Raw genomic sequence first — 57,318 nt, 5'->3', positions numbered from 1 at the left:
CGGTCTAGCGCTACCACGCCGGAGACCAGTAGTCGAGCATCTCCGCGAAGGTCTCGAACGCCGGCGCGGAAACGCCGTAGGTCGCCTCCAGATGGATGCTCAGCGGAAAGCCGAGGTCGGCGACGCCGTCGACGACGCGCTTGTACAGATCGACGATCAGCCGGCGCTTCTCCGCGGGTTCGCTGGCGGCCAACCTCTTGACGAATGCCTGCTCGCCGGCGACGGCGGCGTTTCCCGGGTCCTGGATCAGCCAGTTGATCAGGCCGACGCGGTCCTCGACTTTCGGCACGAAGCCGAACGACAGCAGCACTTCGGGCCGGTGGTCGGTGGTCTTGGCGAACTCGGTCAGGAAATCCACGATCGCATCGGAATACAGCAGCTGGGTCATGCCGTAGGTCGCGCCCTGGTTGCACTTGAAGTTGAACCGGCCGTGTTCGCCGTCCCGGGTGGGTATCAGGATCACGCCGCGGTTCGCCACCAGGTCGCGATAGATCGACAAGGCGTCGGTGGGCGCCACACCGGAGCCCTCGCCGTCGTTCATCGTGCGCGGCACCCCGACGAAGACCACGCCCTCCATCCCGGCCGCGCCCAGCTCGGTGAGTCGCCCGCGCAGCGACTCCTCGTCCATGAACGCGGTGACCTGCGTGCACAGGCCGTTCATCCCGGGCAACTGCGGTTTGATCATCGACCAGAAGTCCAGCACGTCCAGCTTCGGCTTCATCGGGACCGGCCGGTCGTCCTCCTCGGCGATCATCCCGGGGATCATGACGTGCCGAATCCGGCCGCCGAGCCCGGAATCAGCCGAGTACTGGACCACTTTGCGCGCGTCTTCGATGGCCCGCTCGCGACCGCCTTCCACGTTTGGTGGCACCAGCTCGAGGGCGATGGTGTTGAGGGTCACGCGGCTCCTGTTCGTCGGCGGGCCAACCGGCCCAGGTCCACCCGACAGCATAGGGGCGAGTTAGTGAGCCCCTCGAAGCAACTCGGACCGCCGCGCAGGGCCCTGCGGCGAATACACTTGTCGGGCCTCCCAAAAGGAGAGGTCACGCCGAGCAGAAAGGGGCGCCGCGCTGAGCGTCCAAGCAGCGGCAACCGTCGAGTTGGCCGGCGCCGCCACCGACCAGCTGCGCCAATACCTGCACGACCGTCGGGACGAGGCCGCCTACCTGGGTCGCGACTTCGGCGTTCTGGTTGCTGCACTCGAGGATTTCGTGCTCAACGGGGGCAAGCGCCTGCGGCCGGTCTTCGCTTACTGGGGCTGGCGCGCAGTGGCGGCCCAGGATCCGGATCCCGATGTGCTGCTGTTGTTTTCGGCGTTGGAACTGCTACACGCCTCGGCGCTGGTACACGACGACGTGATCGACGCGTCCGCTACCCGCCGCGGCAGGCCGACAACCCACATGCACTTCGCGGCCCTGCACCGCGAGGACAACTGGCGAGGCTCGCCGCAACAATTCGGGATCTCGGCGGCCATCCTGGTCGGCGACCTGGCGCACGCCTGGGCCGACGATATCGTCTTGCGCGCGCAGCTATCACCCGACGCCCACCGGCGCGTCCAGCGGGTCTGGGCCGATATCCGCACCGAAGTGCTCGGCGGGCAGTACCTCGACATCGTCGCGGAGGCCTCGGCCGCCGAATCGATCGAGTCGGCGATGACCGTCGCCACCTTCAAGACCGCCTGTTACACGGTGACGCGACCGCTGCAACTGGGCGTCGCCGCCGCCGCCGAGAGACCCGACGTCGCGGCCGCGTTCGGGCAATTCGGGACCGACCTGGGTGTGGCGTTCCAGCTGCGCGACGATGTGCTGGGCGTGTTCGGGGACCCGGCGGTGACCGGCAAGCCGTCCGGTGACGACCTGAGGTCGGGCAAACGCACCGTACTGGTGGCTGAGGCAATGGCGCTGGCGGACAAGTCGGATCCCTTGGCGGCCAAGCTGATACGGAACTCGATCGGCACCCGCCTGACCGATGCGCAGGTGAGCGAACTGCGCGGCGTCATCGAGGCGGTGGGTGCGCTGGCCGCGGCGGAACACCGCATCGCCACGCTGACCCAACGGGCGCTCGCCACCTTGGCGTCGGCACCCATCAATGAGACGGCCAGGGCGGGGCTGTCGGAGCTGGCCAACCTGGCGACGAACCGGTCCGCCTGAGCCGATGAGCACCGAAACCGACACCTCGACCGTCGACTCGTCAGCGTCGAAATGGTCTCTCGGTCAATATTTTTCACGGTTGCGCAAGTTCGCCGGCACACCGGACGCGGGACCGGCGAAGCTGGGGTTTCTGGGCTCGGTGCTGATCACGGCGGGCGGGCTGGGAGCGGGCAGCACCCGCCAGCACGACCCGCTGCTGGAGTCGATTCACATGTCCTGGCTGCGCTTCGGGCATGGTTTGGTGCTGTCGTCGATCCTGTTGTGGACCGGTGTCGGCCTGATGCTGATCGCGTGGTTGCGGCTGGGCCGGCGCGTCCTCGCCCGCGAAGCCAGCGAGTTCGTGATGCGGGCCACCACCGCCTTCTGGCTGGCGCCGTTGCTGGTCTCGGTCCCCGTCTTCAGCCGGGACACCTACTCGTATCTGGCTCAGGGCGCGCTGCTGCGCGACGGCCTGGATCCTTATGCGGTTGGTCCGGTCGCCAACCCGAATTCGTTGCTGGACGACGTCAGTCCCATCTGGTCGATCACCACCGCGCCCTACGGTCCGGTGTTCATTCTGGTTGCCAAGTTCGTCACGATCCTCGTCGGGAACAACGTGGTGGCCGGAACCATGCTGCTACGGCTGTGCATGTTGCCCGGACTGGCGCTCTTGATCTGGGCCACCCCCCGACTGGCCCATCACCTGGGTAGCGACGGCCCCACCGCGCTGTGGATCTGCGTGCTCAATCCGCTGGTGCTCATCCATCTGATGGGCGGGGTGCACAACGAGATGCTGATGGTGGGCCTGATGACGACGGGCATCGCGCTGACCTTCGCCGGCCGCAATGTCGTGGGCATCGCCGTCCTCACGGTCGCGATCGCGGTGAAGGCGACGGCCGGAATCGCACTGCCGTTCATGGTCTGGGTGTGGGCGCGTCATCTGCGTGAACGCCGGGGATATCGACCGGTCCAGGCGTTTCTGGCGGCCGCCGCGCTGGCGGTGCTGATCTTCGCAGCGGTGTTCGCGGTGTTGTCCGCCGTGGCCGGTGTCGGGCTGGGTTGGCTGACCGCGCTGGCCGGCTCGGTGAAGATCATCAACTGGCTGTCGGTGCCGACCGCGGTGGCCAACGTGATCCACTTTCTCGCCAGCGGTTTCTTCTCGATCGACTTCTACAGCCTGCTGCGCATCACCCGGCTGATCGGCATCGCGATCATCGCGGTGTCGTTGCCGGTGCTGTGGTGGCGGTTCCGGCGCGACGACCGAGCCGCGCTGACCGGTACCGCGTGGTCGATGCTGATCGTGGTGTTGTTCGTCCCCGCCGCTCTGCCGTGGTACTACTCCTGGCCGCTGGCGGTGGCCGCCCCGCTGGCTCAGTCGCGGCGGGCGATGGCGGTGATCGCCGGGTTCTCCACGTGGGTGATGCTGATCTTCAAACCGGACGGATCGCACGGAATGTATTCCTGGGTGCAGTTCTCGCTGGCCACCGCGTCCGCACTGACCGCCTGGTATGTGCTGAACCGGACGCCGGAGCGGGGCGCCGAAACAGGCGAAGCCGCGGCGGAGCCGGTCGTCAGTAAGCCATAGCCTGGGCGCGGCGCACGACTTCCCGGGCCTGGTGGGCATGCAGCGCGTCGACGGGACGCGCGTTGCACATGGCATCGCGGCTGCCGTCGCGGGTGACCGTCAGCGACGGGTCAGGGGTGAACAGCCAGCGCACGATCTCGGTATCGCGGTAGCCGCCGTCGTGCAGGATCGTCAACAGCCCGGGCAGGCTCTTGACCACCTCGCCGGCAGTCGTGAAGAAGACCTGCGGCACCACCACGCCGCCGTCGCGTCGCACCGCGACCAGGTGGCCTTCCCGCAGCTGCTGTTGGACCTTGCTGACCGGCACGCCGAGCAGCTGAGCCACTCGGGTCAGGTCGTACGTTGGCTCGTCGGGGTCCAGAACATCGTCGCCGGCCGGAATGCTGCCCACTTCGCCAGTGTAGGCCCGGTAACCAGCCCGGGACGCGGGTTTTTGCGGCTCCGTTCTGCACGATTCGGCTCGGCCCCACCTACGATGGCCCCGTGGCCCGAGCAGGCACGGTGGACCCGTTGGAAAGCACATACCTGGACGGTCGCTACCTGGTGGAAGCCAAGATCGCCAGCGGTGGCACGTCGACGGTCTACCGCGGTGTCGATGTCCGGCTCGACCGCCCCGTGGCGCTGAAGGTGATGGACGCTCGCTATGCCGGTGACCAGCAATTCCTCACCCGCTTCCAGCTCGAGGCCCGCACGGTCGCCCGGCTCAAGCACCCGGGGTTGATCGCGGTCTACGACCAGGGCCTGGACGGCCGGCACCCCTTTCTGGTGATGGAACTCGTCGAGGGCGGCACCCTGCGTGAGCTGCTGACTGAACGCGGTCCGATGCCGCCACACGCGGTGGCGGCGGTGCTGCGCCCGGTGCTGGGCGGACTGGCCGCCGCGCATCGGGCCGGATTGGTGCACCGCGACGTCAAGCCGGAAAACGTGCTGATCTCCGACGACGGCGAGGTCAAGATCGCCGATTTCGGGTTGGTCCGCGCTGTCGCGGCCGCGGGCAGCACCTCGGCCAGCGTCATCCTGGGTACCGCGGCCTACCTTTCTCCCGAGCAGGTCCGCGACGGCAGCGCCGGTCTGCGCAGCGATGTCTACTCCGTAGGGATCCTCACCTATGAGCTGCTGACCGGCCGTACCCCGTTCACCGGCGACACCCCGTTGTCGCTCGCCTACCAGCGACTGGACCACGACGTGCCGCGGGCCAGCGCGTTGATCGACGGCGTGCCGCTGGAATTCGACGAGATGGTGGCCCGCGCGACCGCCCGCGACCCCGCAGACCGCTACGCCGATGCGATCGAGATGGGCGCCGACCTGGAGGAAATCAGCGAAGAACTGGCGCTGCCGGACTTCCGGGTGCCCGCACCGCGCAACTCCGCTCAGCACCGGTCGGCCCAGCTGCACCACAGCCGAATGGCCGCGCGACGGGATAGCCCACCGCCGCCACCGCCGCCCGACCAGGCGCCGGTTGACTCCACCCGGCACCTGACCCGCGGACCCGAGGACTGGTCGGAGCCGGTACGTCCCGCTGAGCCCGAATTGGGACCGGGCGACTACGAATTCGACCCGCTGTCCGGGAAATTCGGCGGCATTGCGCTCAGTGAATTCATCTGGGTGCGACAACATTCCCGACGCATGGTGCTGATCTGGGTGGCGATCGTGGTGGCGCTCACCGGGCTGGTCGCGACCGCGGCCTGGACGATCGGAAGCAACCTCAACGGGTTGTTATAGCGGGCCCCACTTAGTCGCGCAGCATCTCGGCGACCAGGAACGCCAACTCGAGCGACTGCTGGGTGTTGAGCCGCGGATCGCACGCGGTCTCGTAGCGGCCGGCCAGGTCGGTGTCCGAAATGTCTTGCGCGCCACCGAGACATTCGGTGACGTTCTCGCCGGTGATCTCGACGTGGATGCCGCCCGGGTGGGTGCCCAGCGCGCGGTGCACCTCGAAGAAGCCCTGCACCTCGTCGACAATGCGGTCGAAATGCCGGGTCTTGTAACCGGTGGACGACTCGTGGGTGTTGCCGTGCATCGGGTCGCACTGCCAGATCACCTGGTGGCCGGTGGCCTGAACCTTCTCGATGATCGGGGGCAGCACGTCGCGCACCTTGTTGTTACCCAGCCGGCTCACCATGGTCAGCCGACCCGGCTTGTTGTGCGGGTCGAGCCGCTCGACGTACTCGACGGCGAGCTCCGGGGTCATCGTCGGGCCGATCTTGACGCCGATCGGGTTGGCGATCACCTCGGCGAACGCGATGTGTGCGCCGTCGAGCTGACGGGTCCGCTCGCCGATCCACACGGTGTGTGCCGACAAGTCGTAGAGCTGCGGCTCTCCGTCCTCCACCTGCGACAACCGCAACATGGAGCGTTCGTAGTCGAGCACCAAAGCCTCGTGGCTGGCGTAGATTTCGGCGGTTTGCAGATTGCGGTCGGCCACCCCGCAAGCACTCATGAAGCGCAGTCCCCGATCGATCTCGGTGGCCAGCGCCTCGTAGCGCGCGCCGGCCGGCGAGTTGCTCACGAATTCCCGGTTCCAGTCGTGGACCAGGTGCAGCGACGAAAAGCCCGACGAAGTGAGGGCACGCACCAGGTTCATCGCCGCGCTGGCGTTGGCGTAAGCACGCACCAGCCGCGACGGGTCGTGCTGGCGCGCTGTGGTTTCCGGGGCGAAGCCGTTGATCATGTCGCCGCGGTAGGACTTCAGACCCAGCGCGTCGATGTCGGCGGACCGGGGCTTGGCGTATTGACCCGCGATCCGGGCCACCTTGACCACCGGCAGGCTGGCACCGTAGGTCAGCACCACGGCCATCTGCAGCAAGGTGCGGATATTGCCCCGGATGTGGGGTTCCGTGTTGTCGACGAACGTCTCTGCGCAGTCCCCGCCCTGCAACAGGAATGCCTCGCCCTTGGCGACCTGGGCCAGCTGTCCCTGCAACCGGATGATCTCGGAGGGCACCGTTACCGGCGGCACGCTTTCCAGCACCGTGCGCATCGCCGCGGCCTGGTCACGATCCCACGACGGTTGTTGCGCGGCCGGCTTGGCCAGCGCGGCGTCCAGCCGGGCACGCAGGTCGGCCGGCAGCGGCGGCAGTGACGGCAGCTGGTCGATCGGAATGTCGACTGTCCAGTTCATCGGTCCATGGTAACTGGGCCCGCCCCCGGTCCGATTCGGACTGATCAGGGCGTACGGCCCGGCGGATCGTCCGTTTCACCAGTGATGATCCGAAACCGGCGCAGTTGATCGCGGGCGTCGACCAGCGCGTCGTGCACGTCGCGCGGCCGCGGCGGCATCCGCGGACTTCCGCTGTCCTCCCACAATTGCCGCAGTTCCCGGGTGAAACGGGGTATCGCCTGCGGCAATCCCGGCATCGGGCCCCACAACTGACACAGCGCCACGTGGTCGTAGGCCCCCACCCAGGCCCACAGTTCGATCGGGCCCGTGGCCTCGGCGTTGGAGATACCGAAAAACTGCTCCAGGTCGTCACGGATCTGCCGGCGCGAGCGCCACAGCTGCGAGGCGGGGGGCGGCAGCTTGGGCAGCACATTGGCGCGTACCCAACTCCCGGCCCGCTCCGGATCGAATTCGGTGGATACGGCGTAGTATTCCCGGCCGTCCTCGGCGACCACCCCGATGGAGATCAGGTCGATGGTGCGGCCGTCGTCGATGAATTCGGTGTCGTAGAAGTACCGCACCGCCGAGAGCTTAGTTGGCCCCAACCGGCCCCAGTCGGCCCGGCAGACGTGCGCAGAACTATGCGCTTGCCACGGCGCCCTCGGGCGCTGGCGCAGGATGCACCTCGTGGTCCAGCTGAGCGTCGACGGCGCGCTCGTCGGGCAACCGAGGGGTTCCGGCGATGGCGTTCTGCAGCCACATCTTGACCTGCACCACGGGACGACGCCATCTCCGTTCCCGCTGCACGGCGCGCCGCATCTTGACCGGTCGGCTGGTGTATCGCCACCGGGCCCAGGGAGCATGCGGGCGCGACAGCCGGATCGCCGCGATGACCAGCACCACCACCAGGAACATCCCGAACAGGCCGGTCCACACCTTGCCCTTCAACAGCACGATCACGGCGAGCGGCAGCGTCAGCACCAGCCCGCCGATGACGACGGCGTGCCGCACCAACGAATCGCCGCCCTGCCAGATCGGCAGGAAGAACATCAGCGGGTGCAAGCCCATGGTCAACAAGGCGGCCACCGCGACCGCGGCGAACACGGCGTCCACCGAGCTGCGCCCGTCCTCCTCCCAGTAGACGTCGGACAGGTGCAGGATCAACGCGTACTCGTCGAGCACCAACGCCGCACCGATTCCGAAGGCGATCGCCGTGAAGGTCAATTCGGGTTCTTGTCCGTTGACCGATAGCGATACCATGGTCAGCCCCGAAACCATCACCAGGACCACCCCGAACGCCACGTGATGGATGTGCACCGACCCGATGTGGATATTCCGCGGCTGCCACCACCGGGCCGGCGCGCCGGTGCCGGCACGATGGCGGATAAACCGCACGAAACTGCGCGTGACGAAGAAGGTCAGGATGAACGCGACCAGACAACACAGCAGCGGAAACCGGCCGCGGTCGATGATGTCGTGCTGCAGCCAGTCGGACACTCCAGGAAGTTACCTCGCCAAGTCCCGACACGGGGCTAGCCGCGCTGTCCCGACAATCGGACGCCCGTTAACCATTAGGCTTAGCTCCGACATGAGTAACTGGCAGGCGCCCATTAACGGGACCGTGGGCTCCCCTGGTAGCAGCCGCGCGCGGGTCTTGCTGTTTTGCCTGCTCTGGATGCTGGCCGCCGCGGTGCTGGGTCAGCTGGCCTGGACGCTGCTCGGGCACACGCCGTACCGCATCGACATCGACATCTATCAGATGGGCGGTCAGGCCTGGCTGGACGGGCGTCCGCTGTACAAGGGCGACGTGTTGTTCCCCACACCCATCGGGCTGAACCTGCCGTTCACCTATCCCCCGCTGGCGGCCATCGCCTTCTCCCCCTTCGCGTGGCTGCACATGCCGGCCGCCAGCGTCGCGATCACGCTGCTGACGTTGGTGCTGCTGATCGTCTCGACGGACATCGTGCTGACCCGCCTCGACGTGTCGAACAGCTCACGACTGCTGCCCGGCCCCGCCTGGCTGCGCCGGCTATGGCTGGCGGTGATCATCGTGGTTCCGGCGACGTATTGGCTTGAGCCGATCAGCTCGAACTTCGCCTTCGGCCAGATCAACGTGGTGCTGATGACGCTGGTGATCGCCGACTGCGTGCCGCGCCGCACCCCGTGGCCGCGCGGGGTGCTGCTGGGCCTGGGGATTGCGCTGAAACTGACTCCCGCGGTGTTCCTTTTGTACTTCCTGATGCGTCGCGACAACCGCGCCGCGCTGACGGCGTTGGCGTCGTTCGCGGGGGCGACGCTGATCGGTTTCGTGCTGGCGTGGCACGACTCCTGGGAGTACTGGACTCGCACCGTGCACAACACCGACCGGATCGGCGGCGCGGCGCTGAACACCGACCAGAACATCGCGGGCGCACTCGCGCGGATCGGACTCGGGGAACAGGCGCGCTTCCTGCTGTGGGCGGGCGCGAGCCTGGTGGTGCTCGCGATAACGGTCTGGGCGCTGCAGCGGGTGCTGCGAGCCGGTGAGCCCACACTGGCGGTGATCTGCGTGGCGCTGTTCGGGCTGGTGGTTTCGCCGGTGTCATGGTCACACCACTGGGTCTGGATGCTGCCGGCCGTGCTGGTGACGGGGATATTGGCGTGGCGCCGCCGCAACGTCGCGCTGGCCGTGGTCAGCGTTGCCGGGGTGGCGCTGATGACTTGGACACCGATCGACCTGCTTCCCCAACACCACGAGACGACGGCCGCCTGGTGGCGACAGCTTGCCGGGATGTCCTACGTGTGGTGGGCGCTGGCGGTCATCATCGTGTCCGGACTCACCGTCACCGCGCGGAAGGCTCCGCAGGAAGCGGCGACACCGGGGCTGGCGCCGGTGTCCGCCGTCAGCTGATCAGGCCCCGATTAACCTACAGCCGTCTCCGGAATCCGCTCGGCTGGGCCGTTCGAGTCGCTGCCGTCCTTGACCGTGGCGGCGTAGATGTCGACGTACTCCTGACCGGACAGTCCCATCAGTTCGTAGATCACCTCGTCGGTGACGGCGCGCTCGATGAACCGATTGCCGGCCAGCCCCTCGAAGCGGGAGAAGTCCATCGGCTTGCCGAACCGGACGGTGACCCGCCCGAACCGCCACATCTTGCTGCCGGGCGGGTTGACGACGTTGGTGCCGATCATCGCCACCGGGATCACCGGTACCCCGGTTTGCAGCGCCAGGCGCGCCAGCCCGGTCTTGCCCTTGTAGAGCCGGCCGTCGGGCGAACGGGTGCCCTCGGGGTACATGCCCAGCAACTTGCCCTGCCCCAGCAACCGCTCGGCGGTGTCCAACGCGGCCTGTGCGGAGTCGGCGTCACTGCGGTCGATCGGGACCTGACCGGCGGCGGTGTAGAACCAGCGGGTGAACCAACCCTTCAGGCCGGTGCCGGTGAAGTATTCGGCCTTCGCCAGAAACGTGATGCGGCGACGGACGACCAGCGGAAGAAAGAAGCTATCCGCGACGGCCAGGTGGTTACTCGCCAGTATCGCCGGCCCGGAATTCGGAACATGTTCCAGACCTTCGACTTTCGGTCGACCGAGCAGGGTAAGCAGTGGGCCCATGAATATGTACTTGAATAGCCAGTACCACATGGCCCTCCCTCTCGCCCTTACTTGATGGTCTCCAACTGTACCCATGTGTGACGGCTGGGACCACCTCGGCGCGGGGCCGACTCACTCCTCGACGGTGACCGGGATGGGCTGGTAGCGGCTCTTCGCGGCGGTCTCGTCCGGGCCGCTCCCGTTGGTCGTGACACCCCCGGACGGGTCGTCCGGCGGGGGCTCCTGCGTCCGGTCGATGTCGTCGACTATGGCTCGAATCACATCCAGCAGAGCGACGCTGTGGTCGGCGATGACGGTCATCAACGGATGTTGTTCGCCGTTCACCAACGCGGCCAGCGCGCACACCGGGCACCACACCTGCTGGCACTTGCCGGGACTCCCACCGGCTCCGGATGCCCATGCGGCGGTCGACCGAACGGCAGGGTCGATACCGTTCAGCAGCGCCTGGGCAAGCCTGCGTAACTCTGGACCAATGTCGGGGTGTGCCCCACTCACTTCGGCCACACCTCCGGATCTGGTTGAAAACGAATCGTGAGCTCATTGCCCCGCAGATGTGCGTCCAGCACCGTACACCGTCGCAGCACGGACGCCAAACGAACCCTGCGGCGCAGCCCGCCACAACTGATGATCAGGTCGTCATCGGACCGGCCCAGCGACAACGTCGAGGCATCGAGTTGGGGCAACGCCACCCGCATTCGGTAGACGGACTCTAGCCCCGACCCTGATTCGAGGTCCACGATGGGGCGCAGCGGGCCGGGCGGCGCGCCCCCGCCGCGTCGACGGGCGTTGTCGAGCAGCTCACCCAACGCCTTGGGGCCGATCGGCTCGCCGGCCAGATGCGGCGTCAGCACCAGCGCCACGTCACCGATGGTCGCGTCGAGTTCGGCGAGCACCGAGCGTTGTTCGGAGATGCGTTCGGCGTACCAGTCGAACGCCGGATGGTCGGGCAGGTTCCGGTACTCGTAGGAATCATCGCGCACCAGAACCTGATTGACGATCAGCTCCTCGACGCGAACACCCATCAGCGCCAGCGAACCCAGCGTCCGGGTCGCCTCGGCCGCGACCACCCGCTCGGGCGTCAGCACCAGATGTGCGGTGACCAGATCACCGTCGGTGAGCAACGCGCTGAGTCGCTCGACGCTGGCGCTGGCGCGCTCCAGCAGTTCCACGATGGCGCCCGAGCGGGCGTCGTCGGCGCCGATGGACAGCCGGCGATGCCGCGGCCACGCGCGCTCCACGTACAGCGCGAAGGTGGCGGGCAGGGTCAGCATCCGCAGCGCGTCCGCCGTCGACGCGCAGTCGACCACGATGCGATCCCATTTTCCGGCCGCGGCGAGCTCGCCCACCGCATACAGGCCGAGCACTTCCTGGATGCCCGGCAACGCTGAAAGTTCCTCGGGCGCAATGGCACTCAGTTCCGACTCGGAGAACCGCCGGTCCAGGGTGTCGACCACGTCGCGCCAGCGCGTCTCGAGCAGGGCCAGGGTGTCCAGCGCGAGGGCGTCCAGAAAGCCGCCGCCGGCATCGGCGTCATCGACGAGCACCCGCACCGGTTCGCCCGAACCGGAGGGCGGAACCGCGACGCCCAGCACGTCGCCCAGCGAGTGCGCCTGGTCGGTGGACACGACCAGCACCCGCCGCCCCTCGCTCGCGTCACGGACAGCGGTGGCGGACGCAAGGGTGGACTTTCCTACCCCACCCTTGCCGACGAAGAGACTGATCCGGGCCGGGGCGGGCGCATCGGACTCAGTCAGCCCTCGACTCGTTTCTTCAGATCCTTCAACGCACCGTCGATCAACCTGCGCTCGGCCTTGCGCTTGAGCATCCCGATCATCGGGATGGCGAGGTCCACCGCGAGCTGGTAGGTGACGTCGGTTCCAGAACCCTTGGGCGCCAAGATGTATGTGCCTTCGAGAGACTTCAGCAACGAGCTGGATTCCAGCGTCCAGCTGAGCGATTGGCGGTCGTCGGGCCACTCGTAGGACATGATCAACGTGTCTTTGAAAATGGTTGCGTCCATCAACATCCGTGCCCGTTTCGGGTAACCGTCGTCGAGAGCCTCCAGAACTTCGACTTCCTTGTACTCCGAAATCCATTCCGGGTAGGCCTCGAGATCGGCGATCGCCTTCATCACCTCGGCCGGATCAGCATCGATATAGATCGTCTGCGTCGTCTTGTCCGCCACTTGCTATTTCCCTCTCTCCCGCAAGCGGGTCGACCCCCGGCTCTCCGACGGGAGCCCCCGGCCTCCCGGCCGAAACCGTATTCTGCGGTGCCAAACGTTGATTCGGTTAAACTACCGGAGAAACCCCGAGGGGACGTGCGCGTTCGAGCGTTGTCTTCACCTCAAATGCCATTTTTTTTCCGGCCACGCGGCGACGGTGTGTAATCTTGGCCAAATTCATCTTGGCCAGCTGCCAGGCCGCCGCACCGGACGGTTCGGCGTGCAGGAAGTAGTGCAACACCACCCCGTCCAGCGACGGCTCCAGCCAGACCTCCATGGTGCCGGTCAACGCGCCGGTCACGGCCCACCGCATGCCCTTTTCAGCGCGGTCCTCGACGACTTCCAACCGCAAGTCGGGCCACCACCGGCGCCAGTTGGACCGGTCGCCGATCGCGGTACCGACCCCCGCGCCGTCGGCGGCGACAAATGTCTCGTCCGCGATCTGGATGCTGCTCATTGTTTCAGCTTGGCACACTCGGATTAGGCTGGGCCTCAGCAAGTCGGTACCCGGCAACATCACACGAGGTCAAGCGAGGTAAGTGCAGTGCGTGAGTTAAGTGTCCCTGCCAGCTTTTCTGTCGAGGAGCACGACAACCTTGCGGCCCCGGTCTTCGAGCACGAGCGCGAGGATCCCAACTTCGTCATCTATCAGCGCCTGATCGACGGCTCCTGGACCGACGTCACCTGCGCCCAGGCGGCGGACCAGATTCGTTCTGCGGCACTGGGTTTGATCGCGCTCGGGGTTCAGCCCGGGGACCGGGTGTCGATCTTTTCGGCCACCTGTTACGAGTGGGCGATCCTCGACCTCGCCATCCTGTCCGTCGGTGGGGTCACCGTGCCGATCTATGAGACGTCGTCGGCCGAGCAGGTGCGCTGGGTGCTGCAGAACTCCGAAGCCGTGTTGGTGTTCGCCGAGACCGACGCGCACGCCACGATGGTCGCCGAGCTCGCCGGCGAGCTGCCCGCCCTGCGACGGGTGCTGCACATCAACGGTTCGGGTCCCAAGGCGCTCGACCAGCTCGCCGAGGAGGGTGCGTCGGTCGACAAGGCCGAGCTCACCGCCCGGCTCGAGGGGCTGCGTGCCGAAGACCCGGCGACCCTGATCTACACGTCGGGCACCACCGGGCGCCCCAAAGGCTGCCAGCTCACGCACGCCAACCTGCTCAGCGAGATAAGGGGCACCCAGGAATGCCTCCCGACGCTACTGGCGGCGGGACAACGTCTTCTGGTGTTCCTGCCGCTGGCCCACGTGCTGGCCCGGGCACTCACCCTGTCCGCATTCGCCAGCAAGGTGACCGTCGGATTCACCAGCGACATCAAGAACCTGCTGCCGATGTTGGCGGTGTTCAAACCGACGGTGGTGGTGTCGGTGCCGCGGGTGTTCGAGAAGGTGTACAACACCGCCGAGCAGAACGCCTCCAACGACGGCAAGGGGCCGATCTTCAAGCTGGCCGCACAGACCGCGGTCGACTACAGCCGGGCCCAGGACGACGGCGGACCGGGGCTGCTACTCCGCGCCAAGCATGCGCTGTTCGACCGGCTGGTCTATGGGAAGCTGCGCGCGGCGTTGGGCGGCAACTGCAGCGCGGCCGTCTCGGGCGGCGCGCCGCTGGGCGCACGGTTGGGCCATTTCTTCCGCGGCGTAGGCGTGACCATCTACGAGGGCTACGGCCTGACCGAGACCAGCGCCGCGATCACGGTCAACCAGATCGGCGGGCTGAAGATCGGGACGGTCGGAAAGCTGGTGCCCGGCAACAGCCTGCGCATCGCCGACGACAAGGAGCTGCTGGTGCGCGGCGGCGTGGTCTTCGGCGGCTACTGGCGCAACGAGCAGGCCACCGAGGAGGCGTTCGCCGACGGGTGGTTCAGGACCGGCGATCTGGGCGCGATCGACGAGGACGGCTACCTGAGCATCACCGGACGCAAGAAGGAGCTGATCGTCACCGCCGGCGGTAAGAACGTGGCGCCGGCCGTGCTGGAGGATCAGCTGCGGGCCCACCCGCTGATCAGTCAGGCGATGGTGGTCGGGGACAACAAGCCCTTCATCGGCGCGCTGATCACCATCGACCCGGAGGCGTTCGAGGGCTGGAAGCAGCGCAACAGTAAGGCCGCCGGCGCATCGGTGGGCGATCTGGCCACCGATCCCGACCTGGTCGCCGAGGTGGACGCGGCGGTCAAGCAGGCCAACCAGCAGGTGTCGCACGCCGAGTCGATCCGCAAATTCCGCATTCTGCCGGTCGACTTCACCGAGGACACCGGTGAACTGACGCCGACGATGAAGGTCAAGCGCAACGTGGTGGCAGAGAAGTTCGCCTCCGACATCGAGGCGATTTACACCAAGGACTAACGGCCTCTTTCGCCGAGCGTCACGCCAGCGTTGCGCTCACGGGCCAGACCCGCCGCGCAGCAGGTCCGCCAGCCGCGCGGCCAGGGTGTCCCAGCGCCACTGGGACGTCACCCACTTCCGCCCGGCCGCGCCCATCGCGGCGGCCCGGTCACGGTCGGTGAGCAACTCGGCGACGGCGTCGGCGACTTTGTCCACCGAGCGGCCGTCGATGACCAGCCCAGTCTTGTTCTGCTGCACCGCTTCTGGGGCTCCGCCCGATTCGCCGGCGATCACCGGCACGCCGCTGGCCGAGGCCTCCAGGAAGACGATGCCCAAGCCCTCGACGTCCATGCCCGCACCGCGGGTACGGCACGGCATCGCGAACACGTCGCCCAGCGCGTGGTGTGCGGGCAGTTCGGCGCCCGGCACGCCGCCGGTGAACGTCACATGGTCGGCCACCCCACGTTCCTGCGCCAGCTTGCGCAGCGTGTCCAGATAGGGACCGCCGCCGACGATCACCAGCGCGGCTCCGTCGACGCGGCGGCGGATCGCGGGCAGCGCCTGGATCAGTACGTCCTGGCCTTTACGCGGCACCAGCCGCGACAGGCACACCACGGTGGGTCGATCGCCCAGCCCGTAGCGATCGCGGAGCTCGGCACGGGCGTCGGGATCGGGGCGAAACCGATCGGCGTCCACCCCGGGCGGCAGGTACTCCAGTGACGCCTCGGGGCCGAAGGCCGGCGCGAACCGGGACCGCGTGTAGCGGCTGACGAACGTCACGACGTCGGTCTGCTCACCGATGCGGCGCAGCACCGACCGGGCGACGGGCAGCATGGACCAACCCACTTCGTGGCCGTGGGTGCTGGCCAGCACGCGGGATGCGCCCGCCTGGCGGGCGCGCTGAGCCAGCAGCCCCAACGGCGCGGCCGCACCGAACCAGACGGTGTCGATTTCCTCTTCTTCAATCAGCCGGCGCATCCGGGCATCCACCGCCGGGCTGGGCAGCATCAGCGTGCCGGGATGGCGCACCACCCGATAGCCGGCGTCGCAGGCCAAGTCGTCGAACGCATCGGCGCCCTTCCACTGCGGCGCGTACACGGTTACGGCATGCGACCCGGCGGCCACCAGACGAGCGACGAACTCCCCCAGATACGACTGGATGCCCCCGCGTCGGGGCGGAAAGTCGTTGGTCACCAGCAGGACCCGGCTCATTCGGGTGAGGCTAGCTTCCGCTGCCCCTGCTCGCGCTATCGGGCCAGCCAGCGGCGCCAGCCCGTCAACAGACCGGCCGCGTCGGTGCCCAGCACGTCGCGGGCGGCAGTGGACAGGTCGGCGTGCTCGACACCGCACACAGCGAGATAAAGCGCACGCAACCGCGCCGGTCCGTAGGTATCGGCGACGAACCGGGCGAACCACCACGCGCGGTCGTAGGCCAGCGAGCGCTGCGGCCCGGGCGTGTCCAGGTCGGCGTCCGACGGCAGCGACTGCGTCACCGACGCCGCGTCGGCGGGCACCCTGACATCGGGGGTATTCGGCCGGGCGACGAAATCGGCCACCCCTTCGGTCAGCCAGCGGGGTGCGTCCATGGTGGTGTCGACCCGGGCGGCGTAGTGAAAGAGCTCGTGCGCCAACACTATTCGCAGCGCGGCATCGCTCATGTTGGCCGCGCCCGGAGCGAACACCAGCCGCTGGCCGACAGCCACCCGCTGGGCGGCATCCACGCGGTCCGCGACCGTCACGGCCGCGATATCGGACCACTGCGACGCCGATCCCCCGCCGGCCGCGGCACGAAACTGGTCGTCCGAGCCGGCCGCGACCACCGAGATGTCGCGGGACCAATCGGTTCCCCAGAAGGCTTCCACCTTGGCCACCGCCGCGCCGATTTCCGACGCGATTCGGGACAGCAGGCGTTGGGTGTCCGGCCCGCCGAGGTCGACCAGCCGGACGGTGCGGTCGCCGACGACCAACGGCTCATGCGCCGCCTGCGCCGGGTGAAACGCCACGGCTACGGCCGCGATCAGCTCGACAACGAATACCCAGGCCAGCAGTATCGAAGGCCACCGGCGACGCGCGTCGAGGCGTTTAGTAGCGGCGCGCGTCGTAGATCGGGCCGGAGGAGTTCATCGGAACCACCCGCACCGGCACCCCGTAGGTCGAGGAGTGGATCATCATGCCGTCCCCGACGTAGAGGCCGGCGTGCGATGCGTCCGAGTAGAACGTCAGCACGTCACCGGGCTGCAGGTCGGACAGCGCCACCGGTTGGCCACCGTGGGCCAGCGCCTGGCTGGAGTGCGGCAGCGAGATACCGGCCTGCTGGTAGGCCCACATCACCAATCCCGAGCAGTCGAACGCGCCTGGTGAGGCACCGCCCCACACATACGACGACCCGACCTGGCTCAACGCAGCCTGCACTACGGTGGCGCGGTCCCCGCCCGGCGGCGGGGCGGCGAGTGCGGGCACTACGCCCGGCGGTGGAGCCTCGCCCGGGGGCTGTCCCTCGGCCGGCGGCGCGCCGGGCGGCAGCGCCTCGGGGGGCGGCGCCGGGGCGGCCGGAGGAGCCGCCGCGGGAACCGGGCCGGGGTCGGCCAGCGCGGCACGCTGGCCGGGTGACAGCGAGATGTACTGCGACTTGACGACGGCGATCTGTACCTGCAGCTGGCTCTGCTTGGACTGCAGACTCGCCCGCACCGCGGCAGCCTGCTCGGCCGCGCTCTTGGCGTCGGCGGCTGACTTGGCGGATGCCTGCTCGGCCTTGGCGGCCTGTTCGCCGGCGGCGCGGAAATTGGCCATCTGGGTGGCCATTTCGCTCCCCAGCAACCGCTGCACCGACAACTTGTCGATCAGCTGTTGCGGAGACCCCGCCGTCAGGATGGCGTGCATGCCGTCGGTCCGACCACCCATGTAGGTGGCTGCGGCAAGCCGGTTGACCGCGCCCTGGAAGCTGCCCAGCCGGTCCTTGGCGGCCTGCGCGGCGGCCACGTCCTCGCTGTGCTTGTTTTCCGCCGCCTGTTGGGCAGCCAGCTTCTTGGTCAAGTCGAGCTGGGCGGTGTGCATGGCTTCGGTGGTCTGCTCGGCCTGGCGTGACAATTCGTTGAGCTTTGCCACGGCGTCGCCAGCCGGGTCGGCCACCGCGTTGGTGGCGATGACACCGGAGAAGACTGTGAAGCCTGCAAGCACCCCGACCATGGAGCGCGTGATGCCACGCGCAAACGGGTGTTTACAGCTGAGCCTCAAAATGTTGCTTCCTCAAACTGCCATCGACGTCGCCGTCGAGCGGGTTTAGGTCTCAAACAGGTTACGAAACGATATCGGCGTTTGTCCAAAGGGGGTCGTTAAGAAAATGGATAGATTTCTGTCATTTCTTTATGAGTGGCGCATGCCGATCGGCGCTGTCCAGCAGTTATGTCCCACAGCGCATTAGGCGACGCCCGACCCGCGAGTACGTCGGATCGGCACCAAACGAAGCCTCGGGGCCAAGCCGACTTCGGCGAGCACTTCCAAAGCGGCACGCTCGTCGTACAACAAAGTCTCCGGGACACCGAGTAGCACGCTGACCACGCAGTCGCGGCATCCCGGACCCCGCGCCGCGCAATCGTCACAGTCGATCACCACCGGCCCGGGCGCCGCGGCATGGTTGCTCTCGGATTCTGGGCTGTGGGTCATCAGGGTCCTCTCGGTCGGCCTCCGTCGAGTTCTCCCGCACGCTAACCGCGGCCACCGACATGTTTTCCGCGCCCGGGTGTCGGTGGGTGTGCTTAACGTCACGGCTGTGGCAGCGACCGGCGCGACCCAGCTGAGTTTCGCCGACGTCTGCCCTTCCGCAAGCCCTTCCGCAAGTCCCTCCGCAAGTCCGGACGCAAGTCCGGAAATGCCGTTGCGCGATACCACTTTCGTCGTCGTCGACCTGGAGACCACCGGCGGACGCAGCACCGGGACGGCGGAGACACCTCCCGACGCCATCACCGAGATCGGCGCGGTCAAGGTCCGCGGCGGCGTCGTGCTCGGCGAGTTCGCCACTCTGGTCGACCCGCAGCGCAGCATCCCGCCGCAGATCGTGCAGCTCACCGGCATCACCACGGCGATGATGTGCGACGCCCCGACCATCGACGCTGTACTGCCGATGTTCTTGGAGTTCTCCGGCGGTTCGGTGCTCGTCGCCCACAACGCCGGGTTCGACATCGGGTTCCTCCGGGCCGCCGCGCAGCGGTGCGACATCACCTGGCCACGGCCGCAGGTGCTGTGCACGGTCCGGTTGGCCCGCCGGGTACTGAGCCGCGAGGAAGCCCCCAGCGTGCGGTTGGCCGCGTTGGCGCGGCTGTTCGCCGTCGCCACCCAACCCACCCACCGCGCGCTCGACGACGCCCGCGCCACCGTCGACGTGCTGCACGCACTGATCGAACGAGTGGGCAACCAGGGCGTGCACACCTACGCCGACCTGCGCTCGTACCTGCCCGACGTGACGCCGGCCCAGCGCCGCAAGCGGGTCCTGGCCGAAGGGCTGCCACACAAGCCCGGGGTCTATCTGTTCCGCGGACCGACGGGTGAGGTGCTCTACGTCGGCACCGCCGTCGACCTGCGGCGCCGGGTGAGCCAGTACTTCAACGGCAGCGACCCCCGCGGCCGGATCAAGGAGATGGTCGGGCTGGCCGACACTGTCGACCACGTCGAGTGCGCGCACGCGCTGGAGGCCGGCGTTCGCGAACTGCGGATGCTGGCCGCGCACGCCCCGCCGTACAACCGCCGGTCCAGATTCCCGCAGCGGTGGTGGTGGGTGGTGCTGACCGACGAAGCGTTTCCGCGCCTGTCGGTGGTCCGCTCACCCCGGCACGACCGCGTCGTCGGCCCGTTTCGGTCCCGCGCGGACGCCGCGCAGACGGCGGCCCTGCTGGCCCGGTTCACCGGCGTGCGGACCTGCACCACGCGGTTGGGTCGTTCGGCGCTGCACGGGCCGGCCTGTCCCGAGGTCGAGGTGGCGCCGTGTCCCGGCGCGCGCGGCGTGACGGCGATCCAATACGCGGCGGCCGTGGCACGCGCCGCGGCATTGATCGACGGCCTGGACAACACCCCGCTGGCCGCGGCCGTCGAAGAAGTCGGCCGGCTGGCCGGGCTGCACCGCTACGAGAGCGCCGCGCGACTGCGCGACCACACCGCCACCGCGATCGAAACCCTGTGGCGCGGCCAGCGACTGCGCGCGTTGGCCGCGCTGCCCGAACTGATCGTCGCGGCACCGGACGGAGACGGCGGCTACCACCTGGCCGTCATCCGCCACGGCCAGCTCGCGGCCGCGGGCACCGCCAGACGTGGGGTGCCGCCGCTGCCGGTCGTCGACGCCATCCGGGCGGGCGCCCAGACGATGCTGCCGGCGCCCGCCCCGCTCGGCGGCGCGCTGGTCGAGGAGACCGCACTCATCGCGCGCTGGCTGGCCACGCCCGGGGTACGCATAGTCCGAGTAACCGATGACGGATGGGCTTCGCCGCTACGGTCGGCCGGCGCCTGGGCTCAGTGGGCGGCCACGGCGCGCTCCGCCCGGCTGGCCGCCGAACAGGCGGGCTGGGATTCAGACCTGCTGACTGAACCGCACCCATCGCGCCAGCAGCTGTTCGGCCGCACCGGAGTCGATGGCGGCGCCGGCCCGCTGCAACCCGTCCTCCCAGGCCGGCAGCCATTCAGCGCGGCTGGATAACCCGGCGTGCGCGACGAGCGCACCGGCCGCGTTGAGCACCACGGCATCCCGGACCGGGCCGGTGGCGCCGCCCAGTACCGCGCGCGCCTCCGCGGCGTTGGCTTCTGCGTCGCCTCCCAGCAGCTGGTCGAGTTCGGCTCGCGCGAACCCGAAACCCGCCGGATCGAAGGTCAGCTTGTCCACGGTGCCCGCCTGCACGCGCCAGATCGTGCTCGTGGTCGTCGTGGTCAGTTCGTCGAGACCGTCGTCGCCGTGCACGACCAGCACGCTGGACCGGCGCGCGGCGAACACCCCGGCCATCACCTCGGCCAGGTCGCCGAACGCGCAGCCGATCAGCCCCGCCCGCGGCCAAGCCGGATTGGTAAGCGGCCCAAGGAGATTGAACACCGTCGGCACCCCGATCTCGCGGCGCACCGTGGACGCGTGCCGGTAGGACGGATGGAACACCGGCGCGAAGCAGAACCCGATCCCGACTTCGGCGAGGCTGCTCGCGACCTGCTCGGGCCCGAGGTCGATGCGAAGCCCGAGCGCCTCGAGCATGTCGGCGCCACCGGACAGCGAGGACGCCGCCCGGTTGCCGTGTTTGACCACCGGCACGCCCGCCGCGGCGACCACGATCGCCGCCATGGTGGACAGGTTGACCGTGTTGACGCCGTCGCCGCCGGTGCCGACGATGTCGACGGTGTCGTCCCGGATGGCGTCCGAAGGCATCTGACGCGCGTGGCTGAGCATGACGTCGGCCAACTCGCTGACCTCGGCCGCGGTCGGAGTCTTCATCTTCATGGCGACGGCGAAGGCCGCGATCTGGGCCGGCCGCGCGTTGCCCGCCATGATCTGATCCATCGCCCAGGCGGCCTGGCCCCGCACCAGGTTCTGCCCCTCGGTCAAACGACCCAGGACCTGGGGCCATGACGGTGCCGATACCTCCCGATCTGAGTCAGCCACGCGCCGATGGTCCCACGAGGACCGAGCCCACCAATAGCGCGCCGGTACGGACGCGAGCGCGACGCGCCGAATTGATTTGCACGAAATCTTTGACCCGGGTGGTCTCAAACAACTACAAAGCGTCATACTTGCGGATGTGACCAGCGCTGTGGGGACCTCGGGTACCGCGATCACGTCGCGCATTCATTCGCTGAACCGGCCCAATATGGTCAGTGTTGGCACCATAGTCTGGCTTTCCAGCGAGCTCATGTTCTTTGCTGGCCTGTTCGCGATGTACTTCACCGCGCGTGCTCAAGCCGGCGGGAATTGGCCGCCGCCGCCGACCGAGCTCAACCTGTATCAGGCCGTCCCGGTCACGCTGGTCCTGATCGCCTCGTCGTTCACCTGCCAGATGGGCGTGTTCGCGGCCGAGCGCGGCGACGTCTTCGGGCTGCGCCGCTGGTATGTGATCACCTTCCTGATGGGCCTGTTCTTCGTCCTCGGCCAGGCCTACGAGTACTACCACCTGATGACGCACGGCACGACGATCCCCAGCAGCGCCTACGGCAGCGTCTTCTATCTGGCCACCGGCTTCCACGGACTACACGTCACCGGCGGCCTGATCGCCTTCATCTTCCTGCTCGCCCGCACCGCGATGAGCAAGTTCACGCCGGCGCAGGCGACCGCCAGCATCGTCGTTTCCTACTACTGGCATTTCGTGGACATCGTGTGGATTGCGCTGTTCACCGTGATCTATTTCATCCGATAAACCGGCACCCCGGAATGAACAGGAGTTCTCGGTTGAAGAAACTGGGTTTCACCCGATCCGGAAGCAAGCCCGGAAGCAAGCGGACGGACCGCTCCCGGCGGCGCGTGCAGCGCCGGTTGTCCGGTGGCCTGCTGCTGCTGATAGCCCTGACCGTGGCCGGTGGACTGGCTGCGGTCCTCACCCCCACTCCGCAGGTGGCAGTCGCCGACGAGAACAGCGCGGCGATTAAAAAGGGCCAACAACTGTTCGACACCTCCTGCGTCACGTGCCACGGCGCCAACCTGCAGGGCGTGCCGGACCACGGCCCGAGCCTGATCGGCGTCGGCGACGCGGCGGTGTACTTCCAGGTGTCGACCGGCCGGATGCCCGCCATGCGCGGTGAGGCTCAGGCGCCGCGTAAAGACCCGATCTTCGACGACGACCAGATCGACGCGCTCGGCGCCTACGTGCAGTCCAAGGGCGGCGGCCCGTCGGTCGTCCGCGACCCCGACGGCCACCTCGCGATGCAATCGCTGCGCGGCAAGGACCTGGGCCGCGGCGGCGACTTGTTCCGGCTCAACTGCGCCTCCTGCCACAACTTCACCGGCAAGGGCGGGGCGCTGTCGTCCGGTAAGTTCGCGCCGGACCTGGGGCCCGCCAACGAACAGCAGATCCTGACGGCGATGATGACCGGCCCGCAGAACATGCCGAAGTTCTCCGACCGCCAGCTCAACTTCGAAGCCAAGCGGGACATCATCGGTTACGTCCGGACGGTGGTCGAAGAGCGCCAGCCGGGTGGCTACGGCCTCGGCGGATTCGGACCGGCTCCCGAGGGCATGGCGGCGTGGATCATCGGGATGGTTGCCGCCATCGGGCTGGCACTGTGGATTGGGGCGCGATCGTGAGCGGCGCTGACGACGTGAAAGACGGCTCAACTCCCGACCCGGCCGCGCTGGCGGCGATGTCCAACGAGGAACTGCTCGAGCTGGGCGGCAAGATCGACGGTGTCCAGACCGTCTTCAAGGAGCCTCGCTGGCCGGTCGAGGGCACCAAGGCCGAGAAGCGCGCCGAGCGTGGGGTCGCTCTCTGGCTTTTGCTGGGCGGTGCTTCCGGGCTGGCGCTGCTGGTGATCTTCCTGTTCTGGCCGTGGGAGTACAGGGCCAAGGAGGAGCCCGGCAGCTTCCTGTACACGGTGGCCACCCCGCTGTACGGCCTGACCTTCGGGCTGTCCGTCCTGGCCATCGGCATCGGTGCCGTAATGTTCCAGAAAAGGTTTATCCCGGAAGAGATTTCGATCCAGGAACGGCATGACGGGGCATCCAAGGAGATCGACCGCAAGACGGTGGTCGCGAACCTGACCAACGCGTTGGAGGGCTCGACGATCAAACGCCGCAAGCTGGTCGGACTGTCGTTGGGCATGGGCCTCGGCGCGTTCGGCCTCGGCACCCTGGTGGCGTTTGCCGGCGGCTTGATCAAGAACCCGTGGAAGCCGGTCGTCGACACCGCCGAGGGCAAGAAGGCCGTGCTGTGGACATCTGGCTGGACCCCGCGCAAGAAGGGCGAGACCATCTACCTGGCCCGCGCCACCGGCTCGAACGACTCGGCACCGTTCGTTCCCCTGCGGCCACAAGACATCGACGCAGGCGGGATGGAGACGGTCTTCCCGTGGCGTAAGAGCGACGGCGACGGCACCGACGAAGCGTCCCGGGAAAAGCTGATCGCGATCAAGATGGGCATCCGAAATCCGGTGATGCTCATCCGCATTCGGCCCAGCGACATGCACCGCGTGGTCAAACGCCAGGGCCAGGAGAGCTTCAACTGGGGCGAGTTCTTCGCCTTCACCAAGGTCTGCTCACACCTGGGCTGCCCGTCGTCGCTGTACGAGCAGCAGTCCTACCGCATCCTGTGCCCGTGTCACCAGTCGCAGTTCGACGCCCTGTATTTCGCCAAGCCGATATTCGGTCCCGCTGCCCGCGCGCTGGCGCAACTGCCTATCACCATCGACACCGAGGGGTATCTGGTCGCCAACGGTGACTTTGCCGAGCCCGTCGGACCCGCATTTTGGGAGCGCACAACAACATGAGTCCAAAACTCAGTCCTCCGAACATCGGTGAAGTCATGGCCGGCCAGGGCGAGGCCATCGACACCCGCTATCACCCGTCGGCCGCGGTGCGCCGTCAGCTCAACAAGGTGTTCCCCACACATTGGTCTTTCCTGCTCGGCGAGATCGCGCTGTACAGCTTCATCGTGCTGCTGATCACCGGTGTGTACCTGACGCTGTTCTTCGACCCGTCGATGCTCGACGTCACCTACCACGGTGCCTACACCCCGTTGCGCGGCGTCGAGATGTCCCGCGCCTACGAATCCGCGCTAGACATCTCCTTCGAGGTCCGCGGCGGCCTGTTCGTCCGCCAGATCCACCACTGGGCCGCCCTGATGTTCTCCGCGTCGATCATGGTGCACCTGGCGCGCATCTTCTTCACCGGAGCGTTCCGGCGCCCGCGTGAGGCCAACTGGGTGATCGGTTCGCTGCTGCTGATCCTGTCCATGTTCGAGGGCTACTTCGGCTACTCGCTGCCCGACGACCTGCTCTCGGGTATCGGCCTGCGCGCCGCGCTCTCCTCGATCTCGCTGGGCATGCCGGTGATTGGCACGTGGCTGCACTGGGCGCTGTTCGGCGGCGACTTCCCCGGCAATATCTTGATTCCGCGGCTCTACGCGCTGCACATTCTGCTGCTGCCGGGGATCATTCTGGCGCTGATCGGCGCGCACCTGGCGTTGGTGTGGTTCCAGAAGCACACCCAGTTCCCCGGCCCGGGACGCACCGAGCACAACGTCGTCGGGGTGCGGGTGATGCCGGTGTTCGCGGTCAAGTCCGGCGCCTTCTTCGCGACGATCACCGGTGTCCTTGGCATTATGGGCGGCTTGCTGCAGATCAACCCGATCTGGAACCTGGGTCCCTACAAGCCATCACAGGTGTCGGCCGGGTCGCAGCCGGACTTCTACATGATGTGGACCGAGGGCTTGGCCCGTATTTGGCCGCCGTGGGAGTTCTACTTCTGGCACCACACCATTCCCGCGGCCGTTTGGGTCGCGCTGATCATGGGCCTGATTTTCGTGCTGCTGATCGTTTATCCGTTCCTGGAGAAGCGGTTCACCGGCGACTATGCGCACCACAATCTGCTGCAGCGGCCGCGCGACGCCCCGGTGCGCACCTCCATTGGCGCCATGGCGATCAGCTTCTACATGATCCTCACGCTGGCGGCGATGAACGACATCATCGCGTTGAAGTTCCATATCTCGCTGAACGCGACGACGTGGATCGGACGCATCGGCATGGTGATCCTGCCCCCGCTGATCTACTTCATCACGTATCGGTGGTGCGTCGGGCTACAGCGCAGCGACCGCGACGTGCTCGAGCACGGCGTCGAGACAGGCATCATCAAGCGGCTGCCGCACGGCGCCTACATCGAGCTGCACCAGCCCCTGGGCCCGGTCGACTCTCAGGGCCACCCGATTCCGCTGGAGTACCGGGGCGCTGCCGTTCCCAAGCGAATGAACAAGCTGGGATTGGCTGGGTCGCCGGGCAGCGGCAGCTTCCTGTTCGCCGATCCGGTGTCCGAGGACACGGCACTGCGGGAAGCGGCGCACGCCGCCGAGCATCGTGCCCTGACCGCGCTGCGCGAGAGCCAGGAGAGCACCAACGGCTCATCCAACGGCGAGCACTAGCCCGACCGTCGGCGCGTCGGGCGCCTAGTGCACGGCGATGACGCGACGCAGCTGGCGAACGTGGATCCACTCCAGCGCGGGCATCGCCGCGGTGATGAGCCCGGCCAACGTATAGCCGACCCAGGACGCGCCGTCGTGGCCGACGGCCATCAGGTAGGTCGCCACCCCGACCGAAACCAGCGCGGCCCCCATCGTGCCCGTCAGGGCCAGTGTGCCGCGCAACCAGATGCGGTCCGCCGCCGCGCCCGACCATTCGTCGGTGTCCCCGTATGCCCGGACGGTCTCCCGGCGCGCCCGCTCGGCTGCGCTGCGGGTCGAATGCCCCGAACTTGCCGGCTGCCGGACCACCCTACGTGCCAGCGCGCCCACCGTCCCGGCGTCCGGCTCAGCGTTGGACATGCGGCGCGCCCGCAACAACATCGGGATCGCCCCCGCAATGATCAGCGCGGAGACGACGATGACCACATACAGGACCCACGGCGTGTGCGCCGTCCTGGCCACCTTGTGAAAGCCCCGACCAAGATCGGTCAGCGCGACGGTGGCGGCCACGCTCACCCCCACCAGCAGCAACCAGACCGCTGCGCACGCGCCGATCAGGATGCGATCGACGACGTCTGGGGGAACGGTGTCCGGCCCTTGCCGGTATGCGGAATACCTGCTGACCATCAGCAGCTCGTCTGCCAGGCGTCGTTGGCGTTGGCTGACAGCACCGCTCCATCGCTGGTCGTGATCGAGCAATTGAGTCTGCTGACCCGGAAAAGGCTGGATGCCTCGACCGAGCCGACGTCGGATTGCGAGATCGGAGTGACGGTCATCGACCACGGGATGTACACGTTGTGCTGCGTCCGCCGCCGACCAGAGGCGTCGACGTAGGTCACCGTGATGATGTCGCCGGGGGCTTTACTGCCGGTCACCGTGTAGGTGACCTGCCGCGGCCCGCTCTGCGTCGTGGTGGTGGGAATCGGCGGGGCTATCGCCGCCGTCGTGGTTACCGGCGGCGGCGGAGGCCCGGTGATTGTCGCCGGCGGGGCCGCCGACGCCGTAGGCGTCGGACTCGGTGACACCGGCGGCGGTTCGGTGGTTGTCGGGATCTCGGCTGCCGGTGAAGGCGGCGACGCCGGCGGCGATTTGGTGGGCGTCAGCGCGTCCTGGAAGGCTTCTGTGGACGTCGTCGTCCCCGGGTTGGCGAGTTGGCTGGTGTCATGGCGCGTGACCAGGAGGGTCACCGAAGCCACCAGCGCGACCGCGGCCAGGATCGCGGCGAACCCGACCGCCCACGGCCAGCGCGGGGCAGCGCGCTCGTCGATCAGGTCGGACGAGCCGTCATAGCCGTCGTAGTCGTAGAGCTCCGTCGGTAGGTAGGGGCCACTGGTGAACTGCTCGGACTCCGGTGCCGAGTAGGCCCGCGAGTAAACGTCGGTGTGATCGGCCGCTTCGTCGTCGTCGAGGGGTTCCAGTTCGTGACGGTGCGCGCCGGCGGGATCGGGTTCGTCAAGATCCCGTCCGGGGGAATTCGGCCCGCTCATGTTCGCCTGCCCTGTCCAACTGCATCGCGAGTGCGCGGGGCCCCGCGGCTGCCTCGGTGCGCGCGCGCTCGGGAGATTCTCATCGTGCTTCGGAGAACCCTACCGAACTGACCGCGGCAACCAAGTGTGGGCGAACTGGCCACAGATCAACTGATGCCCTGATTGTGACCTTCTGGGCGCCGATCAGTGCTTCTCCGGCCCGATGTAGTACTCGAACACCAGTCCGGCCGCGGACGAGAGGATGAACACCACCCCGGCAGCTATCAGCCAGGGCAGCCACAGCGCGATACCGGTCGCCGCCACCGAACCGGACAACGCGATCAGAATCGGCCACCAGCTGTGCGGGCTGTAGAACCCCAATTCCCCTGCACCGTCGCTGATCTCGGCACCCTCGTAGTCCTCGGGCCGGGTGTCGAGCCGGCGTGCCACGAAGCGGAAGAAGGTGGCCACGATCAACGCCATGCCGCCGGTCAGAGCCAGCGCGGTGGTGCCCGCCCACTCCACGCCGCCGGGCCGTTGGAACAGCGCAGTCAGCAACCCGTACAGCACCGCGGAGAACACGAAGAACGCGGCGATGAACTCGAAAAGCCTCGCTTCGATATGCATTGCGTGTCCTAACCTACTGGCTGGGTGCGTTCGCCGCGGCGAGTGTCGAACGGGTGGGTCGTCTGAGCGACCGGGGGCTCCTTGATGGCAATCAGGGCCTCGGCGTTGGTCTTTCCGTGACGCCGTGCCTCCAGGTAGGTCTTGAAGTTCTCCGGTGTCACCACCCGCACCTCGAAGTTCATCATCGAGTGGTAGGTGCCGCACATCTCGGCGCAGTGCCCGACGAATGGCCCGGTCTTGGTGATCTCCGCGACCTGGAAGCGGTTGACCGAGTTGTTGGCCACCGGATCGGGCATCACGTCGCGCTTGAACAAGAACTCCGGCACCCAGAACGCGTGGATGACGTCAGCCGAGTTCAACACGAATTCGATGCGGTGGCCGGTCGGCAGCACCAGGACCGGAATTTCGGTGCTGGTCCCCAGGGTTTCGACCGGGTCGAAGTTCAGGTACTGACGGTCGGAGGTGTTGTGTCCACGCACCGGCCCGACGAGCTCCTCGCCGTGCTCGTCCTTGCCCTTGGGCTTGGACTCCATCGACTTTTTCTTGGCGTCGCTGTCGGCCGCCTCTTGGGCGCTCGGGAAGCTCAGTGAGCCGTCCTGGAAATTGGCCTTCTGATAGCCGAACTTCCAGTTCCACTGGAAGGCGGTGACGTCGATCACGACGTCGGGGTTGCCGGCCAGATGCAGCATCTTCTCCTGCACCACCACGGTGAAGTAGAACAGCACCGAGATGATGAGGAACGGTGTGACGGTGAGTACCAGCTCGAGCGGCATGTTGTAGCCGAACTGTCGGGGCAGCTCGGTGTCGCCGGCCTTCTTGCGGTGGAACGCGGCCGTCCAGAAGATCAGGCCCCACACGATGCCGCCGACGATCAGGGAGGCGATCACCGCCCCGATCCAGAGTTGGCGATTCCAGTGGGCCTCCGGGGTGATGCCCTCCGGCCAGCCCATGGCCATCGCGTGTTCCCAGCTGCATCCGCTCAGGGCGACCGCCAGCACGCCGAGCGCCCCGACGAGCGTCAGCCGGCGGACTCTGGCGCCTCCGGGAACACGCCGAAACTTACCCTGCGACAACCATTGCGAACGGCCTAGCTCGCGACGTGTCACGTTGGCGCCTCCTGTATCACAAGCTGGATCGACGGGGCGATCCCGGTTGCGGCGGGAACCGTCGGCTAACTCGGATGTCGAATACTACGCAGCGTAGACCACGACGCCTCAGAGGGCGACGATGTGTGCCACAACGAGCCGCCCAAACGGCACTCGAAAGGCGATCAGCGCCCCGAGTGCGGCATACTGGGGCGCCGTGTGTGGACTGCTGGCCTTCGTGGCGGCTCCTGGCCTGGACGGCGCCGTGAACCCCGACGCGGGCGCGGCCGACAGCGCTGTCGCCCACTCGTTGCGCCTGATGCGCCATCGCGGACCCGACGAGCCGGGCACCTGGATCGACCCACATGCCGACGGTGAGGTCGTGTTCGGGTTCAACCGGCTGTCCATCATCGACATCGCCCACTCGCATCAGCCGCTGCGGTGGGGGCCGCCGGAGACACCCGACCGCTACGTGCTGGTGTTCAACGGCGAGATCTACAACTACCTGGAGCTCCGCGAAGAACTGCGCACCGAGCACGGGGCCGTTTTCGCCACCGACGGCGACGGTGAAGCCATCGTCGCCGGCTACCACTACTGGGGCGCCGACGTCCTGGCGCGGCTGCGCGGCATGTTCGCATTCGCGCTGTGGGACACCGTCACGCGCGAATTATTCTGTGCCCGTGATCCGTTCGGCATCAAGCCGCTGTTTATGGCGACCGGCACCGGGGGCACCGCGGTGGCCAGCGAGAAGAAATGCCTGCTGGACCTGGCCGAGTGGGTGGGATTCGACACCGGAATCGACGTGCGCGCGGTGCAGCACTACACCGTCCTGCAGTACGTGCCGGAGCCCGAGACGCTGCATCGGGGGGTGCGTCGGCTGGAGTCGGGGTGTTACGCGCGGATCCGACCGGGGCTCGAGCCGGAGATCACCCGCTATTTCGTGCCGCGGTTCGCCGCTGTGCCCTTCACCCGCGATACCGAGCAGGCCCGCTACGACGAGATCACCGCGGTGCTGGAGGACTCGGTGGCCAAGCACATGCGCGCCGACGTCACCGTCGGCGCGTTCTTGTCCGGCGGGATCGACTCCACGGCCATCGCGGCGCTGGCCATCCGGCACAACCCGCGCCTGATCACCTTCACCACCGGCTTCGAGCGGGAGGGCTTCTCAGAGATCGACGTCGCGGTGGCCTCGGCCGAGGCGATCGGCGCCCGCCACATCGCCAAGGTGGTCAAGCCCGACGAGTTCGTCGCCGCCCTGCCCGAGATCGTGTGGTACCTCGACGAGCCCGTCGCCGACCCGGCGCTGGTACCGCTGTTCTTCGTCGCGCGCGAGGCCCGCAAGCACGTCAAGGTGGTGCTCTCCGGTGAGGGCGCCGACGAGCTGTTCGGCGGTTACACGATCTACCGGGAGCCGCTGTCGCTGCGCCCGTTCGACTACCTGCCCGGGGCGTTGCGGCGCTCGATGGGCAAGGTGTCCAAGCCGCTGCCGGAGGGGATGCGCGGCAAGAGTCTGCTGCACCGCGGATCCCTGACGCTCGAGGAGCGCTATTACGGCAATGCCCGCAGCTTCTCCGACCTGCAGCTGCGCGACGTGCTGCCCGAATTCCGCGAGGACTGGACCCATACCGATGTGACCACGTCGGTCTACGCCGAATCGTCCGGCTGGGATCCGGTGGCGCGCATGCAGCACATCGACCTGTTCACCTGGTTGCGCGGCGACATCCTGGTCAAGGCCGACAAGATGACGATGGCCAACTCGCTGGAGCTGCGGGTGCCGTTCCTGGATCCCGAGGTGTTCGCGGTGGCGTCGCGGCTACCGGTGCAGGCGAAGATCACCCGCACCACCACCAAGTACGCGCTGCGCCGCGCCTTGGAGCCCATCGTGCCGGCGCATGTGCTGCATCGGCCCAAGCTGGGGTTCCCGGTCCCGATCCGGCATTGGCTGCGCGCCGGCGAGCTACTGGAGTGGGCGTACGGGATGGTCGACTCGTCGCAGGCCAATCACCTGGTCGACCTGGTCACGGTGCGCCGGATGCTCGACGAGCACCGGACAGGCGCCAGCGACCACAGCCGCCGGCTGTGGACGGTGCTGATATTCATGCTGTGGTACGCGATCTTCGTCGAGCACAGCGTGGTTCCGCAGATCAGCGAGCCGGAGTATCCGGTCGAGTTGTAGGTCCGTCGGCAGGCTAAGCCAGCACCGCGGCGATCTCGGCGGCGGCGTCGTCGCCGAACGCACCCGCCAGCCGGCTGGCCGCGACCGAGTGGTCCCACTCCCACTCCTGAGTGCCCGTCGACTCCAGCACCAGGACGGCCACCAGCGACCCCAGCTGTGCCGACCGCTCCAGGCTGAGCCCGGCGCCGCGCCCCATCAGGAATCCGGCCCGGAACGCGTCGCCGACGCCGGTGGGGTCGGTCTGGCTGGTCTCGGGCACCACGCCGACGTGGAGGCTGGTGCCGTCGCGGTCGACGATGTCCACACCCTTGCCGCCCAGCGTGGTCACCCGCAAGTCCACCTGAGCCATTACGTCGGCCTCCGACCAGCCGGTCTTGGACAGCAGCAGGTCCCATTCGTAGTCGTTGGTGAACAGGTAGGCGGCGCCGTCGATGAGCTTGGTGATCTCCTCGCCGGACAGCCGGGCCAGCTGCTGGGACGGGTCGGCGGCGAACGGCAGTCCGAGCTTGCGGCACTCTTCGGTGTGCACGACCATGGCCTCCGGATCGTTGGCCCCGATGATGACCAGGTCGGGCTTGCCGATCGACGACACCACGTCGGCCAGCGAGATGTTGCGGGCCTCCGACATGGCGCCGGGATAGAACGACGCGATCTGAGCCATGTCCACGTCGGTGGTGCAGACGAAACGCGCGGTGTGCGCGGTCGTGGAGACCAGCACGTTGTCGCAGTTGACGTGGTGGCCTTCCAGCCAGTTGCGATAGTCGTCGAAGTCGTCGCCGGCCGCGCCGACCAGCGCGACATCCCCGCCCAGCACGCCGATGGCGAAGGCGATGTTGCCGGCCACACCACCGCGATGAATCACCAGGTCATCGACCAGGAAGCTGAGCGAGACCTTCTGCAGATGATCGGCCAGCAGCTGCTCAGAGAATCGGCCCGGGAACCGCATCAGATGGTCGGTCGCAATCGAACCAGTCACCGCGATCGTCACGAAAAATCACCCTTCATTAGTAAGGCCGTCTAGCCTACCCACGGAATTCAGCCCACCCGGTTCGCCCCGTCGCGACAACGGTTGGGTCCAAGGCCGCCGGTAAGTCGTGCGCTAGCCTGCCTACGTCGGGCGGCAACACTCGATGCCCCACTTACCACCGTAGGAGAACCACGATGGCCGGTCCGCACTCGCCGCCCCCTATCGTCGGCGCCGACGGACCCCCCGAGCCGGAGCGCCGCGAGTTCATCGCGACCGAGCCGGCCTTCGCCACCAACCCGGTGGACGGCGCGATGCAACCGGCAACCGCCTATCCCGAGCAGCTGCCACCCGCGGTGGCCTACCCGAGTCGGCGGCCCAAGCGGCTGGTCATCGGCTTGCTGGTGGCTCTCACGCTGGTAGCCGCCATGACGGCGGCGATCGTCTACGGGGTTCGCACCAACGGGGCCAACACCGGCGGCACGTTCTCCGAGGGAGCCGTCAAAACGGCGATTCAGGGGTATCTGGACGCGCTCGACAACGCCGACATCGAGACCATCTCCCGCAATACGATGTGCGGCATTTACGACGGCGTGCGCGACCGCCGGGCCGACCAGGCCCTGGCCAAGCTGAGCAGCGATGCGTTCCGCAAACAGTTCTCGCACGCCGAGGTCACCTCGATCGACAAGATCGTGTACCTGTCGCAATATCAGGCCACGGTGCTGTTCACCATGCACGCATCGTCGGAGATCCCCGGTTCGAGGCACGCGCAGATCCAAGGCGTGGCCCAGTTGCTTTTCCAGCGCAGCCAGATCTCGGTGTGCTCCTATGTGCTGCGCACGGCGGGCTCGTACTGAGGGAGGGGTGGTCCTAGGGCCTGTCGCCGACTCAGTGCGATTTTGAGCACCTCACTGCAGTCTCGGTGAGCTAGCCGCACCGAATGCCCACGCCAGGCCCGCCCCGCCGCCGCCGGGAGTGCCGAAACTGAACTGAAGCCGCCGAAACTGCACACAGATCGCGATTGAGCGCCAAACCACGCTCTCACTACAGTCTCGGTGAGCTAGCCGCCCGAATGCCCGAGCCAGCCGCGCCCCGCCTGCGCTCGCGATCGCGCTTAGCCCTAAAGATCAGTTGAACGAGTCCCCGCAGGCGCAGGAGCCGGTGGCGTTGGGGTTGTCGATGGTGAAGCCCTGCTTTTCGATGGTGTCCACGAAGTCGATCGACGCGCCCTCCACGTAGGGCGCGCTCATCCGGTCCACCGTCAACTTCACACCACCGAAGTCCGCGGTCAGATCGCCGTCCAGCGTCCGGTCGTCGAAGAAGAGGTTGTAACGCAGCCCTGCGCAGCCACCCGGCTGGACCGCGATACGCAGCGCCAGGTCGTCACGACCCTCCTGGTCCAGCAGGGACTTCGCCTTCGTGGCGGCGGCCTCGGTCAGAATCACGCTGTGGGTCTTGGCGGTTGACTCGTTCTGCACCGTCATTGCTTCTCCTACGTGCCTCATTGGTTGGGTGGGTTCGCCCGGCAAGTCCGGGATCCGCGCGCCACGGGATTTGCGCGCCGGGGCAAGTCCACTGCATCAACGGTACCTTGCCGGACCGCTATTCCCGAGTCGCGCCGCAACCTGTGATGCCAATCCCATCAGCTGGTTGGCCGCATCGGCCTGCGCCAACCCCACCGAACCGGCGTATTCGGCGATCGACAAGGCGGACATGATGCCTGCTGCCCGCGTCGCGGACTTGTCCAGGCAGACCTGTCCGGCCAGCACGATCACCGGAATTCCCAGCGGAATGGCGGCGTCGGCGAGCGAGCCGACCACCTTTCCGTGCAGCGACTGCTCGTCGAACCGGCCCTCGCCGGTGACGATCATGTCCGCATCGGCGAGGTCGTCGGCCAGGTCGGTGTGCTCGGCGATGATCGCCGCCCCGGACTCGATGCGACCGCCGAGCGCCAGCAGCCCGGCCCCGATACCACCGGCGGCGCCCGCGCCCGGCTCGGCGCTCACGTCCCGCCCGGCCGCGTCTTCCAGTTCCAGCGCCCACCCCTCGAGACGGACTTCGAGAGCTGCCACGGTGGCCGTGTCGGCGCCCTTCTGCGGCCCGAACACCCGGGCTGCGCCCCACGGCCCCAGCAGCGGGTATTCGACGTCGGAGGCGGCGATCAGCTCGACCTCGCTCAGCTGCCGGCGGGCCGTGTCCAGGCCGCCGAGCTCGGTGATCATGCCCCGCCCGCCCTCGGTGCACGCGCTGCCGCCCAGCCCGACGACGATCCGGGTCGCTCCCGTGCGCAGCGCCTCGGCGATGAGCTGCCCGACTCCCCTGCTGTGGGCGGCCAGCGCGGTCTCCGGCGTGGGCGGCCCGTCGAGCAGCGCCAAACCGCACGCTTGCGCACACTCCAGGTAGGCGGTCGCCGAACCGGGATCGAACACCCAGCTGGCCTCCACTTCGCCTTCCAGCGGCCCGGACACCTCCAGTCGCCGCAGCTCCCCCAGCCGGTTGGCCAGCACCTCGACGAAACCTGGCCCGCCGTCGGACTGCGGGGCGACGATGAACCGATCGCCCGGGCGTGACCGGGTCCAGCCGGTCGCGATGGCCGCCGCGGCCTGCACGGCGGACAGGCTGCCGCCGAAGCAATCCGGAGCCACCAGCACGCGCATGGCGGGCAGCTGGATACGGCCTGGCGCCGGGGCAGCGCCGGCAGGATCCGACGCCATCGAGTCGTCGTTCACGGGTGGCCGTTCATTTTGTCCGTAAGCCTAGGGCCAACAGAGACGCCACACTGGCGATGCACGATACGGGTGCTCGCAGGGGGCATTTGGGGCCCGCTCACCCGCGAAGTAACCTGGCGACTGTGAAGCTGCTGGGCCGTAAGAAGGGCCACGACGAGGGCCAAGCCGAGGCACCGGCCATAACCGACGACCTTGTGGACGGCGCGGTCGTCGCACCATCCCGCGGGTCACGTACCACCGACCCCAAGGGCCGGCCCACGCCCAAGCGCGACGCCGCCAAGCGCGGCAGTAGGAAGGGGCCGGTCGTGCCGGCACCCAAGACCGGCGCCGAGGCGCGGGCCCGACGCAAGGCGCTGGCCGGCCCCAAACTCAGCCGCGAGGAGCGCCGGGCCGACAGAGCCGCCAGCCGGGCCCGGATGACCGATCGCCGCGAGCGCATGATGGCCGGCGAAGAGGCCTACCTGTTGCCGCGCGACCAGGGCCCGATTCGCCGTTACGTGCGCGACATGGTGGATTCCCGGCGCAACGCGCTGGGCCTGTTCATGCCGTCGGCGCTGGTCCTGTTCGCCATGACCGCACTCCCTCGGTTACAGCTCTTCGTGTCGCCGGTCATGCTGATTCTGATGGCATTGATAGGTGCCGACGCGTTCCTCTTGGCCCGCAAGGTCGGCAAGAGGGTCGACGAGAAGTTCCCGACCAACACCGAAAGCCATTGGAAACTAAGCATGTACGCCATCGGCCGGGCTGCCCAGATGCGTCGGTTGCGCGCTCCCAAGCCCCAAGTCAAGCACGGCGCCGATGTCGAATAACAGCCGGCCGAAAGCCGCCTGACCCCGGTGCGCACCCTGGTGCTCGGCGGGATCAGGTCGGGCAAGTCCCGCTGGGCGGAGGAAGCCATCGCCGAGTCGTTGGCACCCGATCAGCCCGTGTGTTACCTGGCCTGCGGGCCGGACGGCCAGGCCGACCCGGCCTGGGCTCAACGAGTCGCCGCGCACCGCGACCGCCGCCCCGCCCACTGGTCGACCGTTGAAACCGACGACATCGCAACACAATTGCGGCGCTCGCCGGGAACTCCGACGCTGGTCGACGACCTCGGCACCTGGCTGACCCGGGTGCTGGACCGCCACCACGCCTGGGAAGAAAGTTGCGGCCCGGTTGGGGTGCAGCAGACGGTCGACGACATGGTTGCCGCGGTCGGCACGTTCGGGTCACCGCTGGTGGTGGTCAGCCCGGAGGTCGGGCTGACCGTGGTGCCGGCCACCGCGTCCGGGCGGCGGTTCGCCGACGAGCTGGGTAGCCTCAACCAGCGGATGGCGGCGTTGTGCGATCGGGTGGTGTTGGTGGTGGCCGGGCAAGCCGTGCCGATCAAGCCGTCGGGAGCCTGATGGAATTCGCGACAGTATCCCCGCCCGATTGGGACGCCGCCGCGGCCGCCCGAACCCGCCAGGACACCCTGACCAAGCCGAAGGGCGCGCTGGGCCGCCTCGAGGAACTGGCGATCTGGGTCGCGTCGTGCCAGGGCCAGTGCCCGCCGCGGGATTTCCAGCGCGCCCGGGTGGTGGTGTTCGCCGGCGACCACGGCGTCGCCCGGTCCGGGGTGTCGGCGTACCCGCCGGAAGTGACCGCCCAGATGGTCGCCAACATCGACGGCGGCGGGGCGGCGATCAATGCACTGGCCGGTATCGCCGGCGCGACGGTGCGGGTGGCGGACCTGGCCGTGGACGCCGATGCGTTGTCGGAGCAGATCGGCGCGCACAAGGTCCGGCGCGGCAGCGGCGACATCGCCGTCGAGGACGCGCTGACCGAGGACGAGGCCGTCCGCGCGATCGAGGCCGGCCAGCGGATCGCCGACGAGGAGGTCGACGCCGGGGCCGACCTGCTGATCGCCGGCGACATGGGCATCGGAAACACCACCCCCGCCGCAGTGCTGGTGGCGGCGCTGACGAACTCCGAGCCGGTCGCCGTGGTCGGCTTCGGGACCGGGATCGACGACGCCAGCTGGGCGCGCAAGACCGCGGCGGTGCGCGATTCGCTGTTTCGGGCGCAGCGGTTGCTGCGCGACCCGGTCGGGTTGCTGCGCTGTTGCGGCGGCGCGGACCTGGCCGCGATGGCAGGTTTCTGCGCGCAGGCCGCCGTGCGGCGTACCCCACTGCTGCTGGACGGTATGGCGGTGACGGCCGCCGCGCTGGTCGCCGAGCGGCTGGCGCCGGGTGCACGGCTGTGGTGGCAGGCCGGTCACCGGTCGACCGAGCCGGGTCACAGCCTGGCCCTGACGTCCATCCTGTTGGACCCGATCCTGGACCTGCGGATGCGGCTGGGCGAAGGCACCGGCGCCGCGGTGGCGCTGCCGGTGCTGCGCGCCGCGGTGGCCGCGCTGTCGGGCATGGCCACCTTGGAAGAAGCGGGCATCTCTACAGGCCCCACCACGTCGTGATCCGTTCGCTGGCAGCGGCTTTCGCTTTCGCAACGGTCGTACCGGTTCCCCGTTCCGCGAGGATGACGATGGGCCGCGGGGCGATGACCGCGCTGCCGGTGGTCGGCGCCGCCTTGGGCGGCCTGGCCGCCGGGGTCGCATGGGCCGGCTTCCACGTGTTCGGCCCGGCCAGCCCGCTGTCCGGGCTGCTGGCGGTGACCGTACTGCTCGTCGCGACCCGCGGCCTGCACATCGACGGAGTCGCCGACACCGCCGACGGGCTGGGCTGCTACGGGCCGCCGCAGCGGGCGCTTGCCGTGATGCGCGACGGGTCGACCGGACCGTTCGGGGTGGCCGCGGTCGTGCTGGTGATCGTGCTGCAGGGGTTGGCGTTCGCGCGGCTGAGCCTGGTCGGGATCGTCGTGGCGGTGTTCGCCGGGCGGGTCGCCGCGGTGCTGGCGTGCCGTCGGTCGGTGCCGGCGGCCGAGGGCAGCGCCCTGGGTGTGCGCGTCGCCGGGACGCAGCCGTTGGCGGTGGTGCTGGCGTGGCTGGCGGTGCTGCTGGGGGTTTCGGTGCTGGCGGGTCCGCGGCTGTGGCAGGGGCCGGTCGCGGTGCTGGTGGCGGTGGGCTTCGGCGCGGGCCTGGTGGCGCATTGCGTGCGCCGGTTCGGCGGCATCACCGGCGACGTGCTGGGTGCGGCGATCGAGCTCACCACGACGGTGACCGCGCTGGCGCTCGCCGTCGGCTGAGACGCAAGAGCACCCAACGAGCGTTGCCTGTGACATCCTGTGCCCATGTCCGCGGCGGCTGCGCCTTCGGGGGTGGTGACATTTCTGTTCACCGACATCGAGGGTTCGACGCGTCGGTGGGAAGCCGACGCCGATGAGATGCGGGCGGCGCTGACCGCGCATGACGAGGTGCTGCGATCGGCAATCGAGGCGCACGGCGGTTGGTTGTTCAAGCACACCGGCGACGGGGTGTGTGCCGCGTTCGCGTCGCCGGGATCGGCGGTTGATGCCGCGGTGGCCGCGCAGCGGGCACTGGAGTTGCCGGTGCGGATCGGCCTGGCAACCGGCGAAGCCGAGTTGCGTGGGTCGGACTACTTCGGTGCGGTGCTCAACCGGGCTGCGCGGGTGATGGCCGCCGGGCATGGCGGGCAGATCCTGTTGGCCGAGTCGACGGCGGGTCTGCTCAGCGGAGTTGATCTGGTGGATCTGGGGCCGCGGCGGTTGCGGGATCTGCCCACTCCCGTCGGTCTATTTCAGGTCCGCGCGGAGGGCTTGCGCACGGACTTTCCGCCGTTGCGGGCGCTGGATGCCAGTCCGGGGAATCTGCGGCCTGCGACCACCAGCTTCATCGGGCGCGAGTCCGAGGTCGCCGAGCTGCAGGCCGCTGTGAAGGCTCATCGGTTGGTGACGTTGACCGGGGTGGGCGGGGTCGGCAAGACCCGCCTGGCGCTGGAGGTCGCGGCGCGGCTGGCTGACGAATTCCCGGACGGGGTGTGGTTTTTCGACTTAGCCGCGGTCACCGATCCCGTGGCGGTGCCCGACGCGGTGGCCGCGGTACTGGGCATCATCCAACAGCCGGGGAAAAGCGTGGCCAACAGTGTGGCGTCCGCGTTGGAGGGCAGAGTGCGGCTGCTGGTGTTCGACAACTGCGAGCACGTTGTCGACAGCGTCGCGGATCTGGTCGAGGCGATCCTGGCCACCTCGGCGACCGTGACGATTCTGGCGACCAGCCGCGAAGGATTGGGGATCAGCGACGAACAGCTATGGCGTGTCCCCTCGCTCGACGTGAACTCCGGAACCGAATCCGCCGCCGTGACACTTTTCCTCGACCGTGCCCACAGTGTCGTGGCGGACTTCTCGCTGGCCCAGCCCGGCGAGGCGGACGCTGTCATGGAAATCTGCCGCCGCCTGGACGGGATCCCGTTGGCCATCGAGTTGGCGGCCTCGCGGATGGCGTCGATGACTGCCGGCGAGGTGCGGGATCGTCTGGATCAGCGGTTCCGGCTGCTGGTCGGCTCGCGGCGTGGCCTGTCACGCCACCAAACCCTGCGCCACGCGGTGGCGTGGTCCTATGACCTGCTCGACGATGCGGAGAGGCCGCTGCTGGAGCGGTGTTCGGTGTTCGCCGGGGGATTCGACCTGCACAGTGCCTGCGCCGTCATGGGTTCCGATGATGACTTCGCCACCCTGGATCTGCTCGACGCCCTAGTGCGCAAATCGCTGCTTGTCGCTGACAGGTCGTCGGGGCGGACCCGATATTCGATGCTGGAGACGATCCGCCAGTTCGCCGAGGAACAACTCGTCGCCCGCGGCGAAGCCTCCGAGATTCGGGCCACCCACTCGCGGTACTTCGCCGGACGCGAAGCCGACATCCTGGCCCTGTGGGACAGCCCCCGCCAGCGTGAGGCCTACGACTGGTTCACTCTCGAGCTGGCCAATCTGCGCACCGCATTCCGGTGGGCCGCCGACCACCGCGACCTCGACGCCGCCACCGCCATCGCCACTTACGCGATGCTCCTCGGCGAGATGATCGGCAATTATGAGCCGATAGCCTGGGCCGAGGAGCTCATCGAGCCCGCCCGCGCTGTCGACCATCCCCGGCTCGCGACTCTGTACGTGCTGGCGGCGGTGGGGTGCTGGATGCCCGGACGGATCGAGGAGGCGGTCGGCTATGCCGACGCCGGCCAGACGGTGATCGGCAGTGGCGGCGGGGTGCCGTTCGGCCTCGAGGGAGTGCTCGGCGTTGCGTACGCGGCCATCGGCCAGCCCGAACGGTGGGTCGAGTGGTGCCGCGCCCAGCTCGCACGCGGCCGCGACACCCATACACTCACCAGGACAATGCTGGTCGTCGCGCTGACGATGGCCGGGGCCGGTGAGGAGGCGAGGGCCGCCGCGAACGGGCTTATCGACGCCGCCGAAGCCGCCCACAACCCCTTTGCGTTCGCGTACGCGCTTTACGCCTACGGCTTCGCCTTTAGCGATTCTGATCCCGTCCACGCGCTGGAAGCCCTGCGCCGGGGCCTGGTGATCGCCCAAGACAGCGGCAACCGCTTCGCCGAATCAGCGCTGGCGACCGGTCTGTCTCGGCTTGAGCCCCAACACGGCGACCCGCTGGCGGCGCTCGATGACATCACTTTGGCCATCCGCCACTGCTACGACTCAGGCAACGTCGCCCTTATCCGTTCCCCCCTGGCAACTCTCGCGGTATTCCTCGACCGCCTCGGACGCCTCGAACCGGCAGTCACCATCGCGGGTTTCGCATTCGGTCCCCTCACCGCGGCGGTTTTCCCCGAAATCACAACCGCGATCACCCACCTCCGCGAAGTGCTCGACGACCAGACCTACGAATCGCTCGCACGCACGGGCGAGACGATGACCACCGCGGAGATGGTGGCTTATGCATACGACCAAATCGACCAGGCCCGAGCAGAACTGGGGGCCGCGTCGAAATAGCTTCCCCCCTTTCGCCGCGTCTAACCCAGGCGCGTCATCCAGCCGTGGGTATCGGAGAAGGAACCCCGCTGAATGCGGGTCAGCGTGTCGCGCAGCGCCATCGTCACCTCGCCGGGCTGGCCGTCGGCGACGCTGAACTCGCTGTCGCCGCACTTCACCTTCCCGATCGGGGTGATGACCGCCGCGGTGCCGCAGGCGAAGACCTCGGTGATCTCGCCGGAGGCGGCCTTCTTCTCCCACTCGTCGATGTCGATCTTGCGTTCCTCGACCGTGAAACCGGCGTCAATGGCCAACTGCAGCAACGAATCCCGCGTAATACCAGGCAGCAGCGAGCCGGACAGCTCAGGAGTGACCAGCCGCGCCGACCCGCCGCTGCCGAACACGAAGAAGATGTTCATCCCGCCCATCTCTTCGACGAAACGGCGCTCGACGGCGTCCAACCACACCACCTGGTCGCATCCGTGCGCGGCCGCCTCGGCCTGAGCCACCAGCGACGCCGCGTAGTTGCCGCCGAACTTGGCCGCGCCGGTGCCGCCCGGGCTGGCCCGCACGTACTCCGTCGACACCCAGACGGTGACGGGGTTGATACCGCCCTTGAAATACGCGCCGGCCGGCGAGCCGATCACCAGGTACCGGTACTGCGTGGCCGGCCGCACTCCCAGGCCCGGCTCGGTGGCGAAGATGAACGGCCGCAGATACAGCGCCTCCTCGCCGCCGGCCGGCGGCACCCAGGCGTTGTCGACGGCGATGAGCTGACGCAGCGATTCGACGAACACCTCGTCGGGCAGTTCGGGAATCGCCAGCCGCCTGGCCGACGAGCGCAGCCGGGCGGCGTTGGCGTCGGGGCGAAACGACACGATCGACCCGTCGGCCCAGCGATAGGCCTTCAGGCCCTCGAACACTTCCTGCGCGTAGTGCAGCACGATCGCCGACGGATCCAGCTGGATCGGGCCGTAGCCGATGACCTCCGCGTTGTGCCAACCTTTTCCGTCCACGTAGTCGATCGACACCATGTGGTCGGTGTGGTATTTGCCGAAGCCAGGGTCAGCCAGGATCGCTACACGTTCGGCGTCGGTCGCCGGATTTGCCGCGCGCGAAACCGTGAACTCTAGGGAGCCGCTGGTCATGGCGCCGATTCTAGCTCTGCGTGCCAAAGGGTTTTTGCCATGCGAACCACTGGCCTAGCGCGTCTTGAGTTCGACGAACGGCGGACGCACCACTTCGCACTCGACGGCACGGCCGCGGACGTCGACGGTGATTTGCTGGCCGTCCTGTACGCCGGCGTCGGTGTCGATCAGCGCCAACCCGATCCCGACCTGCAAGGTCGGCGAAAACGTCCCCGACGTGGTGACCCCCACCGGTTTGTCGCCGGCCAGCACCGTCAGCTCGGGGCGCAGCACGCCACGGCCCACCATCCGCAGCCCCCGCAGCAGCCGTCGCGGGCCCGCCTCCTTCTCGGCCAGCAGCGCGTCGCGGCCGAAGAACGCGTCCTTCTTCCAGCCGATCGCCCAGCCGCAGCGGGCCTGCAGCGGTGAGATGTCCAGCGAAAGTTCGTGCCCGTGCAGCGGGTAGCCCATCTCGGTGCGCAGCGTGTCGCGGGCACCCAGGCCGGCCGGCTCGCCGCCGGCGTCGGACACCGCAGCCACCAAGGCGTCGAATACCACAGCCGCGGAATCCCACGGCGGCAGCAGCTCGTAGCCGTGCTCGCCGGTGTAGCCGGTGCGGCAGACCCGCACCGGTACCCCCGAGTACGACGCGTCGGCGTAGCCCATGTAGTCCATGTCGGTCGGCAGGCCCAGCTTGCCCAGCACGTCGGTCGAGCGCGGCCCCTGCACCGCCAGCACCGCGTACCCCCGATGCAGGTTGGTGATCGTGAGATCGGCCGGCGCGGCGGCCTTTAAAGCGTCGACCACGGCGGCGGTGTTGGCGGCGTTGGGCACCAGGAAGATCTCGTCGTCGTCGACGTAGTAGGCGATCAGGTCGTCGATCACGCCGCCGGATTCCGTGCAGCACAGTGTGTATTGCGCCTTGCCCGGCCCGATGCGGCCCAGGTCGTTGGTGAGCGCGGAGTTGACGAACTGCGCCGCCCCCGGCCCGCGGACCAGCGCCTTACCCAGGTGGCTGACGTCGAACAGGCCGACGGCATTGCGGGTGGCGTTGTGCTCGCTGACGGTGCCGGCGTAGGACACCGGCATCAGCCAGCCGCCGAACTCGGCGAAGCTCGCGCCCAACTCGCGATGACGGTCTTCCAGCGGTCCGTGCTGTAGATGATCTGGCGCATCGCTCACGGCGTCCCACCCTAGCCGGGCCACGATGCGCGCTCTGGCGCAGTGCTCGCGTCGACTCCCCGGGCGTGGGTGATACGGACGAAAGCCGCCTTGGATTCGTCCAAAAGGCCGTGGGGTACCCGGGCAGCAATGCTGGCACACTTGGGCAGGTGGTCGATGTCTCGGATTTCCAAGCGCTGGAAGCTGCCGGAATCGCGAACCCGCGCGAGCGGGCCGACCTGATCAAGTACCTAGGTGAACTTGGTTTCACGCTCGAGGAGATGGTGGACGCCGAGCGGCGCGGCCGGTTATTCGGGCTCGCGGGCGACGTCCTGTCGTGGTCGGGACGACCGATCTACACGATGGCGACCGCGGCCGAACAACTCGGCGTGGCACCGGAGGAAGTCGCGCGGGTCTGGGCGCTGCTCGGGCTCACCGCCGCCGGTCCCGACGTTCCGGTGCTGAGCCAAGCCGACGTCGACGCGCTGACGACCTGGCTCGCTCTGAAAACGGTGGTGGGTGAGGGCGGCGCGTACGGGATTCTGCGGGTCCTCGGTGCCGCGATGGCCCGGCTCGCGGAGGCGGAGTCGACGATGATCCGCGCCGGGACGCCGGACATCCAGATGACCCACACCCACGACGAACTCGCCACCGCGCAGGCGTACCGCGCGGTCGCCGAGTTCATCCCGCGGATCGGGGCGCTGATCGACATCGTGCACCGCCATCACCTGGCCAGCGCCCGCACCCACTTCGAGGGCGTCATTCGCGACACGTCGGCAAGCGTGGTGTGCGGCGTCGGTTTTGCCGATCTGTCCGGCTTCACCGCACTCACCCAGGCGCTCACCCCCGCGGAGTTGTCGGAGTTGCTCAACGAGTTCGCCGGCGCCGTGTCAGACGTGGTACTTGCCGACGGCGGCCGGGTGGTGAAGTTCATCGGCGACGAAGTGATGTGGGTGAGCGGGTCGCCCGAGCGGCTGGTGCAGGCGGCGGTCGATCTCGTCGACCACCCCCAGGCGCGTGAGGAGGGACTGCAGGTCCGCGCCGGTCTTGCCTACGGGACCGTGCTCGCCATCAACGGCGACTACTTTGGCAGCCCGGTCAACCTCGCGGCCCGATTGGTGGCGGCAGCGGCGCCGGAACAGATCCTGGCCACAGCAGAGCTGCACGACGCGCTACCGGACTGGCCGGCGGTGGCCCGAGGCCCGTTGACCCTGAAGGGTTTTGACACCCCGGTGACCGCCTTCGAACTGCATCGGGGGGACGCTGTCGATGTCACCCCCGCCTGCGGTGACTAGGGTAATTGCCCGTGACCACCGAACCGGGCTACCAATCCCCTACCGTCACCGTTGCCACCTCGCTGCCGAAACGGGCCGCGGCTTCTTCGGTTTTGCTCGTGCCGGTCGTGTCGACCGGCGAGGACGACCGGCCCGGCGCTGTCGTCGCGTCGGCTGAGCCGTTCCTGGCCGCCGAGGCGGTGGCCGAGATCGAGGCCGGCCTGCGCGCGCTGGACGCCACCGGCGCCAGTGAGCAGGTACACCGGTTGGTGGTGCCGTCGCTGCCGGTGAGCAGCGTGGTGACGGTCGGCCTGGGCAAGCCCCTAGCCGAGTGGCCGACGGACACGATCCGGCGTGCCGCCGGCGTCGCGGCGCGGTCGCTGGGTAACGCCGAGACGGTGATCACCACGCTGGGCGAACTTCCCGGCGAAGGCGTCTGCTCGGCCGTCGTGGAAGGGCTCATTCTGGGCGCCTACCGGTTCACCGACTTCCGCAGCAAGAAGACCGCCCCGAAAGACCCCGGGCTGCGCAAGATCACCGTGCTGTCCACCGCGAAGGACGCGAAGAAGGCGAGCGCGCACGGCGCGGCCGTCGCGACGGCGGTCGCCACCGCCCGCGACTTGGTCAACACTCCGCCCAGCCATCTGTTTCCTGCCGAATTCGCTAAGCGTGCAAAGGTTTTGGGTGAGGCCGCCGGTCTCGAGGTGGAGGTGCTCGACGACAAGGCGCTGCGCAAGGGCGGCTATGGGGGGGTGATCGGTGTCGGGCAGGGCTCGTCGCGGCCGCCGCGGCTGGTGCGGTTGATCCACCAGGGTTCGCGGCTGGCCAAGAACCCCAAGCGGGCCAAGAAGGTGGCGCTGGTCGGAAAGGGCGTCACCTTTGACACCGGCGGGATCTCGATCAAACCCGCGGCGTCGATGCACCACATGACCTCGGACATGGGCGGGGCCGCCGCCGTCATCGCGACCGTGGTGCTGGCCGCGCAGCTGGAGCTGCCGATCGACGTGATCGCCACCGTCCCGATGGTTGAGAACATGCCGTCGGGCACCGCGCAGCGCCCCGGCGACGTGCTGACGCAGTACGGCGGCACCACCGTCGAGGTGCTCAACACCGACGCCGAGGGCCGGCTCATCCTGGCCGACGCGATCGTCCGGGCGTGCGAGGACAGCCCCGACTACCTGATCGAGACGTCCACGTTGACCGGGGCGCAGACGGTCGCGCTCGGGGCCCGGATTCCCGGGGTGATGGGCAGCGACGAGTTCCGCGACCGGGTTGCGGCGATCTCGCAGCGGGTGGGCGAGAACGGCTGGGCGATGCCGCTGCCCGACGAGCTCAAAGACGACTTGAAGTCCACGGTGGCCGACCTGGCCAACATCAGCGGGCAGCGGTTCGCCGGGATGCTGGTGGCCGGGGTGTTCCTGCGCGAATTCGTCGCCGACGGGGTTTCGTGGGCGCACATCGACGTGGCCGGCCCGGCATACAACACCAGCGGCGCGTGGGGCTACACCCCCAAGGGCGCTACGGGCGTGCCGGCCCGCACCATGTTCGCGGTGCTGGACGACATCGTGAACAACGGCTGAGGACCTACAGCAAACGTGAGAGATCGGACTTCCAGGCTGTTTTGAGCCGTGGCGGCGCGCATTTGACGCGGCGCAAATAGAGCAAACGCTAGCGTGTTTGCTCACAGCGGGGTTACGCTGTATTCCTATCGGGCTCACACAATGATTGCCGTGCTATCGCAGGGGGTGGTGGCGAATGTTGCGTTGTCCTCATCGCCAATCAAGATATTGGGCGTTGCAGCAGCGTAATTAGCGAACACAGGCGCACCAGTCGGCGCCACTGATCCAATCGCGGCGCCCCCACCAATGGGTTGCTGAAAGCCAGTGCGGCACAACTGTCGGCAGTTGTCGCGGCGATGTTCTCTGGTCGTGCTCAGCAATACTGAACCATCGGGTGCCCAGGCCGGCAAATGCTGACGGCGGCGCCGCTGAGGCTGGCCGCCGGGCCGAACCGGCGGCGCAGAGACCTGCTCTCTTGGGGCCGCGCCAGTTAACGCTGCGCCGCGTCTCCCCTGCAACACACCAACAAATCAGGAGAATCCAATGAAACGCATGCTCGCCACACTTTTGGCCCTTCCTTCGGCCGCACTGGTTCTGGCGCCGACGGCCAACGCCAACGGCAACAGCTACCTTGCCGAGCTGAGCCAGCACGGCATCATCATCAACAACCCGGCCGGATTGATCGCCGACGGCTACTCAGCCTGCGGCGCCTGGCGCAGCGGCGGCTTTAACGCTGCCACGGCCGCCGTGCGCGCCCACAATCCGCGCCTGACGGACTACGACGTCGGCTACGTGGTCGGCGCGGCGATCAAGAACCTCTGCTGATCCCAGCCACCCGCGCAGTCGGGTGTTTCGGCACGGCCGAGGCCGGGAAACCGTCGTACCAGGTGTTATTCGACGGGAGGCCAATTATGAGTGCGCGACGGCTGATCATCGCGGTGGGCGCAGTGCTTCTGCTTGCCGGTGTGATCGGGCTCCTGCTGCCAGTGTCAGTTCCCGACGGCAACGGCGGTTCGGTGGCATGTGGAAACGGGATCGCCGCCGATCTGTCCGCGGCCAAGAGCGCCAACGACAGGAACGGGGCGAACATCCCGATCCTCAACCAGGTCCTCCCGCACACCGACTTTCTCGCGCTGTGCGAGTCGTCCCTGTCCAGCCGGCGCAGCTGGTCGATTCCGTTGGCGCTGGTCGGGATGGTCGGCATCGGCGGCGCGCTCTTGGTGGACCGGCGGACAGAGGCTCACGTCTAGCGAGAGGCGTGCGCGACGTCGTGGGTGTAGTGACGGCGTTGGCGGTGAACTCAGATCACCCGCATGCGCGCGGTGCTGCGCAGCGACTGCGGCAGCACCCGCGAAAGCCCGTACAGCGCATAGGCTTCCGGCGCGACCGGACGAATCGGCTTGCGCTTCTTGACCGACGACAGAATCGCATCCGCAACCTTGTCCGGCCCGTATCGGCGCAGCCCGAACATCTTGTTCAGCTGCCCCCGCCTGTCGTCGACCTTCCCGTCCCGACCGACCGGCGCGTCGAACCGGGTATTGCTGATGACGTTGGTGTCGATGACACCCGGGCAGATCGTGGTCAGCCCTACCCCGGCGGAGTCCAGCTCGGCCCGCAGGCAGTCGGAGAACATATAGGTCGCCGCCTTGGAGGTGCAGTATGCGTTGAGCGACTGCAGCGGCGCATAGGCAGCCATCGACGAGACGTTGACGATGTAGCCGCCGGTCCCCCGATCGACCAACCGCCGGGCAAATGACCGGCAGCCGTTGACCACGCCGCCGAGATTGACCTCGAGGACCCGGTCGAACTGCTCGGCCGGGGTGTCCAGGAATCGTCCTGCCTGCCCGATGCCGGCGTTGTTGACGATGATGTCGGGCAGACCGTGTTCGGCGGTGACCCGCTCGGCGAAGGCCTCGACCGCCTCGGCGTCGGAGACGTCGAGGGCATAGGGGTACCCGACACCGCCACGCGCGGCGATCTGGGCCGCGGTGTCCTTGGCGGCGGCCTCGTCGATGTCGCTGACCACCACCTCGGCGCCCTCGCGCGCGAAAGCGAACGCGGTCTCGCGGCCGATCCCACTGCCGGCGCCGGTGATCGAGACCAGGGTGTCGCCGAAGTACTCGCGCGGACGTCCCACCTGCGCGCGCAGCATCGCCCTGCTCGGCTGCCTGCCCTCGGTCAGGTCGGCGAAGTCGTGCACCGCCGCCGCCATCACCTGCGGGTGCGACATCGGCGAGAAGTGCCCGGCCCTGATGTCGCGCCGCCACAGCCGCGGCACCCATTGCGCCGTCTCGTCGTACAAATAGGGGCGCACGTATTTGTCCTGGGTGTTGACGAGCAGCTGCACCGGCACGTCGACAATCCCTGCGGAATGGCCGCGCCATAGCATCGACCACGCCTGAAAGTAATTGGCCGGATACGTCTTTACCGAGTGGGCGGCGTCGCTGGCCAGGTTCTCGGAGTGATGGATCTTCTCGACGGGGATGTTGTCCACCAGGTTGCGCCGCACCGACGCGCGAGACAGCATCAACCGCACAATCAGCGGCGCCAGCACCGGTATCGAGAAGAACGCCATGTAGCCGAACCGCAGCAGCTGGGCGATCGATCGAACGAACCTGCGCGGACGCCACGGCTGCCGCAGCCCGGTGAGGACATAGTCGACCACGTGGTCCCGACTCGGGCCGGACACCGAGGTGAACGACGCGACCCGGTCGCCGGCGCCGGGCCGGTTCAGGTATTCCCAGACGGAGACCGAGCCCCAGTCATGGGCCAGCACGTGCACGGGCTGGCCGGGGCTCAGCTCGCTGGTCACGGCCATGAAGTCGTCGGCCCACCGCTCCATGCCGTACGCCGAGACGGGCTTGGGCGCCGAGGACAGGCCGACGCCGCGGTTGTCGTAGCGGATGATCCGGAACCGCTCGGCGAGCAGCGGAACAACCCCGTCCCACAGCACGTGTGAGTCCGGAAAGCCGTGCACCAGGACGACCGTCGGGCCCTCGGGGTTGCCCTCCTCGTAGACCGCGATGCGAACGCCGTCCCCGCTGTCGACGAACTGCTGTGGTGCCTTTTGTGACTCCGGCATCGGACCTCCTCGTAGTCGCCACACCGTAGCAAGCGCGCGGTTCCCTAAATGTCTGCCCACGAAGGCGCATGACAGGATAGTTTCGACATCTAGCTGGGTTCCCCACCGATTCACGACGGTGTGGTAAGCCAGATGTCGACCTGCGCCGACCCGAGTCATCGAGGAGTCAAAAAAGATGGCGTTCTCCGTCCAGATGCCGGCACTTGGTGAGAGCGTCACCGAGGGAACGGTCACCCGCTGGCTCAAGCAAGAAGGCGACACTGTAGAACTCGACGAGCCACTTGTCGAGGTGTCCACGGACAAAGTCGACACCGAAATCCCCTCGCCCGCCGCGGGTGTGCTGACCAAGATCATCGCCCAGGAGGACGACACCGTAGAGGTGGGTGGAGAGCTGGCCATCATCGGCGACGGAACCGAAGGCGGCTCCTCGGGCGGTGGCGCGCCGGCGAAACCGGAACCCGAGCCCCAGCCCGAACCGGAGCCCGAACCCGAACCGCAGGCGCAGGCCGAACCCGAACCCGAGCCCGAACCCGCAGCGCCGGCCCCACAGGCGTCCAGCGGCGGCAGTGCGACGCCGGTGCTGATGCCCGAACTCGGCGAGTCGGTGACCGAGGGCACCGTGACTCGCTGGCTGAAGAAGGTCGGCGACTCCGTTCAGGTCGATGACCCGCTGGTGGAAGTCTCCACCGACAAGGTGGACACCGAGATCCCGTCACCGGTGGCCGGCGTTCTGATCAGCATCACCGCCGAGGAAGACGACGTCGTCCAGGTGGGCGGTGAGCTGGCCCGGATCGGCGCCGCTTCCGAGGCCGGTGCCGCGCCCGCCCCGGCTCCGACTCCCAAGCCGGAACCCAAACCGGAGCCGAAGCCAGAACCCAAGCCAGAGCCGAAGCCAGAGCCCAAGCCCGAAGCGGCCGAGCCGGCCCCGGAGCCCAAGCCGGAACCGAAGCCGGAACCGAAAGCCGAGCCGGCCGCGGCAGCCGACGGCGAGGGCGCGCCCTACGTGACCCCGCTGGTGCGAAAGCTCGCCGCCGAGAACAAGATCGACCTCGCCGAGGTGACCGGCACCGGTGTGGGCGGCCGCATCCGCAAGCAGGATGTGCTGGCTAAGGCCGAGGAAAAGCAAGCCGAGCAGAAGTCCGCGCCCGCTGCCCCAGCCCCCGCCGCCGCCCCGCCCGCGAAGGCGCCCACTCCGGCACCCGCGCTGGCCCACCTGCGCGGCACCACGCAGAAGGCCACCCGGATCCGTCAGATCACCGCGAAGAAGACCCGCGAATCCCTGCAGGCCACCGCGCAGCTCACCCAGACCCACGAGGTCGACATGACCAAGATCGTGGCGCTGCGGGCCAAGGCCAAGGCCTCGTTCGCCGAGCGCGAGGGCGTGAACCTGACCTACCTGCCGTTCATCGCCCGTGCCGCGATCGATGCGCTGAAGATCCATCCCAACGTCAACGCGAGCTACAACGAGGACACCAAGGAGATCACCTACTACGACGCCGAGCACCTGGGCTTCGCCGTCGACACCGAACAGGGCCTGCTCTCCCCCGTCATTCACAACGCCGGCGATTTGTCGCTGGGCGGGCTGGCCCGGGCGATTGCCGATCTGGCCGCACGCACCCGGTCGGGCAACTTGAAACCCGACGAGTTGTCCGGCGGCACGTTCACGATCACCAACATCGGCAGCCAGGGCGCACTGTTCGACACCCCGATCCTGGTGCCGCCGCAGGCCGCCATGCTGGGCACCGGGGCCATCGTCAAGCGCCCGCGGGTGGTCGTCGACGCCTTCGGTAACGAGTCGGTGGGAATCCGGTCGATCTGCTATCTGCCGCTCACCTACGACCACCGGCTGATCGACGGCGCCGATGCCGGACGTTTCCTCACCACCATCAAGAACCGGCTCGAAGAGGGAGCGTTCGAGGCCGATTTAGGGCTTTGAGAAGGACACCCGACCGTGGCCAAAGCCGTTATCGCGATAGCGGGTTCGTCCGGCCTGATCGGTTCGGCTTTGGCTGCGGCGCTGCGCGCCAACGACCACTCGGTGCTGCGCATCGTGCGCCGGACACCGGCGAATTCCGAAGAGCTGCACTGGAATCCGGAAAGCGGCGAGTTCGACATCGACGCGCTGACCGAGGTCGACGCGGTCGTCAACCTGTGCGGCGTCAACATCGGCCAGCACCGCTGGTCGGGTGCCTTCAAGCAGAGTCTGCGGGACAGCCGCATCGCGCCCACCGAAGTGCTGTCCGCCGCGGTCGCCGACGCCGGCGTCGAAACTCTGGTCAACGCCAGCGCGGTGGGCTACTACGGAAACACCAAGGACCGGGTGGTCGACGAAAACGACCGGGCGGGAAAGGGTTTCCTGGCGCAGCTGTGCGAGGACTGGGAGGCCGCCACGCTGCCGGCCCAGTACGGCGGTACCCGCGTGGTGCTGGCCCGCACCGGCGTGGTGGTGGCCCCCTCGGGCGGTGCGCTGCGCAAGATGCGGCCGCTGTTCTCCTTCGGCCTCGGAGCGCGGCTGGGCAGCGGACGGCAGTACATGTCGTGGATCAGCCTCGAAGACGAGGTGCGCGCACTGCTGTTCGCCATTTCGCACCCGTCGTTGTCCGGCCCGGTAAACATGACCGGGCCGGCACCGGTCACCAACGCCGAGTTCACCACCGCGTTCGGCCGTGCCGTCAACCGCCCGACTCCGCTGACGCTGCCCGGTTTCGCGGTGCGCGCCGCGCTCGGCGAGTTCGCCGACGAAGGACTGCTGATCGGTCAGCGCGCCATCCCGTCCGCGCTCGAGCGCGACGGTTTTCAGTTCCACCACAACACCATCGGCGAGGCCCTCGCCTACGCCACCGCACGCCGCGACATCGATTAGGCGTCGAGACCGAATCCAGGGCTATCCGCAGCCGACTTCGCACGCTCTCACCGCAGTCTCGACGTTCTCACCGCAGTCTCGCTCGCCTACGGCACTGTGCGGCGCGACCTGGATTAGTCTTCTTTGCTATGGGGTGGCGAGCTCGACGTGTCAGTGGCTGGTTCTGGACGGTGGTCGGCGTCGTGGTTTTCTTTGGCATGGCTCTCTACTGTTTGCCACACGGGGTGCAAGCGGTGTGGGCACAACACTACGGAGTTCCCGCACAAGTCCAGATCGAGAAGTGCAAGAGCCATACGGGAGGCAGGGCAAGACGTCCGTACACCTGCACCGCGGTGTGGCGACCGGCCGATGGAACCGAACGAAAGGTGACCGTCAAAGCCGGGCCGCCCGCGCCCAGAAAGTCCAGCACCCTCGACGTCCGCGTCGACGGCGACAAGGCATACACGAACTCGTTCTGGGAGGGCTGGGGAAACATTCTTATCGGAGTCGGTGCGCTGGCGCTCGGGGTTTTCACACTGCTGCCGTCGCGCCGATCCCTGTCTCCGCCGTCTGGCGCGTAACCTCCCCACTGTGACGCGATCGACCAAAACATGAGCGGGCCCGTGTATTTGATCACCGGAGCGGCCGGCGGCACCGGCGGCGTCAGCCGGCTGGTGGTCGAGCAGTTGCGGTCACGCGGCGAACGGGTGCGCGCATTGGTTCACCGCGACGACGACCGGGCCGGCGCGCTGCGCGACCTGGGCGCCGAAGTAGTGGTCGGCGATCTGACCGACCCCCAGAACGTCGTCGACGCGATGACCGGTGCCGATCGCATGTTCTTTTCCATGAGCGTCTCACCCGACTACCTGAAGGCCACGGCGGTGGTGTGCGCGGCGGCGCTGGATTCGGGTCACCTCGACGTGATCGTGAACATGTCGCAGATGACGGTTTCGCAGATGACGCTGACGAGCACCGAGGAGTCTCACCAGCACCGCTTGCACTGGCTGGCCGAGCGCGTCATGAACTGGTCAGGGGTGCCCGTCGTGCATGTCAGACCCACAGCGTTCCTGGACAATCCGATCTTCACCTGGCTGGCGGCGCCGTCCATCCGCGAACGCAATGTCTTGCTGTTGCCGTTCGGAACCGGCCGGACCTCACCGATCGCGGCCGGCGACGTCGCCCGCACGGTCTCGGCGATTCTGTTGAACCCGGCGGACCGCATCGGCCACGTCTATGAGTTGACCGGTCCGATAAACCTCGACGTCGACGGATTGGCCGCCGAATATGCCCGCGGACTGGGCCGGCCGATCACCGGCAGCGACATCGACCACGACACCTGGGTCGACGAGGTTCTCAAGCCGCTCGGGCTGCCCGCACACCTTCAGCAACACCTCTCCACAATGGCCAAACTGCACCGCGCGGGCCGCTACGACCGGGCCACCGACGAAGTCGAGCAGACAACGGGCCGGCCCGCCATGAGCGTCGAGCAGTATGTGGCCGCGAACCCGCAGCTGTTCTTGTAGGGCGAGGTAGCGTTGCTGACGTGACGGATTCCATCCGCGCGAGCGCGGCCGCCATCGAGGTTCGCCAGCTGGGCAGCATCGACTACCTGACCGCGTGGCAGTTGCAGCGCGACCTGGCCGACGCCCGCGTGGCCGGCGGCCCCGACACCCTGCTGCTGCTGGAACATCCGCCGGTCTATACGGCCGGGCGGCGCACCGAGCCCCACGAGCGCCCCTACGACGGCGCTCCGGTAGTCGACACCGACCGCGGCGGCAAGATCACCTGGCATGGTCCGGGGCAGTTGGTCGGCTACCCGATCATCGGGCTGGCCGAACCGCTCGACGTGGTCAATTACGTTCGGCGCCTTGAGGAATCGCTGATCAAGGTGTGCATCGACCTGGGCCTGGACGTGGGCCGGGTGGACGGCCGCTCCGGGGTCTGGGTACCCGGCCGGCCCGCCCGCAAGATCGCCGCCATCGGGGTGCGGGTATCGCGCGCGACGACGCTGCACGGGTTCGCGCTCAACTGCGACTGCGACCTGGCCGCGTTCAGCGCCATCGTGCCGTGCGGCATCAGCGACGCCGGGGTGACGTCGTTGTCGGCCGAACTCGGCCGCCGGGTGACTGTCGACGACGTCCGTGCGGCTGTTGCGGACGCGGTCAGCGACGCGTTGGACGGTGTCCTGGCGGTCAGTGAGCACAACGCCGCCCGCGTAGCATCTATCTCGTGACTGTCGCTCCGGAGGGCCGCAAACTGCTGCGCCTTGAGGTGCGCAACGCGGCCACCCCGATCGAGCGCAAGCCGCCGTGGATCAAGACCCGGGCGCGGATGGGACCGGAGTACACCGAGCTGAAGAGCCTGGTCCGCCGCGAGGGCCTGCACACGGTCTGCGAGGAGGCCGGCTGCCCCAACATCTTCGAATGCTGGGAGGACCGGGAAGCCACCTTCCTGATCGGCGGAGACCAGTGCACCCGTCGTTGCGACTTCTGCCAGATCGACACCGGCAAGCCCGCCGCCCTGGATCGCGACGAGCCCCGCCGGGTCGCCGAGAGTGTGCAGACCATGGGCTTGCGGTACGCCACCGTCACCGGCGTCGCCCGCGACGACCTGCCCGACGGCGGGGCCTGGCTGTACGCGCAGACCGTGCGTGCGATCAAGGGGCTCAACCCGTCGACCGGTGTCGAACTGTTGATCCCCGACTTCAACGGCGAGCCCGTCCGGCTTGCGGAGGTCTTCGAGTCGCGCCCGGAAGTCTTGGCGCACAACGTCGAAACCGTGCCCCGCATCTTCAGGCGGATCCGGCCCGCCTTCACCTACCGGCGCAGCCTGGGCGTGCTCACCGCGGCACGTGACTTCGGCCTGGTCACCAAGAGCAACCTGATCCTGGGTCTGGGCGAGACCCCCGACGAGGTGCGCACCGCGCTGGTCGATCTGCGTGACGCGGGCTGCGACATCGTCACGATCACCCAATATCTGCGGCCCTCGACGCGCCACCACCCGGTCGAGCGCTGGGTACCGCCGGAGGAATTCGTCGAGTTCGCCCAATACGCCGAGGGGCTCGGCTTCGCCGGCGTGCTGGCCGGGCCGCTGGTCCGGTCGTCGTACCGGGCGGGTCGGCTCTACCAGCAGGCCGCAGCCAGCCACCGCGCCTCAGCTTCGCGCTGACCACGCCTATCCTTGGTGACTATGGCTAAACCCCGAAATGCCTCCGAGAACAAGGCCGCCCGAGCCGAGGCGAAGGCCGCGGCCAAGGCCGCCGGTAAGCAGCGCCGCGCTCAGATGTGGCAGGCGTTCAACCTTCAGCGCAAAGAGGACAAACGGCTGCTGCCGTACATGATCGGCGCCTTCGTGCTGGTCGCGGGGGTACTGTCGGCGCTCGGCGTACTGCTGGGCGGCACGGTCACCATGATCATGATGATCGTGTCCGGCGTCGTGCTGGGCCTGCTGGTGGCGTTCATCGTGTTCACCCGTCGGGCTCAGCGCAACATCTACCGGCAGGCCGAAGGCCAGACCGGCGCGGCGGCGTGGGCACTGGACAACCTGCGCGGCAAGTGGCGGGTGACCCCGGGTGTCGCGGCGACCGGCCACTTCGACGCGGTGCACCGGGTGCTGGGCCGGCCCGGCGTCATCCTGGTCGGCGAGGGATCGGCGGCCCGGGTCAAACCGCTGCTGGCCCAAGAGAAGAAGCGCACCGCGCGACTGGTCGGGGACGTGCCGATCTACGACATCATCGTCGGCAATGGCGACGGTGAGGTTCCGCTGGCCAAGCTGGAGCGCCACCTCACCCGCCTTCCGGTCAACATCAACACCAAGCAGATCGACTCGTTGGAGTCGCGGTTGGCGGCGCTGGGATCGCGGGCGGGTACGGCCGCCATGCCCAAGGGGCCGTTGCCCAACGCCGGCAAGATGCGCGGCGTGCAGCGCACCGTGCGCCGCAGGTAGCCTGCGCGGCGACCCGATTCAGCGCCGCACTACCGCGGTGCCCGTCAGCTTGTCCTGCAGCCCGCGCCCGTCGGCGTCGGTGAACAGCGGTGGGATCACCAAACCGATCAGCAGGCCCCGCGCGGCCAGCCGCCCGATCCCCACCGGCACCCGCCCGTCCACCGAGGCCACTTGCAGACCCAGCGCAAGCTGGCCCGGGGTGAACCCGAACAGGCGCACCGCCACCACGCCCAGGGCCATCCAGACGACCAGGATCATCGTCGACAACCACGACTCGGGGAACGCGCCGAAACCCATCGCCAGCAACGCCAGGCCATAGGCGATCAGCCAGTCGATGATCAGCGCCAGCAGGCGGCGCCCTGTCCTGGCGAGCGATCCCGGTCCGCTGAGCGGCAACCCGAGCGTTTCACCGGGGTAACCCGGCTGCGATCCTGCCGTCATCTATGTGGTCCCAGAACCCAGCTCAACGGGCACCAGATACGATCTTGCGGGCCATGGCCTCACAATAAGGCCCGGGGTTACCCGGGTCGGGTTGCGGGCGGCATGGTCACGTAACGTCTGCGCAACACGGGGTTGACTGGCGAGCAACAACAACTCCATAGCGTCTGCCGCGAATCACCAAGCAAAGGAGCCTTCTGTGACGGAAATGACGCCCGACGACGTCTTCAAACTCGCTAAAGACGAAGACGTTGAGTTTGTCGACGTCCGGTTCTGTGACCTGCCGGGAATCATGCAGCACTTCACGATTCCGATTTCCTTCTTCGACCAATCCGTGTTCGAAGACGGGTTGGCGTTCGACGGCTCGTCGATTCGCGGGTTCCAGTCGATCCATGAATCCGACATGCTGCTCCTTCCCGACCCGGAAACCGCGCGGATCGACCTGTTCACTGAAGCCAAGACGCTGAACCTCAACTTCTTCGTGCACGACCCGTTCACCCTCGAGCCCTACTCGCGCGACCCGCGCAACATCGCACGCAAGGCCGAGAACTACTTGAAGAGCACCGGTGTCGCCGACACCGCGTATTTTGGCGCCGAGGCCGAGTTTTACATCTTCGACTCGGTGAGTTTCGACTCGCGCACCAACGGCTCGTTCTACGAGGTGGACGCGATCTCCGGCTGGTGGAACACCGGCGAGCCGACCGAGAGCGACGGCAGCCCCAACCGCGGCTACAAGGTCCGCCCCAAGGGCGGCTATTTCCCCGTTGCCCCCGTCGACCATTACGTCGACCTGCGCAGCAGGATGCTGCACAATCTGATCCAGAACGGCTTCAGCCTGGAGAAGGGCCACCACGAGGTGGGCACCGGCGGCCAGGCCGAGATCAACTACAAGTTCAACACGCTGCTGCACGC

Annotated in this window: 55 protein-coding genes and 1 pseudogene (1 of these 56 only partly in view); 30 read left to right on the top strand and 26 right to left on the bottom strand. The window is 67.9% G+C overall.

The genetic code is table 11. The features are described from left to right. Positions 1–8: the 3' end of an LppM family (lipo)protein gene (locus tag VML93_RS11545; RefSeq protein WP_325610718.1), read on the top strand. 637 nt of this gene lie to the left of the window's left edge; the window shows 8 of its 645 coding nt (coding positions 638–645); its start codon lies off the left edge, out of view; the stop codon is at positions 6–8. 2 nt (positions 9–10) lie between these two features. Here the strand turns inward: VML93_RS11545 and VML93_RS11540 are convergent, their stop codons facing one another. Next, on the bottom strand, positions 11–901 hold the full coding sequence (locus VML93_RS11540) for a mycobacterial-type methylenetetrahydrofolate reductase (RefSeq protein ID WP_325610673.1): 891 nt from the start codon (positions 899–901) through the stop codon (positions 11–13). Positions 902–1,100: 199 nt separating this feature from the next. Between VML93_RS11540 and idsA2 the strand changes: the two genes are divergently transcribed. Then, positions 1,101–2,150 (top strand): bifunctional (2E,6E)-farnesyl/geranyl diphosphate synthase, encoded by a 1,050-nt coding sequence (idsA2, locus tag VML93_RS11535; RefSeq protein WP_325610672.1) that lies wholly within the window; start codon positions 1,101–1,103, stop codon positions 2,148–2,150. A 4-nt stretch (positions 2,151–2,154) separates the two neighbouring features. Continuing rightward, the gene (locus VML93_RS11530) at positions 2,155–3,714 is read left to right on the top strand and encodes an alpha-(1->6)-mannopyranosyltransferase A (RefSeq protein ID WP_325610670.1); all 1,560 of its coding nucleotides are present in this window, start codon (positions 2,155–2,157) and stop codon (positions 3,712–3,714) included. On the opposite strand, the gene VML93_RS11525 is transcribed toward VML93_RS11530, so the two are convergent. Beyond that, positions 3,701–4,105: an Rv2175c family DNA-binding protein gene (locus tag VML93_RS11525; RefSeq protein ID WP_325610669.1), complete on the bottom strand. Its 405-nt coding sequence runs from the start codon at positions 4,103–4,105 to the stop codon at positions 3,701–3,703. The two genes, VML93_RS11530 and VML93_RS11525, sit on opposite strands and share 14 nt — an antisense overlap. Positions 4,106–4,197: 92 nt before the next feature. On the opposite strand from VML93_RS11525, the gene VML93_RS11520 reads away from it, so the two are divergent. Then, positions 4,198–5,436 carry a protein kinase domain-containing protein gene (locus VML93_RS11520; RefSeq protein ID WP_325610667.1) on the top strand — a complete coding sequence of 413 codons (1,239 nt, stop codon included), beginning with the start codon at positions 4,198–4,200 and terminating at the stop codon, positions 5,434–5,436. Positions 5,437–5,446: 10 nt separating this feature from the next. Here VML93_RS11520 and VML93_RS11515 read toward each other — a convergent pair whose 3' ends face one another. Genes VML93_RS11515 through VML93_RS11505 form a run of 3 tightly spaced genes read right to left on the bottom strand, consistent with a single transcriptional unit; the run spans position 5,447 to position 8,311 of the window. Beyond that, positions 5,447–6,835 carry a class II 3-deoxy-7-phosphoheptulonate synthase gene (locus VML93_RS11515; RefSeq protein ID WP_325610665.1) on the bottom strand — a complete coding sequence of 463 codons (1,389 nt, stop codon included), beginning with the start codon at positions 6,833–6,835 and terminating at the stop codon, positions 5,447–5,449. Positions 6,836–6,879: 44 nt separating this feature from the next. After that, positions 6,880–7,395, bottom strand: a complete 516-nt coding sequence (locus VML93_RS11510) for a polyadenylate-specific 3'-exoribonuclease AS (RefSeq protein ID WP_325610664.1) — start codon at positions 7,393–7,395, stop codon at positions 6,880–6,882. A 58-nt stretch (positions 7,396–7,453) separates the two neighbouring features. Further along, positions 7,454–8,311 carry a hypothetical protein gene (locus VML93_RS11505; protein WP_325610662.1) on the bottom strand — a complete coding sequence of 286 codons (858 nt, stop codon included), beginning with the start codon at positions 8,309–8,311 and terminating at the stop codon, positions 7,454–7,456. A 91-nt stretch (positions 8,312–8,402) separates the two neighbouring features. Between VML93_RS11505 and VML93_RS11500 the strand changes: the two genes are divergently transcribed. Beyond that, positions 8,403–9,704 (top strand): glycosyltransferase 87 family protein, encoded by a 1,302-nt coding sequence (locus VML93_RS11500; protein ID WP_325610660.1) that lies wholly within the window; start codon positions 8,403–8,405, stop codon positions 9,702–9,704. Positions 9,705–9,715: 11 nt separating this feature from the next. On the opposite strand, the gene VML93_RS11495 is transcribed toward VML93_RS11500, so the two are convergent. The 5 genes from VML93_RS11495 to VML93_RS11475 form a co-directional block, all read right to left on the bottom strand. Beyond that, on the bottom strand, positions 9,716–10,435 hold the full coding sequence (locus VML93_RS11495; protein WP_325610659.1) for a lysophospholipid acyltransferase family protein: 720 nt from the start codon (positions 10,433–10,435) through the stop codon (positions 9,716–9,718). 81 nt (positions 10,436–10,516) lie between these two features. Beyond that, positions 10,517–10,900, bottom strand: a complete 384-nt coding sequence (locus tag VML93_RS11490) for a hypothetical protein (RefSeq protein WP_325610657.1) — start codon at positions 10,898–10,900, stop codon at positions 10,517–10,519. Further along, complete coding sequence (locus tag VML93_RS11485; protein ID WP_325610716.1) at positions 10,897–12,159, bottom strand: ArsA family ATPase; 1,263 nt, start codon at positions 12,157–12,159, stop codon at positions 10,897–10,899. The genes VML93_RS11490 and VML93_RS11485 overlap by 4 nt, the downstream gene beginning before the upstream one ends. Then, positions 12,156–12,590, bottom strand: coding sequence for an SRPBCC family protein (locus tag VML93_RS11480; protein WP_325610656.1), 435 nt, complete (start codon positions 12,588–12,590; stop codon positions 12,156–12,158). Before VML93_RS11480 ends, VML93_RS11485 begins: the two co-directional genes overlap by 4 nt. Before the next feature lie 106 nt (positions 12,591–12,696). Continuing rightward, positions 12,697–13,086: a polyketide cyclase / dehydrase and lipid transport gene (locus tag VML93_RS11475; RefSeq protein ID WP_325610654.1), complete on the bottom strand. Its 390-nt coding sequence runs from the start codon at positions 13,084–13,086 to the stop codon at positions 12,697–12,699. Positions 13,087–13,173: 87 nt separating this feature from the next. Between VML93_RS11475 and VML93_RS11470 the strand changes: the two genes are divergently transcribed. Further along, positions 13,174–14,976, top strand: coding sequence for a long-chain fatty acid--CoA ligase (locus VML93_RS11470; protein WP_325610652.1), 1,803 nt, complete (start codon positions 13,174–13,176; stop codon positions 14,974–14,976). 36 nt (positions 14,977–15,012) lie between these two features. On the opposite strand, the gene pimB is transcribed toward VML93_RS11470, so the two are convergent. From pimB to VML93_RS11450, 4 genes are all read right to left on the bottom strand, one after another. After that, complete coding sequence (gene pimB / locus VML93_RS11465) at positions 15,013–16,167, bottom strand: GDP-mannose-dependent alpha-(1-6)-phosphatidylinositol monomannoside mannosyltransferase (RefSeq protein WP_325610650.1); 1,155 nt, start codon at positions 16,165–16,167, stop codon at positions 15,013–15,015. A gap of 35 nt (positions 16,168–16,202) precedes the next feature. Then, positions 16,203–16,976, bottom strand: a complete 774-nt coding sequence (locus VML93_RS11460; RefSeq protein WP_414686340.1) for a peptidase MA family metallohydrolase — start codon at positions 16,974–16,976, stop codon at positions 16,203–16,205. Positions 16,977–17,037: 61 nt separating this feature from the next. After that, the gene (gene ripC, locus VML93_RS11455; protein WP_325610646.1) at positions 17,038–18,141 is read right to left on the bottom strand and encodes a peptidoglycan hydrolase RipC; all 1,104 of its coding nucleotides are present in this window, start codon (positions 18,139–18,141) and stop codon (positions 17,038–17,040) included. 231 nt (positions 18,142–18,372) lie between these two features. After that, a complete protein-coding gene (locus VML93_RS11450; RefSeq protein ID WP_325610644.1) occupies positions 18,373–18,618 on the bottom strand; it encodes a hypothetical protein in 246 nt (81 codons plus the stop codon). A 76-nt stretch (positions 18,619–18,694) separates the two neighbouring features. Between VML93_RS11450 and VML93_RS11445 the strand changes: the two are divergent. Further along, positions 18,695–20,575 (top strand): annotated as a pseudogene (locus tag VML93_RS11445) (DEDD exonuclease domain-containing protein); the annotation flags it as partial. Here the strand turns inward: VML93_RS11445 and trpD are convergent. Further along, positions 20,513–21,583 carry an anthranilate phosphoribosyltransferase gene (gene trpD, locus VML93_RS11440; protein WP_325610642.1) on the bottom strand — a complete coding sequence of 357 codons (1,071 nt, stop codon included), beginning with the start codon at positions 21,581–21,583 and terminating at the stop codon, positions 20,513–20,515. The pseudogene VML93_RS11445 and the gene trpD sit on opposite strands and share 63 nt — an antisense overlap. Before the next feature lie 136 nt (positions 21,584–21,719). On the opposite strand from trpD, the gene VML93_RS11435 reads away from it, so the two are divergent. The 4 genes from VML93_RS11435 to VML93_RS11420 are packed head-to-tail and all read left to right on the top strand — an operon-like array spanning position 21,720 to position 26,039. Continuing rightward, positions 21,720–22,331, top strand: a complete 612-nt coding sequence (locus tag VML93_RS11435) for a heme-copper oxidase subunit III (protein ID WP_325610640.1) — start codon at positions 21,720–21,722, stop codon at positions 22,329–22,331. A gap of 32 nt (positions 22,332–22,363) precedes the next feature. Then, entirely contained in the window at positions 22,364–23,215 is an 852-nt protein-coding gene (locus VML93_RS11430; RefSeq protein WP_325610639.1) for a cytochrome c, read from the top strand. 14 nt (positions 23,216–23,229) lie between these two features. Beyond that, the gene (locus tag VML93_RS11425; RefSeq protein WP_414686339.1) at positions 23,230–24,393 is read left to right on the top strand and encodes a ubiquinol-cytochrome c reductase iron-sulfur subunit; all 1,164 of its coding nucleotides are present in this window, start codon (positions 23,230–23,232) and stop codon (positions 24,391–24,393) included. Next, positions 24,390–26,039 (top strand): cytochrome bc complex cytochrome b subunit, encoded by a 1,650-nt coding sequence (locus VML93_RS11420; protein ID WP_325610635.1) that lies wholly within the window; start codon positions 24,390–24,392, stop codon positions 26,037–26,039. The genes VML93_RS11425 and VML93_RS11420 overlap by 4 nt, the downstream gene beginning before the upstream one ends. Before the next feature lie 24 nt (positions 26,040–26,063). Here VML93_RS11420 and VML93_RS11415 read toward each other — a convergent pair whose 3' ends face one another. From VML93_RS11415 to VML93_RS11400, 4 genes are all read right to left on the bottom strand, one after another. After that, positions 26,064–26,705, bottom strand: a complete 642-nt coding sequence (locus tag VML93_RS11415) for a DUF2561 family protein (protein ID WP_325610633.1) — start codon at positions 26,703–26,705, stop codon at positions 26,064–26,066. After that, a complete protein-coding gene (locus VML93_RS11410) occupies positions 26,705–27,565 on the bottom strand; it encodes an MmpS family transport accessory protein (protein ID WP_325610631.1) in 861 nt (286 codons plus the stop codon). Before VML93_RS11410 ends, VML93_RS11415 begins: the two co-directional genes overlap by 1 nt. 183 nt (positions 27,566–27,748) lie before the next feature. Next, entirely contained in the window at positions 27,749–28,171 is a 423-nt protein-coding gene (locus VML93_RS11405) for a cytochrome c oxidase subunit 4 (protein WP_325610629.1), read from the bottom strand. 8 nt (positions 28,172–28,179) lie between these two features. Next, a complete protein-coding gene (locus VML93_RS11400) occupies positions 28,180–29,277 on the bottom strand; it encodes a cytochrome c oxidase subunit II (protein WP_325610628.1) in 1,098 nt (365 codons plus the stop codon). Positions 29,278–29,473: 196 nt separating this feature from the next. Here VML93_RS11400 and asnB point away from each other — a divergent pair, with 196 nt between their 5' ends. After that, positions 29,474–31,432, top strand: a complete 1,959-nt coding sequence (gene asnB / locus VML93_RS11395) for an asparagine synthase (glutamine-hydrolyzing) (RefSeq protein ID WP_325610625.1) — start codon at positions 29,474–29,476, stop codon at positions 31,430–31,432. Between the two features lie 13 nt (positions 31,433–31,445). Here asnB and VML93_RS11390 read toward each other — a convergent pair whose 3' ends face one another. Then, positions 31,446–32,420, bottom strand: coding sequence for a carbohydrate kinase family protein (locus VML93_RS11390; protein WP_325610624.1), 975 nt, complete (start codon positions 32,418–32,420; stop codon positions 31,446–31,448). 173 nt (positions 32,421–32,593) lie between these two features. Between VML93_RS11390 and VML93_RS11385 the strand changes: the two genes are divergently transcribed. Then, on the top strand, positions 32,594–33,253 hold the full coding sequence (locus tag VML93_RS11385; protein WP_325610622.1) for a hypothetical protein: 660 nt from the start codon (positions 32,594–32,596) through the stop codon (positions 33,251–33,253). 270 nt (positions 33,254–33,523) lie between these two features. On the opposite strand, the gene VML93_RS11380 is transcribed toward VML93_RS11385, so the two are convergent. Next, the gene (locus VML93_RS11380; protein WP_325610621.1) at positions 33,524–33,880 is read right to left on the bottom strand and encodes an iron-sulfur cluster assembly accessory protein; all 357 of its coding nucleotides are present in this window, start codon (positions 33,878–33,880) and stop codon (positions 33,524–33,526) included. 96 nt (positions 33,881–33,976) lie between these two features. Continuing rightward, entirely contained in the window at positions 33,977–35,053 is a 1,077-nt protein-coding gene (locus tag VML93_RS11375; RefSeq protein WP_325610715.1) for a glycerate kinase, read from the bottom strand. A gap of 251 nt (positions 35,054–35,304) precedes the next feature. Between VML93_RS11375 and VML93_RS11370 the strand changes: the two genes are divergently transcribed. The 5 genes from VML93_RS11370 to VML93_RS11350 are packed head-to-tail and all read left to right on the top strand — an operon-like array spanning position 35,305 to position 40,999. Continuing rightward, positions 35,305–35,934, top strand: coding sequence for a DUF3043 domain-containing protein (locus VML93_RS11370; protein ID WP_414686338.1), 630 nt, complete (start codon positions 35,305–35,307; stop codon positions 35,932–35,934). Positions 35,935–35,961: 27 nt separating this feature from the next. After that, complete coding sequence (locus VML93_RS11365) at positions 35,962–36,510, top strand: bifunctional adenosylcobinamide kinase/adenosylcobinamide-phosphate guanylyltransferase (protein ID WP_325610617.1); 549 nt, start codon at positions 35,962–35,964, stop codon at positions 36,508–36,510. Beyond that, positions 36,507–37,559: a nicotinate-nucleotide--dimethylbenzimidazole phosphoribosyltransferase gene (gene cobT / locus VML93_RS11360; protein ID WP_325610714.1), complete on the top strand. Its 1,053-nt coding sequence runs from the start codon at positions 36,507–36,509 to the stop codon at positions 37,557–37,559. Before VML93_RS11365 ends, cobT begins: the two co-directional genes overlap by 4 nt. Next, positions 37,556–38,287 carry an adenosylcobinamide-GDP ribazoletransferase gene (locus tag VML93_RS11355; RefSeq protein ID WP_325610615.1) on the top strand — a complete coding sequence of 244 codons (732 nt, stop codon included), beginning with the start codon at positions 37,556–37,558 and terminating at the stop codon, positions 38,285–38,287. The genes cobT and VML93_RS11355 overlap by 4 nt, the downstream gene beginning before the upstream one ends. Positions 38,288–38,332: 45 nt before the next feature. Beyond that, positions 38,333–40,999 (top strand): adenylate/guanylate cyclase domain-containing protein, encoded by a 2,667-nt coding sequence (locus VML93_RS11350; protein ID WP_325610613.1) that lies wholly within the window; start codon positions 38,333–38,335, stop codon positions 40,997–40,999. A gap of 20 nt (positions 41,000–41,019) precedes the next feature. On the opposite strand, the gene VML93_RS11345 is transcribed toward VML93_RS11350, so the two are convergent. Both VML93_RS11345 and gcvT read right to left on the bottom strand, forming a co-directional pair. Continuing rightward, complete coding sequence (locus VML93_RS11345) at positions 41,020–42,126, bottom strand: branched-chain amino acid aminotransferase (RefSeq protein WP_325610611.1); 1,107 nt, start codon at positions 42,124–42,126, stop codon at positions 41,020–41,022. 54 nt (positions 42,127–42,180) lie between these two features. After that, the gene (gene gcvT / locus VML93_RS11340; protein WP_325610609.1) at positions 42,181–43,287 is read right to left on the bottom strand and encodes a glycine cleavage system aminomethyltransferase GcvT; all 1,107 of its coding nucleotides are present in this window, start codon (positions 43,285–43,287) and stop codon (positions 42,181–42,183) included. A gap of 149 nt (positions 43,288–43,436) precedes the next feature. On the opposite strand from gcvT, the gene VML93_RS11335 reads away from it, so the two are divergent. The 4 genes from VML93_RS11335 to VML93_RS11320 all read left to right on the top strand — a co-directional run bounded on the left by VML93_RS11335 (position 43,437) and on the right by VML93_RS11320 (position 47,349). Beyond that, the gene (locus VML93_RS11335; RefSeq protein ID WP_325610607.1) at positions 43,437–44,561 is read left to right on the top strand and encodes an adenylate/guanylate cyclase domain-containing protein; all 1,125 of its coding nucleotides are present in this window, start codon (positions 43,437–43,439) and stop codon (positions 44,559–44,561) included. Between the two features lie 11 nt (positions 44,562–44,572). After that, a complete protein-coding gene (locus tag VML93_RS11330) occupies positions 44,573–46,120 on the top strand; it encodes a leucyl aminopeptidase (RefSeq protein ID WP_325610562.1) in 1,548 nt (515 codons plus the stop codon). A gap of 522 nt (positions 46,121–46,642) precedes the next feature. Continuing rightward, on the top strand, positions 46,643–46,924 hold the full coding sequence (locus tag VML93_RS11325; RefSeq protein WP_325610560.1) for a DUF732 domain-containing protein: 282 nt from the start codon (positions 46,643–46,645) through the stop codon (positions 46,922–46,924). 86 nt (positions 46,925–47,010) lie between these two features. Continuing rightward, the gene (locus VML93_RS11320) at positions 47,011–47,349 is read left to right on the top strand and encodes an aminopeptidase (protein WP_325610558.1); all 339 of its coding nucleotides are present in this window, start codon (positions 47,011–47,013) and stop codon (positions 47,347–47,349) included. Between the two features lie 50 nt (positions 47,350–47,399). On the opposite strand, the gene VML93_RS11315 is transcribed toward VML93_RS11320, so the two are convergent. After that, entirely contained in the window at positions 47,400–49,181 is a 1,782-nt protein-coding gene (locus tag VML93_RS11315) for an SDR family oxidoreductase (protein WP_325610557.1), read from the bottom strand. A 175-nt stretch (positions 49,182–49,356) separates the two neighbouring features. Between VML93_RS11315 and sucB the strand changes: the two genes are divergently transcribed. The 7 genes from sucB (at position 49,357) to VML93_RS11280 (ending at position 55,968) form a co-directional block, all read left to right on the top strand. Then, the gene (gene sucB / locus VML93_RS11310) at positions 49,357–51,117 is read left to right on the top strand and encodes a 2-oxoglutarate dehydrogenase, E2 component, dihydrolipoamide succinyltransferase (RefSeq protein ID WP_325610555.1); all 1,761 of its coding nucleotides are present in this window, start codon (positions 49,357–49,359) and stop codon (positions 51,115–51,117) included. Positions 51,118–51,132: 15 nt separating this feature from the next. Beyond that, on the top strand, positions 51,133–52,044 hold the full coding sequence (locus VML93_RS11305) for a TIGR01777 family oxidoreductase (protein WP_325610553.1): 912 nt from the start codon (positions 51,133–51,135) through the stop codon (positions 52,042–52,044). Between the two features lie 365 nt (positions 52,045–52,409). Beyond that, a complete protein-coding gene (locus VML93_RS11300; RefSeq protein WP_325610551.1) occupies positions 52,410–52,604 on the top strand; it encodes a hypothetical protein in 195 nt (64 codons plus the stop codon). A 30-nt stretch (positions 52,605–52,634) separates the two neighbouring features. Further along, a complete protein-coding gene (locus VML93_RS11295; RefSeq protein WP_325610550.1) occupies positions 52,635–53,546 on the top strand; it encodes an NAD(P)H-binding protein in 912 nt (303 codons plus the stop codon). Positions 53,547–53,566: 20 nt separating this feature from the next. Beyond that, positions 53,567–54,256, top strand: a complete 690-nt coding sequence (lipB, locus tag VML93_RS11290) for a lipoyl(octanoyl) transferase LipB (RefSeq protein WP_325610548.1) — start codon at positions 53,567–53,569, stop codon at positions 54,254–54,256. Next, a complete protein-coding gene (gene lipA, locus VML93_RS11285) occupies positions 54,253–55,191 on the top strand; it encodes a lipoyl synthase (RefSeq protein WP_325610546.1) in 939 nt (312 codons plus the stop codon). The genes lipB and lipA overlap by 4 nt, the downstream gene beginning before the upstream one ends. 21 nt (positions 55,192–55,212) lie before the next feature. Then, positions 55,213–55,968, top strand: coding sequence for a DUF4191 domain-containing protein (locus VML93_RS11280; protein WP_325610544.1), 756 nt, complete (start codon positions 55,213–55,215; stop codon positions 55,966–55,968). An 18-nt stretch (positions 55,969–55,986) separates the two neighbouring features. Here the strand turns inward: VML93_RS11280 and VML93_RS11275 are convergent, their stop codons facing one another. After that, entirely contained in the window at positions 55,987–56,409 is a 423-nt protein-coding gene (locus VML93_RS11275) for an RDD family protein (protein WP_325610542.1), read from the bottom strand. A gap of 196 nt (positions 56,410–56,605) precedes the next feature. Between VML93_RS11275 and VML93_RS11270 the strand changes: the two genes are divergently transcribed. Beyond that, positions 56,606–57,318: glutamine synthetase beta-grasp domain-containing protein (locus tag VML93_RS11270; protein WP_325610541.1), on the top strand; the 713-nt coding region annotated here is incomplete at its 3' end.

It is taken from the genome of Mycobacterium sp. (genome assembly GCF_035499775.1).
Lineage (GTDB): Bacteria > Actinomycetota > Actinomycetes > Mycobacteriales > Mycobacteriaceae > Mycobacterium.
Note: the sequence above shows the minus strand (reverse complement) of the source record. Positions and strands in the feature narration are given on the sequence as shown.

What these genes read in the sequence shown, in the direction of transcription:
- VML93_RS11530 (WP_325610670.1), top strand. Translation starts at nt 2,155, where the DNA reads ATGAGCACCGAAACCGACACCTCGACCGTCGACTCGTCAGCGTCGAAA.
- VML93_RS11515 (WP_325610665.1), bottom strand. Translation starts at nt 6,835, where the DNA reads ATGAACTGGACAGTCGACATTCCGATCGACCAGCTGCCGTCACTGCCG.
- VML93_RS11500 (WP_325610660.1), top strand. Translation starts at nt 8,403, where the DNA reads ATGAGTAACTGGCAGGCGCCCATTAACGGGACCGTGGGCTCCCCTGGT.
- VML93_RS11495 (WP_325610659.1), bottom strand. Translation starts at nt 10,435, where the DNA reads ATGTGGTACTGGCTATTCAAGTACATATTCATGGGCCCACTGCTTACC.
- VML93_RS11475 (WP_325610654.1), bottom strand. Translation starts at nt 13,086, where the DNA reads ATGAGCAGCATCCAGATCGCGGACGAGACATTTGTCGCCGCCGACGGC.
- pimB (WP_325610650.1), bottom strand. Translation starts at nt 16,167, where the DNA reads ATGAGCCGGGTCCTGCTGGTGACCAACGACTTTCCGCCCCGACGCGGG.
- ripC (WP_325610646.1), bottom strand. Translation starts at nt 18,141, where the DNA reads ATGGTCGGGGTGCTTGCAGGCTTCACAGTCTTCTCCGGTGTCATCGCC.
- VML93_RS11450 (WP_325610644.1), bottom strand. Translation starts at nt 18,618, where the DNA reads ATGACCCACAGCCCAGAATCCGAGAGCAACCATGCCGCGGCGCCCGGG.
- VML93_RS11420 (WP_325610635.1), top strand. Translation starts at nt 24,390, where the DNA reads ATGAGTCCAAAACTCAGTCCTCCGAACATCGGTGAAGTCATGGCCGGC.
- VML93_RS11415 (WP_325610633.1), bottom strand. Translation starts at nt 26,705, where the DNA reads ATGGTCAGCAGGTATTCCGCATACCGGCAAGGGCCGGACACCGTTCCC.
- VML93_RS11410 (WP_325610631.1), bottom strand. Translation starts at nt 27,565, where the DNA reads ATGAGCGGGCCGAATTCCCCCGGACGGGATCTTGACGAACCCGATCCC.
- VML93_RS11405 (WP_325610629.1), bottom strand. Translation starts at nt 28,171, where the DNA reads ATGCATATCGAAGCGAGGCTTTTCGAGTTCATCGCCGCGTTCTTCGTG.
- VML93_RS11385 (WP_325610622.1), top strand. Translation starts at nt 32,594, where the DNA reads ATGGCCGGTCCGCACTCGCCGCCCCCTATCGTCGGCGCCGACGGACCC.
- VML93_RS11380 (WP_325610621.1), bottom strand. Translation starts at nt 33,880, where the DNA reads ATGACGGTGCAGAACGAGTCAACCGCCAAGACCCACAGCGTGATTCTG.
- VML93_RS11375 (WP_325610715.1), bottom strand. Translation starts at nt 35,053, where the DNA reads ATGCGCGTGCTGGTGGCTCCGGATTGCTTCGGCGGCAGCCTGTCCGCC.
- VML93_RS11350 (WP_325610613.1), top strand. Translation starts at nt 38,333, where the DNA reads ATGTCCGCGGCGGCTGCGCCTTCGGGGGTGGTGACATTTCTGTTCACC.
- VML93_RS11345 (WP_325610611.1), bottom strand. Translation starts at nt 42,126, where the DNA reads ATGACCAGCGGCTCCCTAGAGTTCACGGTTTCGCGCGCGGCAAATCCG.
- VML93_RS11325 (WP_325610560.1), top strand. Translation starts at nt 46,643, where the DNA reads ATGAAACGCATGCTCGCCACACTTTTGGCCCTTCCTTCGGCCGCACTG.
- VML93_RS11320 (WP_325610558.1), top strand. Translation starts at nt 47,011, where the DNA reads ATGAGTGCGCGACGGCTGATCATCGCGGTGGGCGCAGTGCTTCTGCTT.
- VML93_RS11315 (WP_325610557.1), bottom strand. Translation starts at nt 49,181, where the DNA reads ATGCCGGAGTCACAAAAGGCACCACAGCAGTTCGTCGACAGCGGGGAC.
- sucB (WP_325610555.1), top strand. Translation starts at nt 49,357, where the DNA reads ATGGCGTTCTCCGTCCAGATGCCGGCACTTGGTGAGAGCGTCACCGAG.
- VML93_RS11295 (WP_325610550.1), top strand. Translation starts at nt 52,635, where the DNA reads ATGAGCGGGCCCGTGTATTTGATCACCGGAGCGGCCGGCGGCACCGGC.
- VML93_RS11280 (WP_325610544.1), top strand. Translation starts at nt 55,213, where the DNA reads ATGGCTAAACCCCGAAATGCCTCCGAGAACAAGGCCGCCCGAGCCGAG.
- VML93_RS11275 (WP_325610542.1), bottom strand. Translation starts at nt 56,409, where the DNA reads ATGACGGCAGGATCGCAGCCGGGTTACCCCGGTGAAACGCTCGGGTTG.